Here is a 56,778-nt window from a genome sequence, read left to right as displayed (position 1 = left end):
GTGGCCGGTCCGAGACCTCCCGGATGGTGCCGCCCTCGACCAGCACGTCGTGTCCGTCGAGCGCGGTGTCGTGGGTGCCATCGAGGATCCTGGCGTTGCGGAACAGGACGAGGTCGGCGCTCATGCGGGTGATCCCTTCGGTTTCGAGGCGGACCCGGACGCCGGGGCGCGCGGGGATTCGAGCGGCACACTGGACAGCGATAAAAAAACAGGCAAGCTTGTTTTTTTATCAGGCGGCAAACCCCGGAGGACCGGTGACACAGACCGGACGGCAGCCCCAGGCGCGCAGCCTCGCGACCCGCGAGCGGCTGGTACGCGCCACGATCGACGAGATTCACGCCGTCGGCTACCACGCCGCGACGACGCACCAGATCGCCGAGCGGGCGCAGGTCTCCCGCGGGGCGCTGCTGCACCACTTCCCGAGCCGGGCCGATCTGGTGCGCGCGGCGCTGGAAACCCTCCTCGCCGACGGCACCGCCGAAATCAGGTCGGTGTCGCAGGACGTGCGCTCGGGCGCGCTGCCGCTCGCCGACTTCGTCGACTTCCTGTGGCCGCTCTTCTCGGGCCGGTTCTTCCATCTCTCGCTGGAGCTGATCAACGAGGCCCGCACCGATGCGGCCCTGCGCGAGAGCCTGATCCCGGTCGTGCAGCGCTTCCACGCCGCCCTCGACGCGATCTGGGTCGAGTTCTGCGATTCCGAGTCCCGGCCGCCGCGGGAGGCCCGGATCATCCTCAACCTCACCGTTAACCTGATGCGCGGCATGGGCGTGCAGACGGTGCTGCGGCCGGATCCCGACTACTTTCGCGACCTGATCGAAGCCTGGAAGGCGGTGCTGCCGCAGCTCATCAGCGGCCCGGCGGGCGATGCCGCCTTCGCCGGCCCGCGCTTCCGCGAGGCGGTGGCGTGAACGGCTCGGCACCTGAACGACTCGACACTCGGCACCTGTCTTGGCACCGGTCTTGCCAACGGGTCGAGCACCTGTCTTGCCAGCAGGCCTGATACCTGTCTTACAAATAGGTCAGCTGTCAGACAGCCGTCCGAGCTGAATTCGTGAACCGCATGAGCGTCGCCTCCCTCTCCCCCGCTGGTCCCGGCCTCTCGGCCCGGCTCGGCCGCCTCGCCGTCCTGGCGACCGTCATCCTCGCCTACGCGGTCGTGTTCGCGCCGATCGTGATGGTGGTGGTGACCTCGGTCTTCGATCAGGAGATCGTCAGCTTCCCGCCGGACGGCCTCACCCTGCGATGGTACCTCAACGCCTGGGCGCAGCGCGACTTCGCCCGGGGCTTCCTCACCTCGCTCCAGATCGCCCTCGCCGCCACCGCGATCGGCGTGCCCCTCGGCACCGCCGCGGCTCTTGCTCTGGTGCGGGCCAGGATCCCGGGCAGCGGGCTCATCAACACCTTCCTGCTGGCCCCGCTGGCGGTGCCGGCGATCGTCGCGGGCTCGGCACTCTACATGTTCACCCTGCGGGCCGAGGACTGGCTCGACATGGACATCAAGGCGACCCTCGGCGGCCTCGTCGCCGCCAACGTCCTGATCACCATTCCCTGGACGGTGCGCCTCGTCACCGCGAGCCTCGCCGGGCTCGACCGTGCCGCTGAGGAGGCGGCGGCCAATCTCGGCGCCCGGCCGTTCACGGTGTTCCGCCGCATCACCCTGCCGATGCTGCGGCCCGGCATCGTCGCCGCCGCCCTGTTCTCGTTCGTGGCGAGCTTCGAGAATCTCGAACTCAACCTCCTCCTCGTCGGCCCCGGGCGCACCACGCTGCCCGTCGCCATGCTGAGCTACCTGGAATTCCGAATGGACCCGACCCTGGCCGCCGTCGCGACCGCGCAGATCGTCATGGTGACGATTCTGATGCTGGTCACCGACCGCTTCGTGAAGCTGTCGCGGATCGTCTGATGGGCACCCTTCTCCTCGACGGCGTCACCAAGCGCTACGGCGAGGCGACGGCCGTCGCCGGCGTCGACCTCGACATCCCCCAGGGCGAGCTCGTGGCCCTCCTCGGCCCCTCCGGCTGCGGCAAGACCACGACGCTCCGGATGGTCGCGGGCTTCATCGAGCCCACATCCGGCCGCGTCGTGATCGGCGGGCGCGACGTGACGCGGCTGCCGCCGCACAGTCGCGACACCGGCATGGTGTTCCAGTCCTACGCGCTGTTCCCGCATATGAGCGTCGCCGACAATGTCGGCTTCGGGCTGGAGATGCGGAAGGTCGCCAGAGCGGAGCGCGACCGGCGCATCGCCGAGGCCCTGCGGCTGGTGCGACTCGACGCCCTCGCCGACCGGCTGCCGCGCCAGCTCTCCGGCGGGCAGCAGCAGCGCGTGGCGCTGGCCCGCGCGCTGGTGGTGAGCCCGGCAGTCTTCCTCCTCGACGAGCCGCTGTCGAACCTCGACGCGAAGCTGCGCTCCGAGGTCGGGCTCGAGATCCGCGAATTGCAGAAGCGGCTGGGCCTCACCACCCTGATGGTCACCCACGACCAGGACGAGGCTCTGGCCATGGCCGACCGGCTGGTGGTGATGGAGCACGGCCGCGTGCTCCAGGTCGGCAGCGCCGAAGATCTCTACGAGCGCCCGGCCAACACCTTCGTCGCCGGCTTCGTCGGGCGCTGCAACCTGCTCGACGGCGCGCGCGAGGGCGCCGACGTGTTTCGCCTGGCGAGCGGCGCCGCCGTGCCCTGCGCGCCCGACGCGACCGCCAGGAGCGGCCTCCTGGCGATCCGGCCCGAGCGGATCGAGGTCGCGCCCGATCCTGGCGGCACCGGCCGGCTCCGGGCCGTGACGTATCTCGGCGCCCGCACCGAGTATCACCTGGAGCTGGCCGGCGAGGCGATCGTCGCGGTGACGTCGACTCCTTTGGCTGACGATCCCCGCCGCCGCCTCGCCGCCGGCGATCCCGTCCGCATCACCTGGGCCCCCGACGCGGCCCGCGTCATCCCCGCAGCAGAGAGCCCCGCCCGATGATCACCCGTCGCACCCTCATGGCCCGCAGCCTGGCCGGCAGCGCCGCCCTCGGCCTCGCCGGCACGTTCCCGGCCCGGGCCCAGTCCGCCTCGATCGTCGTCGGCACCTGGGGCGGCGATTACGGCGCGCTGCTCCAGCAGAACATCGACGTTCCGCTGATGAAGCCGCAGGGCATCGAGGTGTCGCAGGACATCGCCAACCAGGATCCGCGCCGCACCAAGCTGATCGCCGAGCGGACCAGCCGGCGCGCCAGCATGGACGTGGCCTGCATCAACGACATCGACAGCTACATGCTGAGCCAGCTCGGCGTGCTGGAGACCGTGCCCACCGCCGAGGTGCCGCGCCTGTCGGAGGTGATCGACGTCTTCCGCAAGCCGCACTCGATCCCGCACATCTACTCGGCGCTCGTCGTGCTCTACAACCCGAGCAAGGTCACGACCCCGCCGACCCGCTACGCCGACATCTTCGACCCCAAATACAAGGGCCGGGTCGGCTTCTCCGACATCCTCGCCCCCTTCAACATGGCCGGCGCCAATATCGGGGCCGGCGGCACCCCCACCGACTTCACCAAGGGCAAGGCGGCGCTCATGGACCTGAAGGCGCTCTCGCCGAAGGTCTACCCGTCCAACGAGACCCTGGCCGCCGCCCTCAAGTCCGAGGAGGTGTGGATCTCGCTGATGTGGCTCGCCCGCGGCTTCATGTGGAAGCAGGCCGGCATCCCGGTCGCGATGGCGGTGCCGGAGGAGGGCGCGCTGCCGATCCTGTTCGAGGCCGGCGTGCCGAAGAACTCGCGGGCCAAGGACAGCGCCTTCAAGTACCTGAACGCCATGCTCGACCCGAAGGCGCAGGTCGCCTTCGCCCAGAAGATGGGCTACGTGCCGACCGTCAAGGACGCCAAGCTCCCGGAGGATCTGGCCCAGCAGATCAGCCTGACGGAGGCCCAGCAGGCCAAGCTCCGCCCCCTCGACTACGCGACGATGCAGCAGCAGCAGGCGGCGTTCACGGACTTCTGGAACAAGGAGTTCAAGGGGTAAGCTGTCGGATCGACCGACAGTCCATCCTCCACGTCATTCCGGGGCCGTGCAGCGGGAGCCCGGGATGACCCTGTGCAATGGGGAGATGGGCGCCGAGCCCGCCTTCCCGACACTTCAACAGGCTCCCAGGCAAAGGTCCGCCGTGTTCGCCCTCATCCTGCCGGCCGTTCTCGTCGTCGCCGCGCTGCTGGTCGGTCCGATGGTGCTGCTCGCGCGCATCTCGCTCAACCAGTACAGCGCCACGCAGCTGATGATCGAGGCGACGACGGCGCAGAACTACCTCAACGCCCTGGCCGACCCGTATTACCGCGGCGTGATGGGCACGACGCTCGTCATGGCCTTCACCTGCACGGCCCTGACCCTGGCGCTCGGCTTCCCGGCGGCCTACCGGCTCGCCCGGATGGAGAGCCGCTGGAAGAGCCTCGTCATCGTCCTGACCCTGATCCCGCTCCTCGTCGGCAACGTCGTGCGGGCGGCCGGCTGGCTCGGGCTCCTCGGCAATGACGGGCTCATCAACGCGACCCTGCGCGGCCTGCACATCACCTCGCAGCCGCTTCAGCTCATCTACACCCCGGGCGCGGTCGCGGTCGGCACGATCGCGGTGGTCCTGCCCTACATGATCCTGACCCTGTCCTCGGTGATCGAGAGCATCCCGCGGGCGGTCGAGGAGGCGGCGGCCAATCTCGGCGCCGGCGCCTTCACGGTGTTCCGCCGGGTGGTGTGGCCGCTGGCGCTCCCCGGCACGGTGGCGGGCTGCGTCCTCGTCTTCATCCTGTGCATGAACACCTACGCCACCGCGGTGCTGCTCGGCGGCTCGCAGTTCAAGATGATGGCGCCCGCCGTCTACGACCAGTTCTCGAAGGGCATGAACTGGCCGTTCGGTGCCGCCCTCGCCTTCATCCTGCTCGCCGCGACCCTGGTGCTTACAGTTCTCGGCACCGCGCTCCTCGGCCGCCGCTACGCCCGCTGAGCATAATCGCACGAGGCAATTCTGCTCAGCTTTTTGTCTTGCATCATTTCAGCCGCCGAACCGGTGACCACTTCGGCGAATGATGCATAGGACGAACAAGAATACGGGAGGACATCATGAGCGACGCCACCATCCCGGCGGGCAACGAACTCGCCGCCGAGCGGGCCAAGGCCGGCCAGCCGCCCCTGGTCCCGTCGACCTCCCGCGACCGCGGGATCGGGCCGCACAAGCGTCTCGTGCTGCGGGCCGCGACCGTCATCGACGGCACCGGCGCACCGCCGATCGGCCCGACCGACATCGTGGTCGAGAACGGCCGCATCGTGCAGCTCAAGAAGGTCACCGGCAACCTCGCGACCAACGCCAACCGGCCCGCGCCCGGCGACCACGAGATCGATTGCCGGGCTAAGTGGGTGACGCCCGGCTTCGTTGATTGCCACGCCCATGCGGGCGTCGCCTACCACGCCGCCAACGGCTGGGTGCCGCCGGTCGAGTATGTCTACAAGCTCTGGCTCGCCCACGGCGTCACCACCGTGCGCGAGATGGGCTCGTTCAACGGCCTCGACTGGATGCTCGACCAGAAGAGGCGCTCGGAAGCCAACGAGATCGCGGCGCCGCGCCTCTTGGCCTACAGCTACTTCCCGGCCGTCAACGACATGCTGAAGCTGATCCACACCCCCGAGGAAGGGCGGGTATGGCTGCGGAAGCTCAAGGAGCGCGGCGCCGACGGGGTGAAGTTCTTCGGCGCACCGCCCGCCATCATGGAGGCGGCCCTCGACGAGTGCCGCAAGCTCGGGCTCAAGTCCGGCTGCCACCACGCCCAGATGGCGGTGACCCGGATGAACGCGCTCACCACCGCCGGCTGGGGCCTCACCAGCGCCGAACACTATTACGGCCTGCCCGAGGCGCTGTTCGAGGACCGGGTGGTGCAGAACTTTCCGCTCGATTACGACTACAACGACGAGTATTTCCGCTTCTCGGTCTCCGGCCAGATGTTCCGCCAGGGCGCTGAGCCCGGATCGAGGAAGTGGAACGAGACCCTGGAGCGGTTCCTGGAGCTCGGCTTCACCTTCGTGCCGACCTTCACGATCTACGACGCCAACCGCGACCTGATGCGGGCGCGCCAGGCCGACTGGCACAAGGAGTACACCTGGAAGTCGATGTGGGACTACTTCACGCCGCAGCGCGGCGGCCACGGCTCGTACTGGTATCGCTGGTCGACCCAGAACGAGATCGAGTGGAAGGAGAACTACCGGCTCTGGATGGCTTTCATCAACGAGTACAAGAATCGGGGCGGCCGGGTCTGCGCCGGCTCGGATTCGGGCTTCATCTACCAGATCTTCGGCTTTGGCTACATCCGCGAGCTGGAGCTGTTGCAGGAGGCGGGCTTCCACCCGCTGGAAGTGGTGCGCGCCGCGACCTCGCAGGGTGCGGCCCTGTGCGGGCTCGAGGACGAGATCGGCACGGTCGAGGTCGGCAAGCGCGCCGACCTGCTGGTCCACGACCACAACCCGCTCACCGACTTCAAGCTGCTCTACGGCACCGGGGCCTTGCGCCTCGACGAGGCGACGAATGGCGCCACCTGGCACCGGGGCCTGAAATACACGATCAAGGACGGGGTGATCTACGACACCGCCGAGCTGCTCGCCGACGTGCGCGAGCTGGTCAAGGCGACCTGGGACGAGGCGGTGCCGGCCAAGTACACCGGAACCGATCAGGCGGCGCCGTGACCGACAGCCTCGACTTCGTCGTCCTCACCGGCTTCCTCGGCTCGGGCAAGACCTCGCTCCTGCGCGATTACCTGGCTCTCCCCGAGGCGGCGGACACCGCGGTCATCGTCAACGAGGCCGGCGAGATCGGCCTCGACGGGCTGATCCTGCGCGAGAGCGCAGATCAGGTCTCCCTGGACGTGCCGATGACCATGCTGGCCAATGGCTGCGTCTGCTGCCAGATGACGAGCGATCTCGCCCGCACCGTCGAGGCCCTGCTCGCCGCCGAGCGGCCGGAGGCGTCGGGCCCGTTGCGCCGGATCGTGCTGGAGACGAGCGGCCTGTCGAAGCCCGGCCCGGTCCTGCGCCAGCTCGCGAGCCTCGCCGGTTTCCCGATGCGGGTCTCGGTCGTCGCCACCTACGATGCGCTCCGCGGCCCTGGGACGACCGCCATCGAGGAGGCCGCGGCGCAATGGGCCGCGGCGCACCGCATCGTCCTGACCAAGCTCGACGCCGCGCCGCTTGGCCGCCTCGCGCAGGCCAGGGCCGAGGTCGCGGGCTTGAACCCGCTCGCCGAGATCGTGGCCGCTTCCGACCGCTCCGCCGCCGTCGCGGCGGCCTTCGCGCCGCTGCCCGGCGCTGGCCTCGATCCGGCGCTCCTGCGGGCGGAACCCGCCGGCGCCCATCCCCGCGTCGCGGTCTGGCTCGCCCGACCCGTCGCCGCCCTCCCCTACGACGATCTGGCGGCCTGGCTCGACAACCTCGCCGGCCATCTCGGCGAGCGCCTGCTGCGCCTCAAGGGCCTGGTACGGGTCGTCGAATCGGACCGTCCCGTGCTGGTCGAGAGCGTCGGCACGCTGTTCTCGCGCCCGCGGCCCTTCGGCAGGCCCGGCGAGGACGCGGCCTCGTTCGTGGTGGTGATCGCCCGCGATCTCGCGGCGGGCGAACTGGAAGGCGTGGCGCCCGCCGGGCTGTTCCGGTTCGCGCCGCGGATCCCGGACACCCCGTTCATGCGGGCGGGCGCCGGGGTGCCGCGCGCCGAGACGGTGCGGGCTTGAGACGCTGATGGACGGGCACTCGTCGCTCGAACCCACGTTTCTCGCACCTACCGGGTCGTCCTGGATTTCGCCGAAGGCGAGAGCCCGGGATCAGACGCGCAATGCGGACCGGGTTTCCCTGATCCCGCGGTCAGGCGGCGCCCGGGATGCGCGCGATCACCTTGATCTCGAAGTCGAAGCCGGCGAGCCAGGTGACCCCGACCGCCGTCCAGTTCGGATACGGCGCCTCGCCGATCACGCGATCGCGCACCCGCATCACCGTGTCGAACTGCGCCGCCGGGTCGGTGTGGAAGGTCGTCACGTCGACCACGTCGTCGAAGGTGCAGCCCGCCGCCTCCAGCACCGCCGCGAGCCGGGCGAAGGCCAGCGCGACCTGCGCCTCGAAATCGGGCTCCGGCGAGCCGTCCTCACGGCTGCCGACCTGGCCTGAGACGAACAGCAGGTCGCCGGAGCGGATCGCCGCGGAGTAGCGGTGCTTGTCGTAGAGGGCCTGCCGGCCGGGCGGAAACACCGCGTCGCGCCTTGATAGAGCCTGCGCCATGGATTGCTCCCTTGGTGCCCGTATTGATATACGGGACGTATGTGAGAGAGCACGGATACGCGGTGCATGTCAATTCGCATACGCGCCGTATGCCGAGAAGGGTGGGCAGGGTGGCCGGACGACGCGCGCAGATGATGGAGGAGACGAAGGGAAAGCTCGTCCGGGCGGCCCGGGAGGCCTTCGCGGAGAAGGGCTATGCGGGGGCCTCGATGGACGAGCTGACCGCCGGAGCCGGGCTGACGCGGGGCGCGCTCTACCACAATTTCGGCGACAAGAAGGGGCTGCTCCAGGCGGTCATCGACCAGATCGATGCCGAGATGGCGGAGCGCCTGCGCGCGGTCGGCGAGCGGGCTTCGAGTCCCTGGCGCGGTCTCCTCGACGAGTACCGGGCCTATATCGAGATGGCGCTCGAGCCGGAGATCCAGCGCATCCTGCTCCTCGACGGCCCGGCGGTGCTGGGCGATCCCTCGCTGTGGCCGAGCCAGAATGCCTGCCTCGCCGAGACGACCCGGCGCATCCGGAACCTCGTCGCGGAGGGGGCGATCCCGCCGGTGGACGCGGAAGCCGCCGCGCGGCTCCTCAACGGCGCCTCGCTCCACGCCGCTCTCTGGGTCGCGGCATCGCAGGAGCCGGAGGCCACCTTGGGCAAGGCGCTCGACGCGTTCCAGCGGCTCGCCGAGGGTCTGGCCTCGGCCCGCGGTCAGGAGTCTTCGAACGACCGCACGATTTCGACGTGATCCGAAACCTCGCGCCTTCTATCCCCCCTCCTCGTGACCGACGACGAGAGTGACCGGGTCAGGACGGGGCAAACCGGCGGCGATCTCCGCTTCCGGATCGACGCGATCTCGTCACCGGCGCTGCGTCGGCGCTCTCACGAGACGCGCTCGCACCAATGGACATGCGTCCGATACGGAAACGTCACCTCGTCCCGCCCGGCGAGATCCGGCGTGCGGGCGATCAGGTGGTGCACGTCCTGCGCCACCCGCGCCCGCTCCGCCTCCGGCAGCGCCGCGATGAAGCTCACCGACAGGGTGCGGTCGAGGATCACCTGCTCCGGGGTGCCGGTGTGGCCGTGCGGGAAAGCCTCCTCGTGCAGGGGTCCGAAGCCCTCAGCCGGGAACAGGGCCCGCCACGCCCCCGTATGGTAGCGCGGCGCATCGCCCTCGTGGGCGTTCATGATCCCCGTGAGCTCCGCGACCCAGGGTGCCGCCTCGTCGCGGACATTCCAGACGAGACCGAGGCGGCCGCCGATCCGCAGCACCCGGCGGATCTCGGCCAGAGCCGCCGGGGTCGAGAACCAGTGGAAGGCCTGGGCGCAGACCAGGGCATCGAGGCGTCCATCCGCCAGCGGCATCGCCTCGGCGGAGCCGGGCCTCGCCGTCACGCCGGGGAGCGACGCGGCGAGCTGCGCCCGCATGGCGTCGACCGGCTCGATCGCGGTCACGTCCGCGCCGGTGGCGGCGAGGAGGCGGGTGAACTTGCCGGTGCCGGCGCCGAGATCGGCCACCGTCCGGCCGGGCCCGAGACGGAGGACGTCGCGCAGCCAGTTGCCGAGGGCCGCCGGGTAGTCGGGCCGGCCCCGGGCATAGGTCTCGGCCCCGGCCGCGAAGCCGCCCGCGGCGGCAGGGTGCAGATCGCTCATCGGCGCCCTCCGGTCAACGAAGCCAGCCCTTCAGCCGCAGCACCGCCTCCCGCGCCTCGACCTCGCCGCCGGCGAAGGACAGGCGTAGGTGGTGGGCGCCGGCCTCCGGGTCGAAGTCGAGGCCCGGTGTGGCCGCGACGCCGGCCTCGTCGAGCATCCGGCGGCAGAAGCCGATCGAGTCGTTGGTGAGCCGGGCGACGTCGGCATAGAGGTAGAAGGCGCCGTCGGCCGGGTGCACGTCGCCGAGGCCGATGCTTGGCAGCTCGTTCAAAAGGAGCGCGCGGGCCCGGGCGTAATCGGCCTTCACCGCCTCCAGCTCCTCGGTCGCCTCGAAGGCGGCGAGCGCGGCCACCTGCGACAGGTAGGGCGCCGAGATGTAGAGGTTCTGCGCCAGCCGCTCGATCGGCCGAACCAGGGCTTCCGGCACCACCATCCAGCCGATGCGCCAGCCGGTCATGCAATAGTACTTGGAGAACGAGTTGATCACGATCGCCTCGGGATCGACCGCGAGGGCCGTCGCCGCCGGCACGCCGTAGGTCAGGCCGTGATAGATCTCGTCCGAGATGAAGCGCAGGTTCAGCGCGCGGCAGGCCTGCGCCAGGGAGTGCAGACCGGCGGCATCGATCATCGTGCCGGAGGGATTGGCCGGGCTCATCACCAGCAGGCCCGAGAGCGGCGCGGCCTCGTGGGCGGCGTACAGGGCGGCAGCCGTCGGCACGAAGCCGTCCTCGGCCCGCAGGGTCAGGCCCACCGGCTCGAGGTCGACGGCCTGGAGCACCGAGCGGTAGGCCGGATAGCCGGGTGCCGCGATCGCCACCCGCCCGCCGGCATCGAACAGGCTCAAGAAGGCGAGCACGAAGCCCGCCGACGAGCCGGTGGTGACGACGACCCGCTCCGGCGCCACCGCGACGCCGTAGGCCTCGGCGTAGTGACGGGCGATGCGCTCGCGCAAGGGGGCGATGCCGAGCGCCTCGGTATAGGGAATGCGGCCCGAGGCCAGCGCCGCCTGCGCCGCCGCGATGGCCGGGCGGGGAGCAGGCGCCGAGGGCTGGCCGACCTCCATATGCACCACGCTGTCGCCCTGCCGCTCCCGCCGGGCCGCGGCGGCGAGCACGTCCATCGCCAGGAAGGGCGCGACGCGGGCGGCGCGGCGGGAGACGAGGGAAGCGGGATCGGACATGACGGACCTTGACTGGTTCCTTGGATCTTGCGCGCGCCCGGCCCCAGCCTTCGATCACGGGCTTGGATCATGGGAGCGGGTGCGCCCCCGCACATAGCGGGATTCGCCGGAGATTGCGCCCCGCGGCGGGCGCAGGCGTGATTTGACAAGCCCGCCGCGAAACCGCCTAACCGGCGAGTCAAGGAGCGCGCCAGGTTCGCGTGCCACCGACGGTGGACGACCCCGATGAGGACGACGATGCTGCCCCTGCCCCGCCTTCTGCCCGCCCTCGCCGTCGCGGGCCTCGTCGCCGCGGCCGCCCCGACCCAGGCCCAGTCGCCGACGACCACGCCGGCGGCACCGAGCGCACCGATGAGCGACGCCCAGCGCCAGGCGATCGAGGGCGTCGTGCGCGACTACCTGCTCAAGAATCCGGAGGTGCTGCAGGAGGCGATGGCCGAGCTGGAGAAGCGCCAGCAGGAGGCCCAGAAGGTCGCCCAGGCCAGCGCCCTCAAGGAGACCCGCGACACCCTGCACAACTCGCCGCACGGCTTCGTCGCCGGCAACCCGAACGGCGACGTCACGGTCGTCGAGTTCTTCGATTACAATTGCGGCTACTGCAAGCGGGCGCTCACCGACCTGCAGACCCTGATCAAGGGCGACCCGAAGCTGAAGGTCGTGCTGCGCGACTTCCCCGTGCTCGGCCCCGATTCGCTGGAGGCCAGCAAGGTGGCGCTCGCCGCCAAGCAGCAGCTCAAGGGCGACAAGCTGTTCGACTACCACACCCGCCTGCTCGAGAGCCGCGGCCGGGTGAACGGCGAGCGGGCGATCGCGGTGGCCAAGGAGATGGGCCTCGACATCGCCAGGCTGCAGAAGGACATGCAGGCCCCCGAGGTCCAGGCGGCGCTGCAGGAGAATGTGGGTCTGGGCGACAAGCTCGGCCTGTCGGGCACCCCGGCCTTCATCATCGGCGACGAGATCATCCCGGGCGCCGTCGGCGTCGAGCCGATCCGCAAGACCGTGGCCGGCATGCGCCAGTGCGGCCACGCCACCTGCTGACGTCGCCCTTGCCAGTCGAAACCGGCGCCCCTATCGCGCGCCGGCCGCATGGTCTATGAGGCCCGCCGATCGCCCGCCGGACACGAAGACGCCCCCGCGTCGTCCGAGATGCGGGTCCCGGCGGGCCAACCCCCGCCCCCATCACGATTGCCGAAGACCCGCCGTGCCCTCCAACAACAAGCATGATCCCTTCGACCCCGAGCTCGTTCGCGAGCTCGCGACCCTGATCGCCGAGACCGATCTCAGCGAGATCGAGGTCGAGAAGGGCGACCTGCGCATCCGTGTCGCCCGCGAGCGCGTGGTGCAGCAGGTGCAGGTCCCGGTGGCGGCCGCCGTCGCCCCGCCCCTGCCCGCCGCTGCGATCCCCGCCGCCGCGCCCGTCCCCGCCGCCGACGCCGACCCGAAGGCGCTCGCCGCCCATCCCGGCGCGGTGCTCTCGCCGATGGTCGGCACCGCCTACCGCAAGCCCTCGCCGGACGCGAAGGCCTTCGTCGAGGTCGGCTCGCGGGTCGAGAGCGGCGCCCGGGTGCTGCTCGTCGAGGCGATGAAGACCTTCAACGACATCGTGGCGCCGCGCGCCGGCACCGTGACGGCGATCTTCATCGAGGACGGTCAGCCGGTCGAGTTCGGCGAGCCCCTCCTGCTGATCGAGTAACCGCTCAGCGGACGAAGCGTTGGCGCGCCAACGCTTCTTCCGCTTCGTTTCTTGTTATGCCGCAGGTTTTTATCGCAAAACCGGCGGCCACTTTTGCGAAACCTGCTCGGGCCCCCATGTTCGACAAGATCCTGATCGCGAACCGGGGCGAGATCGCGCTCCGGATCCTGCGGGCCGCCAAGGAGCTCGGCATCGCGACGGTGGCGGTGCACTCCACCGCCGATGCCGACGCCATGCACGTGCGGCTCGCCGACGAGAGCGTCTGCATCGGTCCGCCGCCAGCCCGCGACAGCTACCTCAACATCCCGTCGATCATCGCCGCCTGCGAGATCACCGGGGCCGACGCGGTGCATCCGGGCTACGGCTTCCTGTCTGAGAATGCCCGCTTCGCCGAGGTGCTCAACCACCACGGTATCGGCTTCATCGGCCCGAAGGCCGAGCACATCCGCGTGATGGGCGACAAGATCGAGGCCAAGCGCACGGCCAAGCGCCTCGGCATCCCCTGTGTGCCCGGCTCCGAGGGCGGCGTCACCGACGCCGACGAGGCCAAGCGCATCGCTGCCGAGATCGGCTACCCGGTGCTGATCAAGGCCGCCTCCGGCGGCGGCGGCCGCGGCATGAAGGTCGCCCGCAGCGAGGCCGACCTCGAATCCGCGCTGATGACCGCCCGCACCGAGGCCAAGGCCGCCTTCGGCGACGACGCGGTCTACATCGAGAAGTACCTCGAGAAGCCGCGGCACATCGAGGTGCAGGTGCTCGGCGACGGCCGCGGCAACGCCATCCACCTCGCCGAGCGCGACTGCTCGCTCCAGCGCCGCCACCAGAAGGTCTGGGAGGAAGGCCCCTCCCCGGCGCTGAACGCCGAGATGCGCGAGCAGATCGGCGGCACGGTCGCCCAGGCGATGCAGGAACTGGGCTATCTCGGCGCCGGCACGATCGAGTTCCTCTACGAGGACGGACAGTTCTACTTCATCGAGATGAACACTCGAATCCAGGTGGAGCACCCTGTCACCGAGATGATCACCGGGATCGACCTCGTCAACGAGCAGATCCGGGTGGCCGCGGGCGCGCCCCTGTCGGTGCGCCAGGAGGACGTGCGGGTCGAGGGCCACGCCATCGAGTGCCGGATCAACGCCGAGCACCCGGCCACCTTCCGGCCCTCGCCCGGTACGATCACCTACTTCCACCCGCCGGGGGGCCTCGGCGTGCGGGTCGATTCGGCGGCCTTCCAGGGCTACCGCATCCCGCCGCATTACGATTCGCTGATGGGCAAGCTCATCGTCCACGGCCGCACCCGCAACGAGTGCCTGATGCGGCTGCGCCGGGCGCTGGACGAGTTCGTGGTCGCGGGCGTCGACACGACCCTGCCGCTGTTCCGCACCCTGGTGCGCAACGCCGACATCCAGAACGGCCTCTACGACATCCACTGGCTCGAGGAATTCCTCAAGACCGGCGGGCTCGAGATCGGCTGAGGCGAGGCCGGCCGAGGGCCCCGCACGCGGTGCGATCGTCGGGAAGGGGCGCCTCGCGGCGCCCCTTCGCCTATCCGGATGCGCCTGTCCGGGTGCGGCATCGCAGCAATCGGTGGTGCACGAGATTTTTGCGGACGAAGCGGAACGGTGTGACGCTTCGTCAGTTCTCTCGCCAGCAACGGCCAGAACGAACCAGGTCATCTCTGCACCAGGCAGTGAACAGGTTCAGTCGAGGCTGTTACAGCACAAATCCAAGCCGAGAGAACTGATGATGCGCGTGATCAAGCTCGCCGCCGTGGCCGCCCTGCTGGCAACCCCAGCCCTCGCTCAAGCCCCCGCCTCTCAGGCCCCGCTGCCGCCGAACCCGGCGGCCCCGGTGATCGATCCGCTCACCACCGGCACCGTGGGGAACCCTGGCATCCCGGCTCGCGTCGGCGGCGTCGGCCAGAGCACCGTCGAGACCGATCTCAGCTCGGCCAAGGGCGGCAATGCCGCGATGCCGAGCCGGATGAACCCGAACCTCGGCAACACCTCGGGCGGCCCGTCGAACTGAGGCGGCCCGGCACCGGCTCGCCAGGACCCGGACGGCCCGCGGCCCAGCGCCGCGGGCCGGTTCCCGTCGAGCGGAGTGGCCGCGCCCTATCTTTGCCAAAGCTCGGGCGCGGGGGAGAATGCCCTCCCTGCGCGCTGCGCCCGGAACCCCTGTCGATGCACGGCAGCCTGAACGTCGAGATCACCGCCGAGATCCTGCTCAAGGCCTACGCGGCCGGCATCTTCCCGATGGCGGAGGATGCGGACGACCCGACCCTGTACTGGGTCGAGCCGAAGGAGCGGGGCATCCTGCCCCTCGACCGCTTCCATCTCGGCCACCGCCTCGCCCGCACGGTGCGCAACGGCGGCTTCGAGGTGGTGACCGACCGCGACTTCGACGCGGTGATCGAGGGCTGCGCCGCGCCCCGGCGGGACAGCGACCGCACCTGGATCAATGCCCGCATCCGCGCGCTCTACGGCGAATTGTTCGATCTCGGCCATTGCCACACCGTCGAGGTCTATGCCGGCGAGCCCCGCATCCTGGTGGGCGGGCTCTACGGCGTCTCCCTCGGCGCGGCGTTCTTCGGCGAGAGCATGTTCCACATCGCCCGGGACGCCTCGAAGGTGGCGCTCGTGCACCTCGCCGCCCGGCTGAAGCGCGGCGGCTACACCCTGCTCGACGCCCAGTTCGTCACCAGCCACCTCGCCCAGTTCGGCGCCGAGGAGGTGCCGCGCCACGTCTACAAGGCGCTGCTGCGCGCCGCGATCGACCGGCCGGCGCAGTGGGACAGCGCGCCGCTCACCGGGGCAGAGGCGGTGGCGACCCTCGGCCAGCCCTGATCCGCACAGTCGATCGGCCGGGAACATCAAGAAAATCCGATTGCCGGATGTTCCCGCCCGAAGTCTCCCCAACCGCCTCGCATTGTTGCCGCCAGGTCACTACGGGCAGCGTTCCGCCAGCAAGTCTGCCTCAGAACTACCGGATCGGGCAATGCCCCGTCCGGCGGGATTGCGGCAGAACGGCGAAGCTCGCTATCTCTCCTTCCCGGGAAGGCGCCGCACGGCGCCACGAAGAAGAGACGGGTGGGGGAGTGTGTCGGGCATGATGGCGTCGCGCTGGGGACTTCTGGTCACGACCGCTCTCGTCTCGGCCGCGGTGATCGCGCCGGCGGCGGCGCAGGGCACCATCGCCCTCGAGACGATCGACGTGGTGCCGGTGACGCCGGTCGGCGGCGCGGCCGGCACGCGCAGCACGGCAACTGGCGAGCGGATCGACAGCGGCAGCGCCCTGCCCCTCGCCAAGGTGCCCTTCACCGTCGAGACCGTGACGGCCCGGAAGTTCGAGCAGGACCGCGCCACCCTCGACCCGACCTTCACGCTGGCCCGCACCACCCCGGGCGTGAACCTGTCCGACGGCCAGGGCAACAGCTTCCGCCAGACCCTGACCTATCGCGGCTTCGATGCCTCGCCGCTGCTCGGCGCGCCGCAGGGCCTCGCCGTCTACCAGAACGGCACCCGCATCAACGAGGCCTTCGGCGACGTGGTGAACTGGGACCTGATTCCCCAGGTCGCGATCAACCGCATCGACATCGTCACCGGCAACCCGATCTTCGGCCTCAACGCGCTGGGCGGCGCCGTCAACATCGAGATGAAGAACGGCTTCACCTGGCAGGGGAAGGAAGTCTCGGTGATGGGCGGCTCGGACGGCCGCATCCTCGGCACCCTGCAATATGGCGAGGTGATCGGCCCCTGGAGCTTCTACTTCGCCGGCGAGGGCCTGCGCGATGCCGGCTGGCGCTACCAGTCGCCCTCGGAGATCGGCCGGGTCTACGCCGATATCGGCCACCGCACCCTCGATTCCGAATTCCACATCATCGCCTCGGGCGCCAAGACCTATTTCGGCGCCGCCGCCGCCTCGCCGGTCGACTTCACCCGCGACAACCAGCGGGCGATCTTCACCTATCCGCAATCGATCGACACCGCGGTCGGCCAGATCCAGGTCACCGGCAAGGTCAACGTGTCGCCGACCTGGGACCTGTCGGGCAACGCCTATGTGCGTCGCTTCAGCCAGTTCGTGATCGACGGCAACGACGGGAATTTCGAGAATTGCAGCACGCGCTCGAACTTTCGCGGCTTCCTGTGCTTCGAGGATGATGGGTTCTCGGCAGCACCCGGCCAGACCCAGGCGCAGTTCCGCAACCAGTTCCTGATCCTCGGGCCGCAGAACCAGCGCATCCCGTTCCAGGCCGGCGTGCCTTACGGCACCGTCGACACCGTCCGGACCGAGGCGACCGGCTATGGCGGCACGCTCCAGGCCACCAACCGCGACCGGATCTTCGACCGCCCGAACACCTTCATCGTCGGCGGCAGCATCGACGTGGCGAACTACGGCTTCAAGTCGGCGAGCACGCTCGGCGTCATCAACCCGGACCTGAGCGTCACGACGGACCCGAACAACCCGACCTACGGCACCATCCCGGGCCTCGGCGTCGGCCCGATCCGCACGGCGGCGGCGCTCGGCATCGCGCCGAGTCAGGTCACCGGCTCGAACCTCTATATGGGCCTCTACGCCCTCGATACCTTCGACCTCACCGACCGGCTCTCGCTCACCGCCGGCGCGCGGCTGAACTTCGCCCGCATCAACACCCAGGATCTCACCGGCTTCTCGCCCGACGTCACCGGCACGCACTATTTCAGCCGGATCAACCCGGTCGCCGGCCTGACCTACCGGTTCTACGATTGGCTGACCCTGTACGGCGGCTATTCCGAGTCGAACCGGGCACCGACGCCGCTCGAACTGGCCTGCGCCAACCCGGACCGGCCCTGCCTGCTGCCGAACTCCCTCGTCGCCGATCCGCCGCTCAAGCAGGTCGAGGCCCGCACCTACGAGGTCGGCATCCGTGGTGCGGTGCCGAATTTCTACGAGGGCGGCCTCCTCAACTACAAGCTCGGCGCCTTCCGCACCGACCTCACCAACGATATCCTCCAGGTGGCGGTGCCGGGCAACGCGGCGCGCGGCTACTTCGTCAACGTGCCGGCGACGCAGCGCCAGGGCATCGAGGTCGCGGCCGAGTACGTCACCGGGCGCCTGAGCCTCTACGCCAACTACGCCCTGATCGACGCCACCTTCCAGTTCCGCGGCGATCTCTCCTCGCCCAACAACCCGCTCGCCGATGACGGCCTCATCACCGTGCGTCCGGGCAACAAGGTGCCGCTGGTGCCCGACCACCAGGTCAAGGCCGGCTTCGACTACGCGATCACGCCGTTCTGGCGCTTCGGCATGAACATGCAGGCCTTCTCGTCGTCCTACTTCCGCGGCGACGAGTCGAACATCAACCGCAAGCTGCCGGCCTACTTCACCGCCAACCTCAATACCAGCTTCCAGCTGACGCCGAACGTGCAGATCTTCGGGTTGGTGACGAACCTGTTCAACAACCGCTACGCTAATTTCGGCACATTCCTGGAGCGCGACGACAACTTCGCCGGCCGCTACGTGCTGAATGACCCCCGCACCACCACCCTGGTGCAGCCGCTCTCGGTCTATGGCGGCGTCCGGATGACCTGGTAAGGCGGACCGTCCACGCATCCGCATTGACACTGGGCCCGCCAGCAGGTTCGTGTCGCGCGACGGCCGTCCAGGGACACCTTCGGGACCGGAAGGGCGCGGGATCCCCTCTCCAGGCGATGCCAGGCTTGCCCGGTATCGCTGCAAGGTGTCGGAGAGGGGTAGGGGTGAGGGTGTGACGCTTCAGGATGAGGCGACGCCCTCGGTGCTGGCAGCGGAACGGTCAGAGCCTGACTCAGGACCGTAGCACCCTCACCCCCGGCCCCTCTCCCACACGGGAGAGGGGGGAGCCCGCGCCCCTTCCTGTCTCTGGGCAGCCTTGCCTGTCGCAGCTTCCCCCCGCTCCCCCGAGAGCCCGTTGCGTCCAACTCCGCCCCCCGCTGCCTCGCGGCGGCCCGCCACGGAAGACGCCGCCTCGCGGCGGCTCCTGCCCACCCTCTGGTCCGGCCGCCCGATGCGGGCGCGGCTGATGGTGGTCGTCGTCCTCATCAACCTGGTGGCGGCGGCGATCTCGGGCGCGGTCATCATCCACAAGGCGCGCACCGCCACCGAGGTGGAGACCGCGGCCTCGCTGGCAGTGGTCGAGCCACTGGTGGCCGAGACCCTGCAGGCGCTGCAAGACGCTCCACTCCCGGGCCTGTTCCGCACCCTGTCCTTCCGCTTCCAGGGCCTGCGCCACGTCCGGGTGACGCTGCTCGACGCCGCCGACCGGCCGACCGAGGCAGGAACGCCGCGGGAGGGCACGCGGCGGGCGCCGCGCTGGTTCGCCCGCCTGATCGCTCCGCCGGCGCAACGCCACGAGGTGCCGCTGCTGCTGCGCGGCGCCCGGATCGGCACCGCGCTCGTCACCGCCGAGCCCTCGGACGAGATCGACGAGGTCTGGGGCTACGCCCTGGCGCTCGGCCTCACCGGCCTGTCCCTGAGCCTCGCCATGCTGGTGATCCTGTATGTCGCCTTCGGGCGGATCCTGAGCCCGCTCGCCCAGCTCGCCGCCGGGCTGACCCGGCTGGAGCAGCAGGATTACGACGCCCGCGTCGATCGGCCCGACACCCGCGAGCTCGCGGTGATCGCGACCCGCTTCAACCGGCTCGCCGAGGCGCTGGGGGCGGCGCGGGCCGCCAACCTCCGGCTCCACCGCCGCGTCCTGACCGCCGAGGAGGACGAGCGCCGGCGCACCGCGCTCGAGCTCCACGACGAGTTCGGCCCGTGCCTGTTCGCGCTCGAAGCCAATTCCTCCTCGATCGCCCGCATCGCCGGGACCCTCGACGAGCCGGCCCGCGCCCGCCTGATCCAGCGCACCGACGACATCGCGGCGATCGTCACGCGGGTGCAGACCATCAACCGGGCCTTGCTCAACCGCCTGCGCCCGGCCGGCCTCGGGCAGGTGCCGTTGAGCCGGTGCCTCGAACTCCTGGTGCGCGAGGTAGCGCGGCACCACCCTGAGATCGCGGTCGAGGGCCATTTCGCGCCGCTCCGGCCCGGCTACGGCGACCTCGTCGACCTGACGATCTATCGCTGCGTGCAGGAGGGCCTGACCAACGCGCTCCGCCATGCCGGGGCATCGCGGGTGACGGTGGAGGTCGCCGACGAGGACGGCAGCCTGCGGCTCACCGTCGACGACGACGGGAGCGGCCTCGCCGAGGGTCGGGACGAGGAACGGGGCGAAGGACGCGGACTCCCCGGGATGCGCGAGCGGGTCGAGGCGTTGGGCGGCCGGCTCGCGCTGGTGCCGCGCGAGCCCGGAACCGGGCTGAGGATCACGCTCCCGGCCGGGACGCTCGAGGAGGAGGCTCCGTGACCCGCGTCGTCGTCGTCGACGATCACCCGATCGTGCTCCAGGGCGCCCGGCGCCTGCTCGAGGATGCGGGGGCCGAGGTGCGGGGGGCCGCCTGCCTCCCGGAGGGCTACCGCGCCATCCTGCGCCACCGGCCCGAGGTGGCGGTGATCGACCTCGCCTTTCCGGGCCGCGAACTCGCCGGCCTCGCGCTCATCGGACGGGTGCGCAAGCGGGCGCCCGCCACCCGCGTGATGGTGTTCAGCATGCACGCCGACCCGGCGATCGTCGCCCGGGCGCTCGCGGCTGGCGCCGTCGGCTACGTGCTCAAGGACGCCCCCGCCGGCGACCTCGTGCGGGCCTACGAGCAGGTCCGGACCGGGCGGCCCTATCTCGATGGGCGGCTGGCCACCGAGGTCGCCCTGCTCCAGGCCGACCCGCGCCGCTCCCTGCTCGGATCCTTGAGCCCGCGCGAGCGCCGCATCCTGGCGCTGCTGGCGGAAGGGCGGGGCTACGCGGCGATCGCCGGGGATCTGTCGGTCAGCTACAAGACCGTGACCAATTCCTGCGCGGCCCTGCGTCAGCGCCTCGGGCTGGCGACGCTGACGGAGCTGACGCACTTCGCGATCAGGCACGTGGCGGATCTGGGCTGACGCCTCGGGGCTGGGGCCCGCTCGGTCCGATCGCCGAGCCGATCGGCAGAGGCGGGCACGACCCGGTGGGTCGAACGGTCAGATGGCCGCCGAGATGATGGCCGTGAGCGTCGCCACCGAGACGACCGTCGCCACGACGACCGTCGCCGCCGAGACCTCCATCATCGCGCCCGAGCGATGCGCGAGGAGGAACGCGTTCGCGCCCGTCGGCATCGCTGCCGTGACGATCATGATGATCGAGGCCGGCTGCGGGATGGAGGCCGCCGCCACGGCCAAGCCCATGCAGAGCGGCATGACCGCCAGCTTGATGGCGACGGCGGCGAGGACCGGCGGGCCGACATTGCCTCGACGCAGCACGGGCAGCGAGGCGCCGAGGCTGATCAGCGCCAGCGCCGGCGCGGCCTGCGCGAGAAGCTCGAGGATGCGCCGCAGCGCCTCCGGCACGGGGATGCCGGTCCAGTTCCAGGCCGTCGCCGCCATGATCGAAGAGATGATCGGGTTCTTGAGGCTGCCGACGACCGTGTCCCGCACCGTGCGAACGAGGTCTCGCCGATGCCCGCCCCTGTCCAGCTCGACGAGGACCGTCGCCGCGGGCAAGAGGAGGAGCGAGTGCGCCGCGATGATCGACAAGAGGATGGTGAGGCCCGCCGCACCCCAGATCGCCCCGACGATCGGAATGCCGAGAAGGACGGTGTTGCCGAACGCCGCGTTCAGCCCGAACACCGCCGCCTGAGCGACGGTCATGCGCATGAGCGCGATCCCGCCGAGGACCGACAGGGCGAAGAGCGGCAGCGCCACGGCGAAGTAGATGCCGATCACGTCGAGACGCGGCGAGGTCCTGTTGCCGACGATCGACAGGAACAGCAGCGACGGCAGCAGAATCCAGAATATCAGGCTCGTCAGCCCGTTCGTCTCGCCCTTGTCCACGACGCCGAACCGGATGATCAGGCGGCCGATCACGATCAGGCCGAACACGGGAAGGATGACGGAGACCAAGGTCGACGCGATCGTCGCGAGGTGTGACATGCTTCCGGAGCCCATCCTGCCGGCTTCGACCTTATCGGAAATTCCGTCGCCGAACCGATGGGAGACGACGAGGCCGGCGCAGGCCCGTATTGTCCACAGGGCGTCGGGGACGACCGCCTTCAGCCGGCAGGGGCGCGGCCAGCCCGACGGAAGGTCGACCGGTGCCTCGCCCGCCTCCGCTGGCCGCCTTCCTCCGCGCCGCCGTCATCCGGAGCCGCGGCGCGGAACCCGGGATCACGGAGAGGCGTCGGCGGCACGGCGCGGTTTCACACGAGACGGACGGTCTCGCCCCCCTACAACGCCTCCCCGCGCATCAATCGCGGCTGCCGCCCGCGCAAGCCCGCCGCCTCGCGGATGAACAGGCGCTTCAAACCCGGCAACCGGTCGACGAGGCCGAGGCCGAGGTCGCGGGCGAGGCGGACCGGGAGGGCGTCGTTGGAGAACAAGCGGTTGAGGCCGTCGGTGGCGGCGCCCATCGCGAGCGTGTCGAAGCGCCGGCTGCGCTCGTAGGTCTCCAGCGCCTCCGGCCCGCCCGGGTCGAGGCCGAGGCGCATCGTGTCGGCGAGCGCCTCCGCCAGGGCGGCGGCACTGCGCAAGCCCAGGTTGAGGCCCTGACCCGCGATCGGGTGGATGACGTGGGCGGCGTCACCCAGCAGCATCAGGCGCTTCGCGCCGAAGCGCCGGGCGATGCCGAAGGAGAGCGGATAGGCCTTGAGCGGCGATTCGAGGGCGATGGGCCCGAGGCCTAAGCCGAAGCGGCGCTCGACCTCCATCAGGGCCTCCTCGGGCCCGCCGCCGAGGAGCGCCGGCACCTCGGATTGCCGCTCGGTCCAGACGATCGAGGAGCGGTGGCCGAGGGGCCCGCCGGGGGGCAGCGGCAGCACCGCGAAGGGGCCGGAGGGCAGGAAATGCTCGATCGCCCGCCCCTCGTGGTCGCGCTCATGCGCCACCGTGGCGACGATGCCCGATTGCGGATAGGACCAGCCGACCCAGCCGATGCCGGCGGCCTCGCGCAGGCGCGAGCGGGCGCCGTCCGCCGCCACGACGAGGTCGGCCCGGATCTGCCGCCCGTCCGGCAGGCGGGCTGTGATCCCGCCGGTCTCCGGCACGGCGGCGAGGACGGAGCTTGCCTCCAGCACCACCCCCGCCGCCGCTGCGGCCTCCCGCAGGGCGGCGAGAAGCCCGCCGCCCTCGATCATGTGGGCGAAGGGCTCGCCCTCCGAGACCTCGCCCTCGAAGGTCAGGAAGGTCGGCCGCACCGGGTCGGCGAGGCGGCTGTCGGTGATCACCATCTCGCGGATCGGCTGGGCGCTCGAGGCGACCGCGTCCCACACGCCGAGGCGCTCCAGCATCCGCCGGGCGGCGGCCGCGACCGCGTAGGCGCGCAGGTCCCGCGGGGCGTCCGCGCGGCCGAAGGCCGGGTCGCAGACCGTAACCCGCACGCCCTCCCCCAGCGCCTGCCGCAGGGCGAGGGCGAGGGCCAGTCCCGGCAGCCCGCCGCCCGCGACGACGATCTCCCGCGCCGCCCCCCGCCGCCCGCTCACGCCCACACCCTGCGCCATATCGCGATCGCCCGCTGCTCGTCTGGTCGGCAAGGCTCATAGCATGGCGGCAGGTCTCGCGTCGCTTGACGGCGCGCATCGGCCTGCGTCAGCTACGCGCTCCTCCACCATCCGGAAGCCATCCTTTGCGCGCGGTCGCCGACCTCCTCGACATCCTCGACCTGGAAACGCTGGAGCAGAACCTCTTCCGGGGCCGCTCGCCGCGGGATCGCTGGCAGCGGGTCTTCGGCGGCCAGGTGATCGGCCAAGCCCTGGTCGCGGCGACCCGGACCGTGCCGCCCGAGCGCCGGCCGCACTCGCTCCACGCCTATTTCCTGCTCGGCGGCGACCCGAAGGTGCCGATCGTCTACGAGGTCGACCGCATCCGCGACGGCCGCAGCTTCACCACCCGCCGCGTGGTGGCGATCCAGCACGGCCGGCCGATCTTCTCGATGTCCGCCTCCTACCACGTCGAGGAGCCGGGCTTCGACCACCAGGCCGAGATGCCGGCGGTGCCGATGCCGGAGGACCTGCCCGGCGAAGCGGCGCTCAAGGCCTCGGTGATGCCGCGCATGCCCGATCCGGTCCGGATCTATTTCGAGCGCGAGCGGCCGATCGAGCTGCGCCCGGTCGAGATCGAGCGCTATGCCGGGCGAAAGCCAGGGCCGCCGCGCTTCCACGTCTGGATCCGCGCGACCTCGCCGCTGCCGGACGATCCGGCGATCCACCAGGCGGTGCTCGCCTACGCCTCCGACATGACGCTGCTCGACACCTCGCTCATCCCCCATGGCCGCACGGTGTTCGAGAGCGGGATCCAGCCGGCGAGCCTCGACCACGCCCTGTGGTTCCACCGGCCGTTCCGGGCCGACGAGTGGCTGCTCTACGCCCAGGACAGCCCGAGCGCGTCGGGCGGCTGCGGCTTCTCCCGCGGGCTGATCTTCACCCGCGACGGCACCCTCGTGGCCTCGGTCGCGCAGGAGGGCATGATCCGCGAGAAGCGTGTCGCCCCCGAGCCGGAGGCCTGAGTCGCCCCTGCCCTGTGTTTAGGCAGTTGGCGGTTTTTTCATCGACACTGCCGCCGTGAGCGGCTTCATTATCCGCAATCGGCCCAGGAACCGGGCAGCTTGTCCGTAGGTCCGGTGCCGCTCCGTGGCACGTTCCTTGATTGATGCCTTTCGAGACCGGCGCCGGGACCCGACGGGTTCGCTTTCAAGCGCCGGATCACGCCTCGCCCCGGCCCGCCCGGGCGCAAGACGCCAAAATCGAAAGGGGGCTCGTCCCATGAAGATCGTCATGGCCATCATCAAGCCGTTCAAGCTGGAAGAGGTCCGCGACGCCCTCACCAGCATCGGCGTGCACGGCCTGACCGTGACCGAAGTGAAGGGCTACGGCCGGCAGAAGGGGCATACCGAGATCTATCGCGGGGCCGAGTACGCCGTCAGCTTCCTGCCCAAGCTCAAGATCGAGGTGGCGGTGGCGGTCGACCTCGTCTCGAACGTCGTCGACACCATCGCGGCCGCGGCCCGCACCGGACAGATCGGCGACGGCAAGATCTTCGTGATGCCGCTCGAGAAGGCCGTGCGCATCCGCACCGGCGAGACCGACGTCGACGCCCTCTGACGGCGCCGCCCGCGCGGGGCCTTTTTCGGCGCCCCGCCGCCCTTCCTTCACGTCATTGCCTTGAATCCATCGGGAGTTCCTCTTCCATGAAGCTTCGCAACGTCCTGGCTCTCGGCCTGGGAGGCGCCGCGCTGGCGCTGGTCCTGGTGGAGCCGTCCCTGGCGCAGACGCCGACCGTCGAGGCGGCGCCGGCCGCCGCGGCGGCGCCGGTGCCCAACAAGGGCGACACCGCCTGGATGCTGATCTCGTCCGCGCTGGTGCTGATGATGTCGATCCCCGGGCTTGCGCTGTTCTACGGCGGCCTGGTGCGCACCAAGAACATGCTGTCGCTGCTGACCCAGGTCTTCGCCATCGTCAGCCTCGCCTGCATCATCTGGGTGTTCTTCGGCTACAGCCTCGCCTTCACCAATGGCGGTGGCCTCAACGACTTCGTCGGCGGCTTCTCGAAGGCGTTCCTGCGCGGCGTCGACGCCAACTCGGTCGCGGCGACCTTCTCGAACGGCGTCGTCATCCCCGAATACGTCTATATCTGCTTCCAGATGACGTTCGCGATGATCACCCCGGCACTGATCGTCGGCGCCTTCGCGGAGCGCATGAAGTTCTCGGCCCTGCTGCTGTTCTGCACGCTGTGGCTGATCTTCATCTACTTCCCGATGGCGCACATGGTCTGGTACTGGGGCGGCCCGGACGCGGTCGGCAACGCCGCCAAGGCGCTGGCCGCGGCCACCGACGAGGCCTCGAAGAAGGCGGCCCAGGACGCGCTCGACGCCGTCAACGCCGATGCCGGCCTGCTGTTCAAGTGGGGCGCCCTCGACTTCGCCGGCGGCACCGTGGTGCACATCAACGCGGGCATCGCCGGCATCGTCGGCTGCCTGATGATCGGCAAGCGCATCGGCTACGGCCGCGACCTGCTCGCCCCGCACTCGCTCACCATGACGATGATCGGCGCCTCGCTGCTCTGGGTCGGCTGGTTCGGCTTCAACGCCGGCTCCAACCTCGAGGCCAACGGCTCGGCGGCGCTCGCCATGCTGAACACCTTCGTGGCCACCGCGGCGGCCGGCCTGTCCTGGCTCCTCGTCGAGTGGGCCGCCAAGGGCAAGCCCTCGCTGCTCGGCATGCTCTCGGGCGCGGTCGCCGGCCTCGTCGCCGTCACCCCGGCCTGCGGCTTCGCCGGCCCGATGGGCTCGATCGTGCTCGGCCTCGTCGCCGGCGCCGTCTGCTTCGTGATGTGCTCGACCGTCAAGAACGCGCTCGGCTACGACGACTCCCTCGACGTCTTCGGCGTGCACTGCGTCGGCGGCATCATCGGGGCGCTCGCCACCGGCATCCTGGTCAACCCGGCGCTGGGCGGCGTCGGTGCCCCCGACTACGCGGCGAAGCCCGGCGAGCTGGTGGCGGCGGCCTACGAGTTCGGCCCGGCCTTCCTGGCCCAGGCCAAGGCGGTCGGCTTCACCATCCTGTGGTCGGGCATCGGCTCGGCGATCCTCTACAAGATCGTCGACGTGGTGGTCGGCCTGCGCGTGACCCAGGACGAGGAGCGCGAGGGCCTCGACCTCGCCGATCACGGCGAGCGGGCTTACAACTACTGAGATGCGAGGGCCGGGGCGGCAGCGCCCCGGCTCGTTGGAGAATGCGGAAGGGCCCCGGTGCGGTTGCACCGGGGCCCTTCGTATTTCGGCCGCACTCCTCCGGGATCGCAGCGCTGGCCGGCCGGACCGCTCAAGATCACCGCCAAGTCGGCGTCGCTGTCGGCGCCGTGCGTCCCGCGGGCGCGGCTGCCGAACAGCACGGTCTCCTTCACCGGATAGCGCCCGGCAAGACGGGAGGGAGCATCGATGCCTCGCCGCAGCAGGCGGGCCGTACCCGCACGCCACTGGAAACCCTAGCAGATCCAGCGCCTTCGCGCCGCTGTCCCGCACTGCCGCAAGACGCAGTTAGCCTTAAATCACCATTAACCGCCTCGCCCCATGCTCACCCTCCAGTTCCGCGTACCCGGTCCAGTCCCGCATGCGTTCGCTTCGTCGCTCGGCCTCGCCCTACGATGGCCTCATCGACACGTTCCGCGCGTTCCTGACGCGGCGGGCGACAGAAGTCACCGGCCTCGCCCTGCTCGTCGGGGCGGCGTGCTTCACGGTGGCCCTGGCGACCTGGTCGATCGACGACCCGAGCCTCAACCACGCCACTTCGCGGACGGCCCGCAACCTCCTCGGCTTCGGCGGCGCGGTGGTGTCGGATCTCGGCATGCAGCTCCTGGGCCTCGGCGCGCTGGCCTTCGCGCTGCCGCCGGCGGTATGGGGCATGCGGCTCCTGCGCACCCACCGGCTGGCGCGGCTGCAATTGCGGCTGGTGCTCTGGATCATCGGCTTCGGCGCGGCGAGCGGCATGGCGAGCGCCCTGCCGCCGACCGCGCGCTGGCCGCTGCCGACCGGCCTCGGCGGCGTCGCCGGCGACGCCCTGCTCGGCGCCGCCAAGGCGATCGCCGGTCCGGCCGGAGCCTTCGCGGGCTTCCTCTACGCGGCGGTCGCGGTGGTCAGCCTGACCGGCGCCTGCGGCTTCGGGCTGATCGAGGACGAGGAGGGCGACGACGAGGCCGAGTCCTACGCCCCCGTGGTGAGCCGCTACGACGAGCGGCAGCCCCGCCGCGGCGCGGGCCCAGCCCATGACGACGAATCGCCGGGACTTGGTCTCGCCTCCCTCGGGGCGCTCGCCCATCTGGCGATCAGCGCCAGGAGCGCCGTGGCGCAGAAGATCGATGCGATCCGCGACGGCTCCTGGCGACACGGCGCCGCCGACCCCTATGCGGGCAACTCGCCGGCGCTCGCCGCGCGCCGCGCCTTTGCCGAACCCGGCGAGGCCGAGGCTTGGGACGAGCCCGAGGCCCCGATCGAGCGCCCAGCCAGATCCGGCCGCCGCGAGCCGGTTTTCGCGGAAGCCCCGCCGCGCCGGGTCGAGGCGGCCCCGCGCCGGGCCGAGCCGGCGATGGTCGACGACCCGGGCGACGAGGACGACGAGGCGGCGGAGGCCCCGCGCGGCCGCGTCGCCCCCCCTCCTCCGCCGATCCAGACCCGCCGCGCGCCTGCTCCCGCGCCGGCCTCGCCGGATTCCTACGAGATGCCCGCGCTGACGCTGCTCGCCGAGCCGCGCCATCCGGCGCCGAGCGCCGCGGTCTCGACCGACGCGCTGGAGCAGAACGCCACCCTGCTCGAATCGACGCTCGAAGATTTCGGCGTGCGCGGCGAGATCCTGGCGGTCCGCCCGGGTCCGGTCGTGACGCTCTACGAGCTGGAGCCGGCCCCCGGCACCAAGTCGAGCCGCGTCATCTCGCTCGCCGACGACATCGCCCGCTCGATGTCCGCCATCTCCGCCCGCGTCGCCGTCGTCCAGGGCCGCAACGCCATCGGCATCGAATTGCCGAACGCCAAGCGCGAGACGGTCTATCTGCGCGAGCTCCTGGCCTCTCCGGCCTTCGCCGAGACCAAGCAGAAGCTCGCGCTCTGCCTCGGCAAGAACATCGGCGGCGAAGCGATCATCGCCGATCTCGCCCGCATGCCCCACCTGCTGGTGGCCGGCACCACCGGCTCGGGCAAGTCGGTCGCCATCAACACCATGATCCTGTCGCTCCTCTACCGGATGACACCGGAGGAGTGCCGCCTGATCATGGTCGATCCCAAGATGCTGGAGCTGTCGGTCTACGACGGCATCCCGCACCTGCTCTCGCCGGTCGTCACTGATCCCAAGAAGGCGGTCGTCGCCCTCAAATGGGCGGTGCGCGAGATGGAGGAGCGCTACAAGAAGATGTCGAAGCTCGGCGTCCGCAACATCGACGGGTTCAACGCCCGGGTGGCGGAGGCGCGGGCGCGGGGCGAGGTCATCACCCGCACGGTCCAGACCGGCTTCGACCGCGAGACCGGCGAGGCGGTCTACGAGGACGAGGTCATGGACCTCGCGCCCCTGCCCTACATCGTGATCGTGGTCGACGAGATGGCCGACCTGATGATGGTGGCGGGCAAGGACATCGAGGGGGCGATCCAGCGCTTGGCGCAGATGGCGCGCGCCGCCGGTCTTCATCTCATCATGGCGACGCAGCGCCCGTCGGTGGACGTGATCACCGGGACGATCAAGGCGAACTTCCCGACCCGGATCTCGTTCCAGGTGACGTCGAAGATCGACTCGCGGACGATCCTGGGCGAGATGGGCGCCGAGCAGCTGCTGGGCCAGGGCGACATGCTGTTCATGGCCGGCGGCGGGCGCACGACGCGGGTGCACGGCCCGTTCTGCTCGGACGACGAGGTCGAGCAGGTGGTGGCCCATCTCAAGCGCCAGGGCCGTCCCTCCTACCTCGACGCCGTCACCGCGGAGGAGGGCGAGGAGGAGGCAGACACCCCGGTCATGGACCAGGGCGGCTTCGGCGACCCGTCGGCCGACCTCTACGACCAGGCGGTGGCGGTGGTGCTGCGGGACAAGAAGGCCTCGACGAGCTACATCCAGCGCCGGCTGCAGATCGGCTACAACCGGGCGGCCTCGCTGATGGAGCGGATGGAGCGCGAGGGCATCGTCGGCCCGGCCAACCATGCCGGCAAGCGCGAGATCCTGCTCGAGGACGGGCAGGACGGCTGACGCCGTCCCGCCCCCTCGCCCGCCCCCTCGGCCCAGGCGTCAGCGCTGGCCGAAGCTGGACTCCTTGAACAAGTCCTTGAGGTGGTGCGGCTGCGAGCGCCAGTACTGCTTGGGCGCCCGGACCCGGGCTCCCAGTTCCGCGGCGGCGTGCCAGGGCCAGCGGGGATCGTAGAGCATCGCGCGGGCGAGCGAGACCGCGTCCGCCTTGCCCTCGACCAGGATCGATTCGGCCTGGCGCGGCTCGGTGATGAGGCCGACCGCGATGGTGACGAGGTCGGTCGCCGCCCGCACCCGCTCGGCGAAGGGCACCTGGTAGCCGGGCCCGATCGCGATCTTCTGCCGGGGCGAGACGCCGCCGGTCGAGACGTGGATGGCGGCGGCCCCCCGCGCCTTCAGGGCTTCCGCGAAGGCGATGGTCTGCTCGACCTCCCAGCCCTGCTCGACCCAGTCCGTCGCCGAGACCCGGGCCCAGACCGGGCTGCCACTGGGAAACACCTCCCGCACCGCCTCGAACACTTCGAGGGGGAAGCGCATCCGGTTCTCGAGGCTGCCGCCATAGGCGTCGCTGCGCTGGTTGGCGAGCGGCGACAGGAACTGGTGCAGAAGGTAGCCGTGCGCGGCGTGGATCTCCGCCGCCTCGATGCCGAGGCGGAGAGCCCGCCGGGCGGTGTCGGCGAAGTTTTGGCGGATGCGCTTCATGTCCTCGCGGTCGAGGGCGCGCGGCGCCACCTCGCCCTCGGCATGGGCCAGGCCCGAGGGCGCCTCGGTGAGCCAGCCGCGGGGCGAATCCGGCGCCACCTGGTGGCCGCCGCGCCACGGCGGCTCGCTCGAGGCCTTGCGGCCGGCATGGGCGATCTGGATGCAGACCGGCACCGGGGCGTAGTCCCGCACCGCATCCAGGACCTTCGCCAGGGCCCGCTCGGTCCCGTCGTCCCACAGGCCGAGATCGCCATAGGTGATCCGCGCCTCCGGCGACACGGCGGTGGCCTCCAGCGTCAGGAGCCCGGCACCCGACATCGCGAGCTGGCCGAGATGCATCATGTGCCAGTCGGTCGCCTCGCCGTCGCGGGCCGAGTACTGGCACATCGGCGCGACGATGATGCGGTTCTCCAACGCGAGGCCGTCGAGGCGCAAGGGCTGGAACAGGAGGGGGCTGCTCATGCGGGTACTCCGGTGCGGTGTGGCTGCCAGGGTGCCGGCAATGTGGCGTGGGGGCGCGGATCCGGCCAGCGCGGCCGATGCAGGGCGCCTGCGCGCGGTGAGCGAGGCGGCGTGCGCCGGCGCACGCGAGAGAGCCGCTGCGCGGATGGCGGGCCGGAGGATCGCGGCTACCAGCCACGACCGAGGCTCACGGCGATCCGGCTCGGGCGCGTATCGACCAGGGCCGCCGTCAAGGCCTTGAATGCCCGCGTCGCCGCACCGCGCGCCGAAGCCAGTGATCGGAGCGGCCGGGCCTCGACCTGAGCCAATCGCTCGCCCGCGCTCAGAAGGCGCTCCACGGTGCGCAGGATCTTCGGGTTGGTCTCCGTCAAGGCGCAGATGTCGGACAGGGCGCTGCGCAAGGCGTGCATCGTCTCGCGCACCTCCGCGCCTTCCGCCAGATCGACGATGCGATGCTCGATCCTGTCGAGCAGGGCTCTGAGGGGCAGCGGCACCCTGTCCAGCATCGCGGCCGAGCCGACGCCTGGTGGGCGCTGAATGCCGTGCGTATCCGAACCGAGCATGGCGACTTCTCTAGTCAGATCGACTGTGACCGCTTCGTCTTGCCACCATGCCAATTCTATGGAATTTTTTCAAGTGCTTGTATCGACGTGGAAATCCGAGCATATCGAGATGCCTGTTTTGACCTTGGGTATGCCGCACCCGATCCTTGCCGACAGAACATGTGGTTGTATCAAGCCACTGCGTCCGCCTTTCCCAAGCAGCATCGTCATCCCGTTGTATTTCTTGACCGCACTTGCAAGACGCCACTCCGGAGTCCGTTGTGGCAACGAGAGACTTAAATGGATAGCAAATGTGACTAAATTCCAATTATGTATTGAATAAACTTCAAGTCGTCTTGTTTTTGAAAGCCGGCCCGTATACAACTATTGGTTGATAATACGGTACAGTCTCCTTCATTCCGCCGAATCGAACGATGTCTCTGAGATCAGTCTTCGGTGACCATTCTGGCAGCGCCAGCGACCAGATCCTGTCGGTGCTTCGAGCCGTCCGCCGCCACTTGGCCATGGATGTCGGCTTCATCTCGGAATTCGTCGCGGGCGATCGGGTGTTCCGCTTCTCGGATGCCGGAACGACGCACAACCCGGTCGCCGTCGGGACCCATGCCCCGCTCGAGGAGAGCTTCTGCTACTATATCGCCAAGGGCCTGATGCCCAGCCTGATGCAGGATGCGGCCGAGGATCCTGTGGCAGCGCGGCTGCCGGTCACCCGCGACCTGCCGGTCGGGGCGCATCTGAGCGTCCCGTTGCGCCACGCGGACGGCGAGCTCTACGGAACATTGTGCTGCTTCAGCTTCACGCCGGACCGGAGCCTCACGACCCGCGACCTCGATACCTTGCGCCTCTGCGCGAACCTCGTGGAATCCATCCTGTGGAAAGACCACGACGCGGCGCGCGAGCGGGAAGGGAAGCACCGGCGCATCGCCGAGACGATCGCGGCCGAGGCCGCCGAGATGGTGTTTCAGCCGATCTACCGCACGGCCGACGGCCGCCTGGTCGCCTTCGAGGCCCTGGCGCGCTTCGCGCCGCTTCCGGACAAGGGTCCCGATGCCTGGTTCGCGGACGCCGCCGAGGTGGGCCTGGGCGAAGAGCTCGAATTCCTCGCCGTGCGCAAGGCCCTGCGCGCCTTCCCGGCTCTGGCGCCCGGGGTCAAGCTGTCGCTCAACCTGTCGCCGGCCTCCCTCGCCTCGCGGCGTCTCGCCGAGGCGATGGCGGATGCGCCCCTTGACCGAGTGGTGATCGAGCTGACCGAGCACGCGGCGGTCGCCTCCTACGAGGCGTTGCGCGACGCGCTGGACCCGTATCGGCGCCGGGGCATGGGCCTCGCCATCGACGATGTCGGGGCCGGCCACGCGACGCTCCGGCACGTCCTCGATCTCAACCCCGAATTCATCAAGCTCGACATGAGCCTGATCCGGAACATCGATGCGCATTCCGGCCGCCGGGCGCTGACCGAGGCACTGACGGGATACGGCCGGCACATCGGCTGCGAGATCGTCGCCGAGGGCGTGGAGACCGAGGCCGAGTACGCGGTGCTCCAAAACATCGGGGTGACGCGGGTGCAGGGCTTCCTGACCGGTCGGCCGATGACGCTCGACGCCGCGGCGGCCCTGCCGCTCTCCGGCTCCGGGGCGTGGGCGCGGCGATCCCCGGCAGGGTGACCGGCTCAGAGCAGCGAGAGATCGCGACGCGATCGGTCGCTGCTCTAAGCCTTTGATTTACGGCATTTTCTGCGACGACCCGGTATCCACTTCGTCGGAAAATGCTCGGGCCTATCCCAGCCCCCGCTCCCGCAGCGCCCCGCCGATCTCGTCGAGCACCGCCGGGTCCTCGATGGTCGGCGGCATCGTCCATGTCTCGCCGTCGGCGATCCTCTTCATCGTGCCGCGCAGGATTTTCCCTGAGCGGGTCTTCGGCAGGCGCCCGACCGTCAGCGCGAGGCGGAAGGCCGCGACCGGGCCGATGCGCTCGCGCACCAAAGCCACCAATTCGCGCTCGATCGCGTCCGGGGCCTGCGCCACGCCGGCCTTCAGCACCACGAAGCCGCAGGGCGCCTCGCCCTTGAGTGCGTCCCGGATGCCGATCACCGCGCATTCCGCCACGGCGGGGTGGGAGGCCAGCACCTCCTCCATCCCGCCGGTCGAGAGGCGGTGCCCGGCGACGTTGATGATGTCGTCGGTGCGGCCCATCACCGAGACGTAGCCGTCGGGGTCGAGGAAGCCGGCATCCGAGGTGTTGTAGTAGCCCGGATAGGCTGTGAGGTAGCTCTCGCGGAAGCGCTCGTCCTGCTGCCAGAGCGTCGGCAGGGCGCCGGGGGGCAGCGGCAGCCTGATGGCGATCGTCCCCATCGTGTCGGGGGGGAGCGGCTTGCCGGATTCGTCGAGCACCTGCACGTCCCAGCCCGGCATCGGCACCGTCGGGCTGCCGTGCTTGACCGGAAGCGCCCCGAGCCCGACCGGGTTGGCGGCGATCGGCCAGCCGGTCTCCGTCTGCCACCAATGGTCGATCACCGGCACGCTCAGGGCCCGCTCGGCCCACGCGACGGTGTCGGGATCGGCCCGCTCGCCGGCGAGGAAGAGGGTGCGGAACCGCGAGAGGTCGTGGCCCCGCATCGCCTGCGCCTCCGGATCCTCCTTCTTCACTGCCCGGAGCGCCGTCGGGGCAGTGAACAGGGCGACGGCCCCGGTCTCGGCGATCACGCGCCAGAACGCGCCGGCATCCGGCGTGCCGACCGGCTTGCCCTCGTAGAGCACCGTGGTGCAGCCGTGCAGGAGCGGCCCGTAGACGATGTAGGAATGGCCCACCACCCAGCCGACGTCGGAGGCGCACCAGTAGGTCTCGCCGGGGGCGACGCCGTAGAGGTTCGGCATCGACCAGGCGAGCGCCACGAGGTAGCCGCCGGTGTCGCGCACCACGCCCTTCGGCTTGCCGGTGGTGCCCGAGGTGTAGAGCACGTAGAGCGGATCCGTGGCGGCGACGGGCACGCAAGGCGCTTTGCGGCCCGCCGCCTTCGCGGCCGCCACGGCCTCGGCCCAGTCGCGGTCGCGCCCTTCCACCATGGCGGCGGGTCCCTGCGGCCGCTGCAGGATCAGGCAGGCCTCCGGCTCGTGGGCGGAGAGGCGGCAGGCCTCGTCGAGGAGCGGCTTGTAGGCGACGACCCGCGCCGGCTCGATGCCGCAGGAGGCGGCGAGCACCACCTTCGGGGCGGCGTCCTCGATGCGGGCGGCGAGTTCCCGGGCGGCGAAGCCCCCGAACACCACCGAGTGCACCGCGCCGATGCGGGCGCAGGCCAGCATGCCGAACAGCGCCTCGGGCACCATCGGCATGTAGAGCACCACCCGGTCGCCGCGCCCGACGCCGAGATCCTGCAGCACGGCGGCGAGCGACGCGACCTCGTCCTTCAACTCGGCATAGGTGATCCGGCGCTTCGCGCCGGTGACGGGGGAATCGTACAGGATCGCCGCCTGGTCGCCCCGTCCGGCCGCGACGTGGCGGTCGACGGCGTTGTGGCAGGCATTGACCTCGGCGCCGACGAACCAGCGGCCGTAGGCACCCTCCTCGGGGGCGAAGACCCGGGAGGCGGGCGTCACCCAGTCGATCGCTTCGGCGGCCTGCGCCCAGAAGGCCTCCGGGTCGCGCTGCCAGGCGGCGTAGGTGTCCCGGTAGCGGCTCGGTCCCGGCATGGCGTCCCTCTCCTGATCCGCCGATGGACGGCGGTTGGCCGGATTGTCCAGGACAAGGCGGCGGCGGGCAAGATGGCGCCGCTTCGCGCGCCGAGCCGACGCGTGCTCGGCCGGTCACCGCCGATGTGCACCGGGCCGCCCCTTAGCGGATCGATCCCGTCATTCCGAGCGCCGGCGACGCCGGAGCGGTGGGTGGGGAGGTCTCGACGAGCGGGTCTCCTCTGTCGGCGGCGCGGCACTCAGCCGTAGCGCCGCGCCGCCTCCACCGTGAGCCCGAGGCCGACCGAGCCGAAGGTGTCGCCCTCGACCACCCGGGCCTCCGGCGCCGCCGCCAGGATGGCGGCACGGACCGGGGCGAGGCGGGTCGAGCCGCCGGTGAGGAACAGGGCGTCGATGGCCGACGGCGCCACCGCGGCGTCGCGCAGGCAGCGACTGATGCAGGCGCCGATGCGCCGGGCGAGATCGGCCGAGTGCCGGGCGAGGTCGGGACGGTCGATCTCCGCCACCAGGCCCGGTTCGACCCAGCCGAGGGGAAGGGCGATCCGCTCGACCTCGGACAGGGCGATCTTGGCGTCCTCGACGTCCATCGCGAGCGTATGGCCGCGCTCGGCCTCGATCACCGCGGCGAGGCGGTCGATCAGCTCCGGACGCGCCGCCTCGCGGCGCAGCGAGCGCAGCTCGCGCAGGGTCTTGCCGTCATAGAGCCGGTTGATCTGCGACCAGGTGGCGAGGTCGTGGTAGTAGGCCGAGGGCACGTCGAGGCCGGGACGGCGCATCGGGCTGCCCAGCCCCAAGAGCGGCATCACCTCGCCGACGCTGAGCGTGCGGTCAAAATCGGTGCCGCCGATCCGCACGCCGTCATTGGCCAGGATGTCGCCGGCGCGCTCCACCGCCCGGTGACGCTCCGGGCTCAGGCGCACCACCGAGAAATCCGAGGTGCCGCCGCCGATATCGGCGATCAGCGCCACCTCCTCGCGGGCGAGCCCGCGCTCGTAGTCGAGCGCCGCGGCGATCGGCTCGTACTGGAACGACACCTCGGTGAAGCCGATCTCCCGGGCGATGCCGGCGAGCGCGTCCTCGGCCCGGCGGTCGCCGTCGGCGTCGCCGTCGACGAAGTGGACCGGGCGGCCATGCACCACCTGGCGAAGGGGCTCGCCGGCCTGGCGCTCCGCCCGCGCCTTCACGGCGGCGAGGTAGCGGGCGATCACCGCCCGGAACGACAGGCGCCGGCGCCCGACCGGCGTGGTCTCGTCGAGGAGCGAGGAGCCTAGCACCGACTTGAGACTGCGCATCAGCCGCCCGGGATGGCCCTCCACGTAAGCATTCATGGCGGCCCGGCCGATCGCCTCGTCGCCGGCCGGCGGGAAGAAGATCGCGCTCGGGATCGTGACCGCCTCTCCTTCCAGCCGCGCCAGCGCGAGCCCGCCGGCCCCGATCAGGCCGAGGGTGGTGTTCGAGGTGCCGAAGTCGAGGCCGCAGGCCGCCATGCCGAATCTCTGCCGGTGCCGAAAGGGAGGGCGCGCGACCTAGCGGGTTCCTCCGCCGCGGTCCAGCCCACGCGGCCCGCATCGGGATACGGACTCGGCGTCTGTCGCAACGGAACAAGGGGCCGTCTCGGCGGTTCGTCTGACCTGAGCAGTCGCTGAACTGCAGGAGACGAGGAGCTTCCCATGAGCAGCACCACCGACAAGATCAAGGGTCTCGCCAACGAGGCGGTCGGCAACATCAAGCAGGGCATCGGCAGCGCGACCGGCAACGAGAAGCTGCAGGCCGAGGGCAAGGCGCAGGAACTGAAGGGCGAGGCCCAGAAGACCGCCGGCGACGTCAAGGACGGCATCAAGAACGCCGCCGACACGGTGAAGAGCAAGCTCTGATCGCGGCGCGGGCCGGCCTTCGCCGGCCCGACACGGCGGACGATCGGGCCGGTTTCTCGCAGCGCACGCGGGAGGCCGGCCTTTTGTTTTTCCGCGAACGCTCGTCTTGCAACTTCGTCTTGCACCTCAGGACACTCGCCATTCAGGAAAGGAGACCGCGATGAACAGGGACCAGATCGAAGGGGGGCTGCGCCACCTCAAGGGCCGCGGCCAGACCGCGCTCGGTGCCGTCGCCGGCCGCGCCCGGCCGCAGGCGGAGGGTGCGCTGAACCAGGTTCTCGGCGGCGCCCAATACGCCTATGGCCGCGGCCGGCGCGTCGCCGAGGATCTGTCCCACGACGGCGCGGCCCTGGCCGGCGAGATCGAGAAGCGCGGCCGCCACGCCTACGAGCGCGGCCGCGAGGTCTACGGCGAGGCGCGCCATCGCGGCCGCACCGCCCTGCGCCGCGCCGAATCGCACCCGACCGAGACGCTGCTCGCCGTCGCCGGCCTCGCCTTCGTGGCCGGCTGGCTGCTGAAGGGCCGCCGCTGAACGCTGATCCGGGGTGCCGCCGCGGCCACGCGGCGGCCTTGCTGTTGCGTTGCATCGAAGGAAGGCCGGCTTCGGTCTCGCCTCCGGGTTGCTTATGGTCTAGCTTGGCCCGACCGCCGCGCCAGCCGAACGACCCGATGACCCAGAGCCCGCCCCCCGGCCTTCCGAAGACCGCCCCGGCCCTGCCCCAATCGGTGCAGGAGCACCTGGGTGAGCGGCTTCGCGCCCATTACGCGGCGGTCGAGGAGACGGCGGCGCCCGCCGCCTTCGCGGATCTGCTCGGCCGGCTGGAGCTGGCCCTCGCCGCCCTCGGCGCCCCGAAGCAGGACCGGTTCCGGGACGATCTGCTCGCGGCGGCGCCGGCCCTGCGCCGCTTCGCCCTGACCCTGACCGCCAACCCGGCCCGGGCCGACGACCTGGTGCAGGACACGATGCTGAAGGCCTGGCAGAACCGCGACCGGTTCGAGGCCGGCACCAATCTCAGCGCCTGGCTGTTCACGATCATGCGCAACGCCTTCTACTCGGAGCACCGCAAGCGTTCCCGCGAGGTCGAGGATACCGAGGGCGTGTACTCGGCCCGCCTGACCTCCGCCCCCAACCAGGGCGACCGCCTCGACGTGCAGGACCTCCAGGCCGCGCTCAACAAGCTGGTGGCCGAGCAGCGCGAGGCCCTGATGCTGGTCGCCGTCGGCGACCTGTCCTACGAGGATGCCGCCGTGCTGATGCAGTGCAAGGTCGGCACGGTGAAGAGCCGGGTCTGCCGCGCCCGCGACAAGCTGGCGGAACTTCTCGGCTATTCCGGCGGCGAGCTCGGGGCCGACCGGCTGACCCGTTCGGTGATGGGACATGCCGGCGCGATGGCGCTCGACGGCTGATACGATTTCCGACGGCTTGCTTCGCGAAGCGGAAATCGGCTTCGCTCAAGCGCTGGGCGGATTGGCGATAGGCCCTCCGGGCGACGCGGTCGGCAGCAACCGGCACGACCGCGCGACGGGCCGGGGTTCCGGCCAGGACTCTCGCCAGAACTCAGGCCTCTTGCCAGAATCTTGGCGGACAAGAGCCGCCCTGCCACGACCGATATCCGTGACGCCCGGCGATCCTGCACAGGATCTGCGGATGATCCGCCGTCTCCCGGCAGGACGATCCACGCCGCCGCGCGGCGGATGCACCACGGAAAACCCGCCATCTGGCCGGCAACATCGGAACAACTGAGTGCGGTGCCTGTTTGGGCTCGAGGGTGAACAGGAAAACGTATCGGATCATCGTTGACCTAGGCGGCCTAGAGACGTCACCGAGGGGAATGCGAGAGGCCGTTTCTCGTTGACGCAGCAGCGCGCGCGCGAGAGAGCCAACCCTACGCTGCGGATAGCGGGGCTGGGCCAGCCATGACGCCATTGAACAGAAAAGAGAATTATTCTCGCGTCCGATATCTTTGCGCGCGACACTTTTTCGATCTTTTCTGGGCTGCGACCGGTTCATCGACTGCAGGTTGTCTGCAGGAAATCGTCATCTGCCCCTAGGTTGCTTGAGCAGAAAAATTTGCGAAGCGAAAGAAAATAGCATAGCAACTTGACATGTGTCCAAATTTTCGCACATGACATGATCATTGAAACATGCCCAATCGGCATCGCGTATAGTACGGCAGAGTATAAAATGCAGTGCGATATCACGCACTCGGCTGATCGGAATAGGCCGGATTCATTCTCGCAATGTCAGAAATAGGACAGACACGGGCCTGACGCACCGTTAGATCAACCATGGCTCGCTCCGGTGGCGAGGCTGCGTGTTGCGCCAGCACTGCGCGGTTCCTGCCACTTCGGGGTCTCACCCTCCTCCATCCGAATTGCATAGCGGGCCCCTGATTTTCCGGAGACGACGACGTTGAATGCGCCGGACGAGCCGCGGTCCCCCGAGGCCGGTCTTTTCGAAGGCAACCTCCTGCTCGAGGCCCTCGACACGGGCGACCGCGCCCTGCTGGCGCCGTATCTCGAACGCGGGCAGCGGACCCGCGGCACGGTGCTGTTTCGCGCCGGCGAGGACGTGTCGCACGTCACCTTTCCGCTGAACCAGACCACCGTGACCCTGGTCTCGCGCATGCGCGACGGGCGGATGGTCGAGACCGCCACGGTGGGGCACGAGGGTGCGGTCGGTGGCGTCGTCAGCCACGGCTACCTGCCGGCCTTCAGCGAGGCGGTGGTGCAGGTCTCCGGCGAGGTGCTGCGCCTCGACGCCGAGCGGCTGACCCGGGCCAGGGCGGCCTCGCCGTCCTTGCGCGACCTGTTCGTGCGCTACGCCGATTGTCTGCTCGCCCAGGTGCTGCAATCGGTGGCCTGCAACGCCGTCCACCCGATCGACGAGCGCTGCCTGCGCTGGCTCCTGACGTTCCAGGACCGGCTCGGCACCCCGGTCCTGCCAGTGACCCAGGAGATGCTGGCCGAGATGCTCGGCGTGCGCCGCACCTACCTCACCGGCGTTCTCGGTGCGCTGCAGCGGCGCGGCCTGATCTCGGTGCGCCGCGGCCAGATCACCGTCCTGGACCGGGCCAAGGCCGAGCACGCCGCCTGCGAATGCTACGGCAAGGTCCGGAACCATTTCCGCTCCGTGCTCGGAGCGGTCTACGCCGAGAACGGCGCCATCGTGGCGGTCGACCCGACGCAGCGGCACGAGTGACCGTCGCGCTCAGGCCGAGAGTCAGGCCATGCGTCAGGCCATGCGTCAGGCCAAGAGCTTGAGCCCCAGGATCCCGGCCACGATCAGGCCGATGCAGGCGAGCCGCGCTGCGGTCGCGGGTTCGCCGAACAGCGCGATGCCGAGGAGCGCCGTGCCGACGGTGCCGATCCCGGTCCAGACCGCATAGGCGGTGCCGACCGGCAGCGTGCGCAGGGCGAGTCCCAGCAGGACGACGCTCGCCACCATGCTCAGCCCGGTGAGGAACGAGGGCAGCGGGCGGGTGAAGCCGTCGGTGTATTTGAGGCCGATCGCCCAGCCGATCTCGAGCAGGCCAGCGACGAGAAGAAGGATCCAGGCCAAGGAGAGCCCCGTTTCACGGGCAGGGCCGTCCCTGCGGATGATCGTCCTCCCGTCCCGGCAGGAAGCGGCCGGGCCGTCCCAGCCGGTGTGACATGGGAGACGGCCGGGCCGCAGCAATCTGTCATGACGCCGGGATGCCGTCGCCTGCAACGCTGCCATGCAGCGGCTGAGGTTTGACAGGTCGCCGCACCTCCTCCAACCATCCACATCACGGACAGAACGTCCATGATGTGGACATCGGGAGGATGCCATGAGTGCTGCCACGCCGGCGGACGATCCCGCCGCCGGGCTCGACGCCGCCACCTTGCGGCGCATGCCTTATCAGAAGCCGCAGCCCGCCGAGATTCGGCCCGACCTCGTGGTGGCGCCGGCCATCCCCGAGGACGACCGGATCTGGGTGCCGCAGGCGGACAGCGTGTGGTTCCGCCCGCTCTGCCTGAACATCTCGGCCGGCTACTGGATGAACCTGCTCAAGGTCCGCAAGGCCGGCATCCTCAGCCGCCACCGCCATCCCGGCCCGGTCCACGCCTTCGTGCTCAAGGGCAGCTGGCGCTACCTCGAGCACGATTGGGTCGCGAGCGAGGGCGCCTACGCCTTCGAGCCGCCGGGCGAGACCCACACCCTCGTGGTCGACGAGGGCGTGGAGGAGATGATCACCTACTTCCAGGTCAACGGCTGCATGTACTACGTCGATCCCTGGGGCCGTCATACCGGCTACGAGGACGTGTTCACGAAGGTCGACATGTGCCGGGCGCATTACGAGGCGGTGGGCCTGGGGGCGGATTACGTCGATCAGTTCATCCGCTGACGCGGTCCGGCTTTTTATCCGTCAAGATCCACCCGTCAACGCGCGTCGTCCACGCCGTCATTCCGGGACCGCACAGCGGAGCCTGGAATGACGACTGGACTCATCTACGCCGTCGCTAAGATCTAACAAATACGCAGACCCAACAACCGGGAGGACCTGAGCGCGATGTCGTCCGGCATTGTCTCACTCGTCAAATCACCGCGCCTGCGCCGCATCCAGTGGATCGCCGTCGCCTTCCTGACCGCGGCGGGAATCATCAACTACGTCGACCGCTCGGCGCTCTCGATCGCCAACACGGCGATCCGCGACGAGATGACCCTGAGCCCCGCCGAGATGGGCTGGCTGCTCTCGGCCTTCTCCCTCGCCTACGCATTCTCGCAATTGCCGGTCGGCGCGCTGCTCGACCGGCTCGGCTCGCGCCTGATGCTGGGCGCCGGCATGTTCTTCTGGTCGCTCGCCCAGCTCGTCTCCGGCTTCGTCACCAACTTCCAGCAATTCGTGCTGGCGCGGGCGGTGCTCGGCCTGGGCGAGGCGCCGCAATTTCCTGCCGGCGCCAAGACGGTGAGCGAGTGGTTCTCCTTGCGCGAGCGCGGCACGCCGACCGGCATCTTCGTCGCCTCGTCCTGCATCGGGCCCTGCATCGCCCCGCCGCTGCTCACTGCGATGATGCTGGGGCTGGGCTGGCGCTGGATGTTCGTCGTCACCGGCCTCGTCGGCATCGTGGTCGCGGTCGGCTGGTACCTCGTCTACCGCAACCGCGCCGAGGTGGCGCTGACGCGGGAGGAGACCGCCCATCTCGACGAGGGCGCGAGGCCGGAGCCGCCGGCCCGGCGCATGACCTTCGCCGAGTGGCGCGGTCTGTTCGCCCACGCGACGACCTGGGGCATGATCCTCGGCTTCATGGGCGTCATCTACATGGTCTGGCTCTACCTGACCTGGCTGCCGTCCTACCTGGAGCACGAGCGCGGCCTGAGCGTCGCCCGCACCGGCTGGGTGGTGGCGATTCCCTACATCTTCGGCACGATCGGCATGCTCTGCGCCGGCCAGGCGGCCGACCGGCTGCTCGCCCGCGGGGCGAGCATCGTCGCCAGCCGCAAATGGCCCGTCTGCATCGGGCTCCTCGGCGGCGGCGCCTTCACGGTGCCGGCGGCCTATACCCCGAGCGTGACGCTCGCGGTGGTCTACATCTGCCTGGCGATGTTCTTCATCAACATGGCGAGCGCCGCCGCCTGGATGATGGTGAGCGTCGCGGTCCCCAAGCGCCAGGTCGCCTCGCTCGGCAGCATCCAGAACTTCGGCGGCTACTTCGCCGGATCCTTCGCCCCGGTCATCACCGGCTACATCGTCCAGGGCACCGGGTCCTACGTCAACGCGCTGCTCGCCGCCGCCGCGATCGCGGTGCTGGCGGCGATCGCCTACATCGTCCTGGTGCGCAAGCCGCTCGAAGGCAGCGAGACCCTGATCCTGACGGAGCGCACGGCATGACCTTCGCCCAAAGTACCTTCGCCCAAGGCACCTTCACCCCCGATCTCCTCGCCGGGCGCACCGCCCTCGTCACCGGTGCCACCTCCGGCATCGGCGCGGGAATCGCGCAGGCGCTGGCCCGCCTCGGCGCCCGGGTGCACGCGGCCGGGATCGGTGCCGCCACCTGCCCGATCCCGGACGACCTCGGGCTGACCGCGCACGAGCTCGACGTCACCGACGGCGAGGCGGTGGCCCACCTCGTCGGCGCCTGCGACCGCCTCGACATCGTGGTCAATTGCGCCGGCATCATCCGGCGCGGCGACGAGCACCGGCCGGAGGTGTTCGAGGAGGTGCTGGCGGTGAACCTCACCGGCACGATGCGGGTCTGCGCGGCGGCGCGCGCGAAGCTGGCGGAGACCGTCGGCACGATCGTCAACACCGCCTCGATGCTGTCGTTCTTCGGCGGCGGCCTGGTGCCGGCCTACAGCGCCAGCAAGGGTGGCGTCGCGCAGCTGACGAAGTCGCTCGCCATCGCCTACGCGCCGGACGGGATCCGGGTGAACGCGGTGGCGCCGGGCTGGATCGCCACGCCCCTGACGCAGGCGCTCCAGGACGACCCGGCCCGAGCGGGGCCGATCCTGGCGCGCACGCCGCTCGGCCGCTGGGGCACGCCATCGGACGTGGCGGCGGCGGTGACCTTCCTGGTGAGCCCGGCCGCGGCCTTCATGACCGGGGTGGTGCTGCCGGTCGATGGCGGTTACCTCATCGCTTGAGGTCACTCGGAGAGGATGCGCCGCCACATGGGCCCGGACGACGACGCCCGCGCGGATCTGCGCCCCGACGTCCCGGGGACCGCCGCCTTCGGCAAGTTCATGCGGGTGCTGCAGGCGGTGGCGGACGCGCCCGACGGCGCGACGGTCGCCCGCCTCGCGCAAGGATTGATGCTGCCGCGGCCGACCGTGCACCGCATCGTCGCCGCCCTGGTGGCGGAGGGCCTCGTGACCGACGATGACGGGACACTGAGCCTCGGCCCACGCCTCGTCAGCCTGGCCTTCCGCTCCTTCGACGGCTCGCTCCTGCGCCAGGCGGCGCGGGAGCCGCTCTCGCGCCTGCGCGACGACCTCGACGAGACGGTGCATCTCGCGGTGCCGGATTTCGGCGAGATGGTCTACATCGACAAGCTCGAGAGCCACCGCACCGTGCGCATGGCCTCGCGCATCGGCACGCGGGTGTCGCTGCATACCAGCGCCGTCGGCAAGGCTTGGCTCGCGACCCTGCCCGAGCCCGAGCTTGCCCCCCTCCTGAATCGGCTCGCGCTGCCGGCGCGCACGCCCCACAGCATCACCGACCGCGACGTCCTGCGCCGCGCGGTCGCTGAGACGCGGGAGCGCGGCCACTCCCTCGACCTGCAGGAGAACGAGCTGGACATCTGCTGCTACGGCCGGGCGCTGCGGGGCGCCGGAGGCCGGGTGCTCGGCTGCATCAGCGTCAGCCTGCCGCGCTACCGCTTCGAGGCCCTGCCGGCCGAGACGGTGCTGCGGGCGATGGCGGCCTGCGCCGAGGGCGTGGCGCGAATCGCCGGCGCCCGGGGGCGCTGAGGCCCCGCGACGAGCGGGGGCACAATGCCGCTGGGCGAACCAGATTGTGCACGAGCCTGTCACGCTGTGGTACAGCCTGGCGCGGGTGGTCAGAGGCCGCCGCCGCGAGTCGCGAGAGAGGGCGACGGGACCATTGACTGACCGCCGCGAAACCGACCGCATCGATGCCGAGATCGACCGCTCCACCCCGAGCCACGATCCGTTCGCCGCCGCCGTGCGCGCCACGCGGATGCCGATGCTGATCACCGATCCGCACCGGCCCGACAACCCGATCGTCTTCGTCAACGCCGCCTTCACCAAGCTCACCGGCTACACCCGCGACGAGATCCTGGGGAAGAATTGCCGTTTCCTCCAGGGGCCGGAGACCGATCGCACCGGCGTGACGAGGATCCGCGACGCGATCGAGCGCCGCGTGGCGATCGAGATCGAGCTTCTGAACCACAAGAAGAACGGCGAGACGTTCTGGAACCGGTTGCTGATCTCGCCGGTCTTCGACGAGGACGGCGCGCTGACCTATTTCTTCGCGTCGCAATTCGACGTCACGCTGGAGCGCGAGCACCTGCGCAACCTGGGCGAGGCCCTGCGCAAGCGCGAGCAGATGCTGGACGCCCTGGTGCGCTCGTCGTCGGAGGTGCGCTACCGGATCAGCGCCGACTGGAGCCGGCTGTACCACTTGTCCGGCGGTGACTTCCTGGCCGACACGACCTCGGCCAGCTCCGACTGGATCGAGACCTACATCCCGCCGGAGGACCGCCCGGCCCTGCGGGCCGAGATCGCGCGCGCCATCGGTACCAAGACCTCCTACAGCCTTGAGCACCGGGTCTACCTCGCCGACGGCTCGGTCGGCTGGGCCTCGTCCCGGGCGGTGCCGGTGCTCGACGAGCACGGCCGGATCACCGAGTGGTACGGCGCCGCCACCGACATCACCGAGCGCAAGCAGGCGGAGGCTGCCTCGCGCGACCTGAACCTCTCGCTGGGCCGGCAGGTGGCCGACCGCACGGCGGAGCTGCGCCTCTACGGCGACATCGTCGAGTCGAGCGCCGCGCCCATCTGCGCCTTCGACACCGCGTACCGGCTGATCGCCTTCAACCAGGCCCATAGCGACGAGTTCTACCGGATCTTCGGCCACCGGGTGCAGGTCGGCGAGGTGTTTCCCGACCTGTTCCCGCCGGACCAGGCGCCGGTGATGCGCGGCTTCATGACCCGGGCGCTCGCGGGCGAGACCTACACGGTGACCGAGGAATTCGGCGATCCTGACCTGGCGAAGCCCGCCTGGGAGGTCTCCTACTCGCCCCTGCGCGACGGCGAGGGCCGGGTGATCGGCGCGTTCCACTACGCCAAGGACATCTCCGACCGGCTGCGCGCCGAGGCCGAGCTGACGGTGACGCAGGAGGCCTTGCGCCAGTCGCAGAAGATGGAGGCGGTGGGCCAGCTCACCGGGGGACTGGCCCACGACTTCAACAACCTGCTCGCCGGCATCTCGGGCTCGCTGGAGCTGATGCAGACGCGCCTGGCCCAAGGCCGCTTCAACGACGTGGAGCGCTACATGGCGGCGGCGCAAGGAGCCGCGAAGCGGGCCGCCGCGCTCACCCACCGGCTCCTCGCCTTCTCCCGCCGCCAGACGCTCGATCCCCGCCCCACCGACGTCGATCGGCTGGCGCGCGGCATGCACGAGCTGATCCAGCGCACGGTGGGGCCCGGCATCACCCTCGAGGTGGTCGAGTCCCCCGAGGCCTGGCCGGCCCTGGTCGACCCGTCCCAGCTCGAGAACGCGCTCCTGAACCTCTGCCTCAACGCCCGCGACGCGATGCCGGAGGGCGGGCGCATCAGGGTCGAGACCGCCAACCGGACGATGGACGAACGGACCGCCCGCCGGCACGACATGCCCGCCGGGGAATACGTGCGCCTGCGCGTGGCCGATACCGGTGCCGGCATGGCCCCGGAGGTGATCGCCCGCGTGTTCGAGCCGTTCTTCACCACCAAGCCGATCGGCGAGGGCACGGGCCTCGGCCTCTCGATGATCTATGGCTTCGCGCAGCAATCCGGCGGCCAGGTGCGCATCGCCTCCAAGCTCGGCGAGGGCACCACCGTCAGCCTCTACCTGCCGCGCCATGCCGGCGCGGTACCCGGCGAGGCCGAGACCGGAACGACGCCGCCGCTGCCGCGCTCCGTCGAAGGCGAGACCGTTTTGGTGGTCGATGACGAGCCGACCGTGCGGATGCTCGTCACCGACATCCTGGAGGACCTCGGCTACACCGCGATCGAGGCCGGCGACAGCGCGGCGGGCCTGCGCGTGCTGCGATCCGACGTGCGGATCGACCTCCTGGTCACCGATGTCGGCCTTCCCGGCGGCATGAACGGCCGTCAGATGGCCGAGGCGGCCCGGGAGACCCGGCCGGACCTCAAGGTGCTGCTGATCACCGGCTACGCCGAGACCGCGATCCTCGGCAGCGGCACCCTCGGCCCCGGCATGGCGGTGCTGACCAAGCCCTTCTCGATCGAGACGATGGCCGCGCGGATCCGGTCGATCATCGAGGCCGGGCGGGAGCGTGAGCGGCGGTCGTAGCTCTCTTCTGCCCGCTCAAGTATTTCCATGATATTTTACAGACCGTTTCTCTTGTTAATTGCAATAATATTCTTGATTAATGCTGAAATATATCTTTTTATTCACTAGTTCTTAGTTTTTCATCAAAAGTTTAATTTTGATAAATATATTATACCACAATTTTATTATATTATCTAATATCAATCCACCTATTAGCAATCCGAATGGGCTTTCGCCCAACTTAATTGCATGCGCACGTTGCTCGTATGCCGCAGAAATATCAAACTTCTCCTGCAACACTGCTGGATCGGTACGGCGACCATGCCGCTGAGTCCAGCAGTTATGTAGCTGCCGTCCCACCCGGCTTTTTTCTGGTAAGGCGCATTCGAGATTCAATTCTTGAAAAAAATTCATGCCCACCACAGATCCGATGTGCCTGAAGCTTCAAACCCAGGAGTGGGACGTGAGAGCAAAAACCGATTCCGCTCTACTTGTTGACATTACGTCATTCGGTCATTTGCTTGTTCATACCGACAATAAGAATATTTTAATCAGTCATCCAGCATGTATAAAGTATTTTGAGGACAAATTAATCGAAAAAGATTTTCATACTCTTCAGATGTTTGAACTACTCAGTAATATTGTTTGTTTCGAGAAAATTCTAGTCGACCAAATCGCGCTCATGGCATATCATGAGTCCGGCAAAATGCTGGATTTTGTAAACAACACGCAAGCAAAAGAATTTTTCGAATTTATAATTTTTCCTGCGGAAAGTTATTCGCGAGCATCGAAAGCAGTTTCAGCTCTCTCGAGAGAGCTATGGAAACACGCAACAAAAAGGGCGAGAGACACGAAATCGCCAACCTATCTAGAAGATCTTTTTGGATATGATGAGGCCCGCTGGGTAGATGATAGCACCATAGCTCATGTAACAAACAAGAGATTGCACCTAGATTTACATTACGCAACAGTAAAATATGAAAATCTCAAATTCAATCATTTTAATAATGAAATTTATCGCTCTATTCCCGGCCACCTCGGCAACACTGGAATGAGCGTAGAAAGATTTTATCTCTATCTTGAGATCGCGCGAGAACTTAATCTTCCTCTCATGGTAGCACGCGATAAATATAAATCAATGCATTATATTGGTGAAAGAACCGGGAAAATATTAGCGAAAAAATTGCAGCAGAACATTGATTATAAATCAACCGGATTAGATTCTGGCTTGGAAAATTTACAAGACATCTTGGTGAAAAAAGCCCTTCCTGGTATAAAGATAAAAATGCCCCTCATACCAGATCACATTATAAAAGTTGCAAGAAGGTATAATTTGTCGATTTGGGATGCCACAATGATGATAAGAAACGATGAAGCTGTATCCGATTTTCGCGAATACCTGTGGGATGCCAGAATTTTATTTAGCCAAATCCGTGCGTCGGATGCGATTGCATATAAAAATTTAAGATCCGAAATAATTAACATTGGAGAGCGTATCTCGAGGTCGAATGACGCGCTCGATATATTTAAAAACAGAAAGATTGTTTCGATAAACACGTCAAGTATTCCGGTGATTGGCGATTATCTTGAGTTATTAAATATCCCACGCACCGTAAAAATACCATTCTATTCCATGAGACGCCCTCCTGGTTACGAAATATTCATGGCTCGCTGGTTTCGCTGATTCTACGGATTGTAAATTTAGCTTTATCAACTCTCTAATCTTAATCGTAGTCGCGGGCAAGTGAAGTGCTGCAAACTCCTGCATCAATCTTACTAAAATATGACGCAGAGCGGCGCAACATCAAAAATTTAATTTCATCTAAACATAAAGCTGTGTCCGATGAATGGCGCGCCCTATCCGTTGGAAGCGAGACCTTGGCTCAGAATGTCAATCGTGGCTTCGCTTCAGAGAAGACATTTCTTATTGTTTTTAATTCTGCGAACGCTTGATGTTTCATTGTCTATTTGAGGCGAAATTTTACAATTCGCGGTCGGCGCGGCGCAGGGACCAGACGAGGTTGTCGTGCTCGTCGACCAGCCACAGGGCGTTCACCTGCTCGTCGGCGGGCGTTGTCTCCCGGGCGTTGACGCAGCGCACCGCCTCCTGCCGGTCCGCGGCCGTGACGATCTCATCGATCAGGGCGGGACCGATCTCCCCGTTCGTGGCGCGGACCGCCCCTCGCAGTCGGTATGCCGGCATCCGTCCCGTCGCTCCTCGGTCGCGTCCCGTCCCATTGCCCGCCGCCGATGCGTGGGCCGCTCACGTTGTCGGGCGGGAACGGTTTACATCAAGGATCGGAACGGATGCGACGCATCGGCGCTGCACGGGCGAGGGCGGGCACGTCGCCCCGTGCGCCGGGCCGTCCACCGTTCCCGATGCCGTCCCGGATCACCCAGCATCGAGGGCGACGACCTCGGGATCGTACTCCCGCAGCGGCCCGCCGAGATGCGACGGTATCAGGGTGATGACGGCCCTGGATGCGGCGACCGGCTCGCACGGCTCGTCGTCTCTTCGCCCGGCAAGGAACCCATAGACGGTATTCTACCGGACTAGACCAGCTGGCCGAGACCGGACTGTCCCGTGGGGCAGCGAGCTTGGACGACGATAATGCGACTTAGGTCTGGTCACCGGCAATTACGTCAATGATACGATTTTACCGGCGAATCTCGTCTCCCGGCGGGAACCCGCTCGCGCGCGATCCGTTTGTGCTCCGCTGCCCGAGAGGCAGCGGCACCGCGAGAAGGGATCGAGCGAGCCGTGACCGCAGGCGTCGACAGGCATGAACTCCGGCAGATCATCGCCGGCCTCAGCGAGGGGGTGATCCTGGTCGAGCCCGATCAGACCATCGCCTACGCGAACGAGGCCGCCCTCGCGATGCACGGCGCCGAGAGCCTGGACGAGATCGGTCCGACGGTCGACGCCTACCGGGAGCGCTTCGCCCTGCGCTACCGCAACCACCGCGCGCCGGAGAGCTATCCGATCGAGCGCGTCGTCGCCGGCGAGCGCTTCCACGACGTCGTGGTCGAGGTGACGCGCACCGACAAGCCGGAGGTCGGCTTCGTCCATTCCCTGCGCAGCCTCGTCGCCACCGACCGGGAGGGCAAGCCGAGCTGCCTGGCCTTGATCCTCAAGGACGTGTCGGACCAGTTCGAGGCCGAGGAGCGCTTCGAACGCACCTTCAACGCCAACCCGGCCCCGGCCGTCATCACCCGGCTCTCCGACCTGCGCCACGTCAAGGTGAATGCCGGCTTCCTGGAGATGACCGGCTACACCCGCGACGCCGTGATCGGCCGCAGCGTGTACGAGGTCGACGTGCTGGCCAATGCCCGCAACCGCGACCTCGCGGTGTCGCGGCTCAACGAGGGCGGCACGATCCCCCAGATGGAGGCGCACCTGGAGCTGCCCGACGGCGGCGGCCGCTTCGTGATCGTCGCCGGCCAGCCGATGGAGATGGGCGACGAGCCCTGCATGCTGTTCACCTTCGCCGACCTGGAGCTGCGCCGGAAGGCCGAGACGGCGCTCCGCCAGAGCGAGGAGCGCTTCGCCAAGGCGTTCCGCCTCACCCCGGTGCCGACGCTGCTCGCCCGCGCCGGGGATTTCCAGGTCACCAGCATCAACGAGGCCTTCGGCCGCGTGTTCGGCTTCGGCGAGGACCGGGTGGTCGGCCGCGCCCCGGCGGAGTTCGGTCTGTGGGTCTCGGAGGAGCAGCGCCGGCGCTTCGAGGAGGGGCTGGCGCGCGCCGGCTACGTGCTGGGGAAGGAAGTGTGCCTGCGCCACGAGAGCGGCGCCGATCTCGACTGCCTGGTCTCGGCCGAGCGCGTGACCATCGGCGACGCCGAGTTCGTGCTGATGGTCCTGCAGGACATCACCGAGCGCAAGCACACCGAGCGCGAGCTGTTCGACGCGATCGAGACGGTGATGGCCGACACCTCCTGGTTCAGCCGCGGGCTGATCGAGAAGCTCGCTAACCTGCGCCGGCCGGGCCGCGAGGCGCCGGGCGCCGCGGTGCCCGACCTGACTTTGCGCGAGCGGCAGATCCTGAACCTGATCTGCACCGGGCTCGACGACGACGGCATCGCCCGCAAGCTCGGCCTGTCGCGCAACACCGTGCGCAACCACGGTGCCGCGCTCTACCGCAAGCTCGGCGTGCACCGCCGCACGGAGGTGATCCTGTGGGGCCGCGAGCACGGCTTCCCGCTTCAGGCATCCGGTAGCTGACGTTCAGTCTACCGGTATTTTCCTACCATTGACCACGCGCGTCGCACCCACATCTGCAGGCCGGTCGGAGTTTTCTCAGTCTCGACGGGGGTGCTCATGACCGAACGCGCGCCAACGACTTCCACCGAGCAGGTCAAGGGCTCGGTGAAGGAGGCCATCGGCAAGCTCACCGGCGACGTCCGGGCCGAGGCCGAGGGTCGGCGTCAGAAGGGCGAGACCGGGCTCCCGCAGGGCGCGAGCAAGCCTTCGCAGGGGACCGGACTTCGCAAGGACTGACGACACCCATCACCCAGCGCCCCGGGCGGGGCGCCCCCTTCCCCACCGAAACCGTAAGGAGAAGTCCCATGGTCGATACCGATCGCATCACCGGCGCCGCGAAGGAACTCGGCGGCAAGATCCAGGGCACCGTCGGCGACCTGGCCGGCTCGCACCGCGACTCGGCGGAAGGCCGCTACCGCGAGGCGCAGGGTGCAGCGGAGAACGCCTACGGCCAAGCCAAGGACACCGTCCGCCACGCCGCCGACCGGGCCCAGGACTACGCCGACCGCGCGGCCGACCGGGCCCAGGACCTCGCCGGCGAGGCGCGAGGCTACGCCGAGGACGCCTACGAGCGCGGCAGCCGTTCCCTGCGCCAAGGCGCCCGGCAGGTCGGCCACCAGGTCGCCGAGTACCCTCTCGCCTCGCTGGTGATCGCCGGCCTCGTCGGCTTCGGCCTCGGCCTCCTCGTCAACACCAACCGCGACTGACCTCGCCCGCGACCGCATCGCGACCGGCGGCCCCGAAGCGGCGAGACCGCCCGGCGCCGCCTCGGAGAAGCCGAAGGACTCGGCTCGAACGACCTCGGAGTAACGACGTGACCATCCAGACCCCCGTTTCCCCCCTGGCAACGACGGCGCAGGCCGATACCCGCGCGGTGCTGCTCAACCAGGTCTCCTGGGGCGCCATCTTCGCCGGCGCCGTCACCGCACTCGTGACGCAGGTGATCCTCAACCTCGTCGGCGTCGGCATCGGCCTGTCCTCGGTCGGCGTGAATGCCAGCGACAACCCGGCCGCCTCGACCGTCTCGATGGGTGCGGGCCTGTGGTTCGTGGTCTCGGGCATCGTCGCCTCGCTCGTCGGCGGCGCCATCGCGGGCCGGCTCTCCGGCAAGCCGCTGCCGGGTGCGGCCGCCCTGCACGGCCTCGTCTCCTGGGCGGTGACGACCCTGGTGGTGATCTACCTCGTGACCTCGGCGGCGAGCGGCCTCGTCGGCGGCACGCTGAGCACGGTCTCGAGCGCGCTCGGCGGCGCCGGCAACCTCGTCGGCGGCACGGTGCAGACCGCCGCCCAGGCCGCGGCCCCGTCGCTGTCGAAGATCCAGAACCCCCTCGAGGGTCTGGAGGACAAGGTGCGCCAGCAGACCGCCGGTCAGGACCCGCAGGCCGCCCGCGACGCCGCCGTGGCGGCGGTGCGCGCCCTGGTGACGGGTGACGCCTCGCAGAAGCAGCAGGCCGAGACCCGCGCCGCGGACGCCCTCGCCAAGGCCCAGAACATCCCGGTCGACCAGGCCCGCCAGCAGGTCCAGGACTACCAGAAGCAGTACGAGCAGGCGGTCGCCACCGCCAAGCAGAAGGCCGAGGCCGCGACCGTCGCCGCCAAGTCGGCGGCGACGCAAGGCGCGTTCTACGCCGCCATCGCGCTGCTGCTCGGCGCCGCCGCCGCCTTCTTCGGCGGCCGCCTCGGCGCCCCGAAGCCCGTGACCGCCTACGACACCCGCCGCGTCTGACGCGTCCCGGCTCCCGCCCCGGCGGGAGCCCTCCCCTCCCCCACTCAGAACGTCAGGAGAGAGTCCGATGAGCAGCACCACCGACAAGCTCAAGGGTCTGGCCAACGAGGCCGTCGGCAACGTCAAGCAGGGCGTCGGCAAGGTCACGGGCAACGATCGGCTCGTCGCCGAGGGCAAGACCCAGGAGCTCAAGGGCGAGGCCCAGCGCACGGTCGGCGAGGCCAAGGACGGCATCAAGACCGCCGCCGACCATCTCACGGGCTGCCACTAGGGCCCGCGCCACGGCGGCGGGATCGTCCCTCCGCCCGGTCATCCCGGATTTCAGGAGGACAGCATGAACCGCGATCAGTTCAACGGAGCGGCCCGTCACCTGAAGGGCCGCGTCCAGAGCGCCCTCGGCAGCGTCACGGGCGACCCCGTGCGCCAGGTCCGCGGCGCCGCCAACCAGGTGGCCGGCGGCGCGCAATACGCCTATGGTCGCGCCCGCGACCGGGCCGAGGACGTCATCGACGACGGTCGCCACCTCGCCCATACGGCGCGCGACCGGGCCGAGGATCTGGCCCATGCCGCCCGCGAGCGCGCCGACCACGTGATCCAGGACGGACGCCACCTCGCCCGCGAGGCGCGCCGCCGCGGCGAGGCTCATGGCCGGCGCGCCCTGGCCTATGCCGACGGGCACCGCACCAACACCGTGCTCGGCATCGCCGCCCTCTCCTTCGCGGCGGGATGGCTCATCCGCCGCAAGCGCTGAACCCGCGCGGAACGCGTTGTACCGGGAGCTTGGTTCGCCGAATCGGTCGCCGCCTCGGCGGACACAAGGATGCACGATCGATCACCGAAGTACGATCAGAACAAGAATATTTATTTCAGGATCTTTTCCCGGTCGCAACCGTTCTCGAGGATACGACGTCGAGCGATCTCCAGAAGGGAATTCAGCGATGCTGCGCAAGATCTTCATGATGTTCGTCCTGCCGAAGCTGATCGCGCACTTCAGCCGCCGCGGCGCCCGTCCCCGACACGGCCGGACGTATTGATCCGGTCCGACCGATCGCTTCGACGAACACGCGACCGCGAAGAGGAGACAGCAGGGCAAGGATCGTCCCTTCGTGGTCGCCGCGAGGCTCGCGGCCACCGTCGTCGGCAGCCCCGGTCTCCGCGGCGACTTGCCGACGGACTCCTCGCGGTGCCACGGCGGACGGCTGCCGTGCTCCCGGGACGGCCGCCCGCCTGAACGGCACAGGAGCGAACCAAACCTTCGTCCCGCAGTTGTGAGTGCATGTCCGTGCGCGCCGCCACCCTCACCCGCCCTCTCCCTCCGGCCGCCGGACTCGCCCTGGCGGGGGTTGCTCTCCTGGGCGCCGGCGCGGTCGAGAACGGGCGCCGCGCTCGCGCGGCCGAGCGGGCGACGCCGCCGGTCGGGCGCTTCGTCGAGGTCGGCGGCACCCGGCTGCACGTCCTGGAGCGCGGACATGGGCCGGCGCTCGTCCTGCTGCACGGCAACGGCAGCCTGATCCAGGACTGGCTGGTCAGCGGACTCGTCGATCGGGCGGCACGGACGCACCGGGTGATTGCGATCGACCGGCCCGGCTTCGGCTACAGCGAGCGTCCGCGCAGCCGGATCTGGACGCCGGTGATGCAGGCCGGGCTGATCCGCGGCGCCCTGCACAGCCTCGGCGTGGAGAAGGCGACGGTGCTCGGCCATTCCTGGGGAGCGCAGGTGGCAGTCGCGCTCGCCCTCCAGGATTCGGCCCGGGTGCGGGCCCTGATCCTCGAATCCGGCTATTACTTCCCCTCGCCCCGGATCGACAGCCTGCTCTTCGCTCCTCAAGGGCTACCGGGCCTCGGCGACCTCATCAGCCACACCGTCGCGCCGGTGGCGAGCCGCCTGCTCTGGCCGCGCATCTTGGGCCGCCTGTTCGGGCCGAGCCCGGTGCCGGAGCGCTTCGCCCGCGACTTCCCGGTCGAGATGGTGCTGCGCCCGTCGCAGCTGCGCAGCGCCGCCGCCGAATCGGCGCTGATGGTGCCGGACGCCTTCGCACTCCGGCCGCATTACGGCGAGCTTCGCATGCCCGTGACGATCCTGTCCGGCACGGGGGACCGCCTTCTCTCCCACGCCGACCAGGCGGTGGCGCTCCACCGCCAGATCCCCGGAAGCCGCCTCGTCGCGGTCGAGGGCGCCGGCCATATGCTGCACCAGATCGCCCCTGATCGGGTCCTCAATGCCATCACCAAGCTTGAGGACATCACTTGACCCGCCATGTGACGTGCCGGCAAGTCGCGGACGGCTCCGGTCTCGGCTAGGAGGAGAACCGATCTCCGCCGGCCCTTAAGCTGGCGGCTTCCTCCTGTGTGCGGACTCTTGCGGACGTGACGATCCTGAAACGCGCGCGGCGCCTCGCCGAGACGGGGCGCCAGTGGTTCGTGCCTCCCCCGGGCCCGGTGGCCTGGGGCCGGCTCTACAATTGCGGCGTCCTCGTCGCCCTCAACCCGGAGGCGGACGGCGATCGCGTCGGGCTCACCCTGGCGCAGGGCGGTGAGCGCGAGCGCGAGCTGCCGATCGAGCGCCGCTTCACCGAGAACGGCACCACCTACCTGCACGCCGCCCTCGATCCGGCACTTCTCGCCACCCCGGCGAGTGTGCGCCTGACGGTGACCGAGCCGGGCCGGGCCGACCAGCAGCGGATCGCGGTCGGCCCCGGGCGCCACACGCTCCACCTCGACGGCATCGTCGGCGGCGTGCTCGACGGCTGGGTCTCGTCCCTGTCGTCCGACCCGCTCCCGGCGGTGCACCTCGTGATCGACGGTCTGGAGGGCGAGCCGGTCCGGCCCGGGATCTACCGGCCGGAACTGCGCTTCGGCAGCCGCGAGGGCGGCTGGAACGGCTTCCGCTTCACCCTGCCCGCCTGGGCCCTCGACGGGCAGCCCCACACGATCGCCGTGCGGGCCGGCGACACCGTGGCGAGCTTGGACCCATACGCGCCTCGGCTGCGCTCGAGCCTCTACGTCGAGGCGCCGAGCCGCGTCACCGGCTGGGTGTTCGACGCCGCCGGGCCCGACCGGCCGAGCATCGTGCGGGCGGTGCGCAACGGCGAGGACGTGGCACGGGTCGAGACCCATGCGCGGGCCGACCTCCTGGAGCTGTTCGGCCGGCACTCGGCCGCCTTCGCCTTCCCGCCCGGCGCGCTGAAGCCCGGCACCGACCTCGCGGTCGGCCCCGTCGGCGCGGGCGAGGTCATCGGCCACCTGCGCGGCACGATCGAGCTGGCCCGGGCCGAGGCGCGGGCGCTGCTCCTGCCCAACGCGCCCGAAACGACCCTCAAGGAGCGACGGGCGCTGCGCGACCGTCTCGTGGCGGCGGTGCGGCCCGGCGGCGGCGCGCGCCTCGTCCTCGCCGAGCCGGCCGCCCCCGAGATGCTGCCGGAGAGCGGCCGCACGCCGCCCCCGGCCTGCGCGATCGTGCCGGTCTACAACGGGCTCGCCGACCTCAAAGCCTGCCTCGCCTCGCTCATGCCGCAGCTCGTCCCCGGGCGGATGCGCGCGCTGGTGATCGACGACGCCTCGCCCGACCCGGCCGTCACCCGCTATCTCGACGACCTCGCGGCCGAAGCGCATCCGGGCCTGACGGTTTTGCGCAACCGGGAGAATCTCGGCTTCATCGGCACGGTGAATGGCGGCCTCGCCCTCCTGGAGCCGGGCGAGGATTGCATCCTCGTCAATGCCGACACGGTGCTGGCGCCGCGGGCGCTGGAGAAGCTGGCCCGCACCTGCCACCGCGGCCCCGGCATCGCCAGCGCCACCCCGCTCTCGAACAACGCCACGATCCTGGGCTTTCCCGGCATGCCGGAGGCGCAGGGCCCGCTCCTCGGCCTCGGGCCGGCGGCGATCGATGCCGCGCTGGAGGCGGCATCGCCTCAGCCGGTGACGATCCCGACGGGGATCGGCTTCTGCC

Annotated in this window: 53 protein-coding genes (2 of these 53 only partly in view); 39 read left to right on the top strand and 14 right to left on the bottom strand. The window is 69.4% G+C overall.

Annotation, left to right across the window (positions count from 1 at the left end; translation table 11 throughout):
* A protein-coding gene (locus tag MFF64_RS06440) for a metal-dependent hydrolase family protein (RefSeq protein WP_238190104.1) crosses the window boundary here: on the bottom strand, window positions 1-124 show its start. The gene continues 1,121 nt to the left of window position 1, outside the view; only the first 124 of its 1,245 coding nucleotides appear in the window; it begins with the start codon at window positions 122-124; its stop codon lies beyond the left edge, outside the window.
* A 130-nt stretch (window positions 125-254) separates the two neighbouring features.
* On the opposite strand from MFF64_RS06440, the gene MFF64_RS06435 reads away from it, so the two are divergent.
* The 7 genes from MFF64_RS06435 to MFF64_RS06405 all read left to right on the top strand — a co-directional run bounded on the left by MFF64_RS06435 (window position 255) and on the right by MFF64_RS06405 (window position 7,732).
* Complete coding sequence (locus MFF64_RS06435; protein WP_099905976.1) at window positions 255-908, top strand: TetR/AcrR family transcriptional regulator; 654 nt, start codon at window positions 255-257, stop codon at window positions 906-908.
* A 152-nt stretch (window positions 909-1,060) separates the two neighbouring features.
* On the top strand, window positions 1,061-1,903 hold the full coding sequence (locus MFF64_RS06430) for an ABC transporter permease (protein WP_099905983.1): 843 nt from the start codon (window positions 1,061-1,063) through the stop codon (window positions 1,901-1,903).
* The gene (locus MFF64_RS06425; protein WP_099905978.1) at window positions 1,903-2,964 is read left to right on the top strand and encodes an ABC transporter ATP-binding protein; all 1,062 of its coding nucleotides are present in this window, start codon (window positions 1,903-1,905) and stop codon (window positions 2,962-2,964) included. Before MFF64_RS06430 ends, MFF64_RS06425 begins: the two co-directional genes overlap by 1 nt.
* Window positions 2,961-3,998, top strand: a complete 1,038-nt coding sequence (locus MFF64_RS06420; RefSeq protein WP_099905979.1) for an extracellular solute-binding protein — start codon at window positions 2,961-2,963, stop codon at window positions 3,996-3,998. Before MFF64_RS06425 ends, MFF64_RS06420 begins: the two co-directional genes overlap by 4 nt.
* Before the next feature lie 142 nt (window positions 3,999-4,140).
* Window positions 4,141-4,968, top strand: coding sequence for an ABC transporter permease (locus tag MFF64_RS06415; RefSeq protein WP_099905981.1), 828 nt, complete (start codon window positions 4,141-4,143; stop codon window positions 4,966-4,968).
* Between the two features lie 116 nt (window positions 4,969-5,084).
* On the top strand, window positions 5,085-6,695 hold the full coding sequence (locus MFF64_RS06410) for an amidohydrolase family protein (RefSeq protein WP_238190102.1): 1,611 nt from the start codon (window positions 5,085-5,087) through the stop codon (window positions 6,693-6,695).
* A complete protein-coding gene (locus MFF64_RS06405) occupies window positions 6,692-7,732 on the top strand; it encodes a CobW family GTP-binding protein (RefSeq protein WP_099908116.1) in 1,041 nt (346 codons plus the stop codon). Before MFF64_RS06410 ends, MFF64_RS06405 begins: the two co-directional genes overlap by 4 nt.
* Window positions 7,733-7,862: 130 nt before the next feature.
* On the opposite strand, the gene MFF64_RS06400 is transcribed toward MFF64_RS06405, so the two are convergent.
* Entirely contained in the window at window positions 7,863-8,273 is a 411-nt protein-coding gene (locus MFF64_RS06400; RefSeq protein ID WP_099908114.1) for a RidA family protein, read from the bottom strand.
* A gap of 131 nt (window positions 8,274-8,404) precedes the next feature.
* On the opposite strand from MFF64_RS06400, the gene MFF64_RS06395 reads away from it, so the two are divergent.
* On the top strand, window positions 8,405-9,010 hold the full coding sequence (locus tag MFF64_RS06395; RefSeq protein ID WP_238190099.1) for a TetR/AcrR family transcriptional regulator: 606 nt from the start codon (window positions 8,405-8,407) through the stop codon (window positions 9,008-9,010).
* A 134-nt stretch (window positions 9,011-9,144) separates the two neighbouring features.
* Here MFF64_RS06395 and MFF64_RS06390 read toward each other — a convergent pair whose 3' ends face one another.
* Together MFF64_RS06390 and MFF64_RS06385 are read right to left on the bottom strand one after the other, a co-directional pair.
* On the bottom strand, window positions 9,145-9,915 hold the full coding sequence (locus MFF64_RS06390; RefSeq protein ID WP_099908112.1) for a class I SAM-dependent methyltransferase: 771 nt from the start codon (window positions 9,913-9,915) through the stop codon (window positions 9,145-9,147).
* A gap of 13 nt (window positions 9,916-9,928) precedes the next feature.
* Window positions 9,929-11,095 carry an aminotransferase class I/II-fold pyridoxal phosphate-dependent enzyme gene (locus MFF64_RS06385; RefSeq protein ID WP_099908110.1) on the bottom strand — a complete coding sequence of 389 codons (1,167 nt, stop codon included), beginning with the start codon at window positions 11,093-11,095 and terminating at the stop codon, window positions 9,929-9,931.
* 237 nt (window positions 11,096-11,332) lie between these two features.
* Here MFF64_RS06385 and MFF64_RS06380 point away from each other — a divergent pair, with 237 nt between their 5' ends.
* The 8 genes from MFF64_RS06380 (at window position 11,333) to MFF64_RS06345 (ending at window position 20,783) form a co-directional block, all read left to right on the top strand.
* Window positions 11,333-12,133 carry a DsbA family protein gene (locus MFF64_RS06380; protein ID WP_099908108.1) on the top strand — a complete coding sequence of 267 codons (801 nt, stop codon included), beginning with the start codon at window positions 11,333-11,335 and terminating at the stop codon, window positions 12,131-12,133.
* 163 nt (window positions 12,134-12,296) lie between these two features.
* Window positions 12,297-12,788 (top strand): acetyl-CoA carboxylase biotin carboxyl carrier protein, encoded by a 492-nt coding sequence (accB, locus tag MFF64_RS06375; RefSeq protein WP_238190097.1) that lies wholly within the window; start codon window positions 12,297-12,299, stop codon window positions 12,786-12,788.
* 116 nt (window positions 12,789-12,904) lie between these two features.
* Window positions 12,905-14,260 carry an acetyl-CoA carboxylase biotin carboxylase subunit gene (accC, locus tag MFF64_RS06370; RefSeq protein ID WP_099908103.1) on the top strand — a complete coding sequence of 452 codons (1,356 nt, stop codon included), beginning with the start codon at window positions 12,905-12,907 and terminating at the stop codon, window positions 14,258-14,260.
* A 268-nt stretch (window positions 14,261-14,528) separates the two neighbouring features.
* Window positions 14,529-14,813: a hypothetical protein gene (locus MFF64_RS06365; protein WP_099908101.1), complete on the top strand. Its 285-nt coding sequence runs from the start codon at window positions 14,529-14,531 to the stop codon at window positions 14,811-14,813.
* Between the two features lie 155 nt (window positions 14,814-14,968).
* Complete coding sequence (aat, locus tag MFF64_RS06360; protein WP_099908099.1) at window positions 14,969-15,631, top strand: leucyl/phenylalanyl-tRNA--protein transferase; 663 nt, start codon at window positions 14,969-14,971, stop codon at window positions 15,629-15,631.
* A 262-nt stretch (window positions 15,632-15,893) separates the two neighbouring features.
* Window positions 15,894-18,359 carry a TonB-dependent receptor gene (locus tag MFF64_RS06355; RefSeq protein ID WP_099908097.1) on the top strand — a complete coding sequence of 822 codons (2,466 nt, stop codon included), beginning with the start codon at window positions 15,894-15,896 and terminating at the stop codon, window positions 18,357-18,359.
* Between the two features lie 355 nt (window positions 18,360-18,714).
* A complete protein-coding gene (locus MFF64_RS06350) occupies window positions 18,715-20,154 on the top strand; it encodes an ATP-binding protein (RefSeq protein ID WP_238190095.1) in 1,440 nt (479 codons plus the stop codon).
* Entirely contained in the window at window positions 20,151-20,783 is a 633-nt protein-coding gene (locus MFF64_RS06345) for a response regulator (protein WP_099901465.1), read from the top strand. The genes MFF64_RS06350 and MFF64_RS06345 overlap by 4 nt, the downstream gene beginning before the upstream one ends.
* Window positions 20,784-20,861: 78 nt before the next feature.
* Here MFF64_RS06345 and MFF64_RS06340 read toward each other — a convergent pair whose 3' ends face one another.
* Together MFF64_RS06340 and MFF64_RS06335 are read right to left on the bottom strand one after the other, a co-directional pair.
* Window positions 20,862-21,809 (bottom strand): AEC family transporter, encoded by a 948-nt coding sequence (locus tag MFF64_RS06340; protein ID WP_238190093.1) that lies wholly within the window; start codon window positions 21,807-21,809, stop codon window positions 20,862-20,864.
* Between the two features lie 293 nt (window positions 21,810-22,102).
* Entirely contained in the window at window positions 22,103-23,371 is a 1,269-nt protein-coding gene (locus tag MFF64_RS06335; protein WP_099902085.1) for an FAD-dependent monooxygenase, read from the bottom strand.
* A 125-nt stretch (window positions 23,372-23,496) separates the two neighbouring features.
* Between MFF64_RS06335 and tesB the strand changes: the two genes are divergently transcribed.
* From tesB to MFF64_RS06320, 3 genes are all read left to right on the top strand, one after another.
* Window positions 23,497-24,375 carry an acyl-CoA thioesterase II gene (gene tesB / locus MFF64_RS06330; RefSeq protein WP_238190091.1) on the top strand — a complete coding sequence of 293 codons (879 nt, stop codon included), beginning with the start codon at window positions 23,497-23,499 and terminating at the stop codon, window positions 24,373-24,375.
* 256 nt (window positions 24,376-24,631) lie between these two features.
* Entirely contained in the window at window positions 24,632-24,970 is a 339-nt protein-coding gene (locus tag MFF64_RS06325) for a P-II family nitrogen regulator (RefSeq protein ID WP_048450383.1), read from the top strand.
* An 86-nt stretch (window positions 24,971-25,056) separates the two neighbouring features.
* Window positions 25,057-26,559, top strand: a complete 1,503-nt coding sequence (locus MFF64_RS06320; RefSeq protein ID WP_099904341.1) for an ammonium transporter — start codon at window positions 25,057-25,059, stop codon at window positions 26,557-26,559.
* Here the strand turns inward: MFF64_RS06320 and MFF64_RS06315 are convergent.
* On the bottom strand, window positions 26,553-26,771 hold the full coding sequence (locus MFF64_RS06315) for a nucleotidyltransferase domain-containing protein (RefSeq protein ID WP_273557141.1): 219 nt from the start codon (window positions 26,769-26,771) through the stop codon (window positions 26,553-26,555). The genes MFF64_RS06320 and MFF64_RS06315 overlap by 7 nt on opposite strands.
* Window positions 26,772-26,977: 206 nt before the next feature.
* Here MFF64_RS06315 and MFF64_RS06310 point away from each other — a divergent pair, with 206 nt between their 5' ends.
* On the top strand, window positions 26,978-29,587 hold the full coding sequence (locus MFF64_RS06310) for a DNA translocase FtsK (RefSeq protein ID WP_238190089.1): 2,610 nt from the start codon (window positions 26,978-26,980) through the stop codon (window positions 29,585-29,587).
* A gap of 39 nt (window positions 29,588-29,626) precedes the next feature.
* Here the strand turns inward: MFF64_RS06310 and MFF64_RS06305 are convergent, their stop codons facing one another.
* Window positions 29,627-30,748 carry an NADH:flavin oxidoreductase/NADH oxidase gene (locus MFF64_RS06305; RefSeq protein WP_099907674.1) on the bottom strand — a complete coding sequence of 374 codons (1,122 nt, stop codon included), beginning with the start codon at window positions 30,746-30,748 and terminating at the stop codon, window positions 29,627-29,629.
* Between the two features lie 167 nt (window positions 30,749-30,915).
* Complete coding sequence (locus tag MFF64_RS06300; RefSeq protein ID WP_099907675.1) at window positions 30,916-31,311, bottom strand: hypothetical protein; 396 nt, start codon at window positions 31,309-31,311, stop codon at window positions 30,916-30,918.
* A gap of 413 nt (window positions 31,312-31,724) precedes the next feature.
* Here MFF64_RS06300 and MFF64_RS06295 point away from each other — a divergent pair, with 413 nt between their 5' ends.
* Window positions 31,725-32,969: a sensor domain-containing phosphodiesterase gene (locus tag MFF64_RS06295; RefSeq protein ID WP_099907677.1), complete on the top strand. Its 1,245-nt coding sequence runs from the start codon at window positions 31,725-31,727 to the stop codon at window positions 32,967-32,969.
* Between the two features lie 111 nt (window positions 32,970-33,080).
* Here the strand turns inward: MFF64_RS06295 and MFF64_RS06290 are convergent, their stop codons facing one another.
* Together MFF64_RS06290 and MFF64_RS06285 are read right to left on the bottom strand one after the other, a co-directional pair.
* A complete protein-coding gene (locus tag MFF64_RS06290; RefSeq protein WP_099907679.1) occupies window positions 33,081-34,991 on the bottom strand; it encodes a propionyl-CoA synthetase in 1,911 nt (636 codons plus the stop codon).
* Between the two features lie 239 nt (window positions 34,992-35,230).
* Entirely contained in the window at window positions 35,231-36,478 is a 1,248-nt protein-coding gene (locus tag MFF64_RS06285) for an Hsp70 family protein (RefSeq protein ID WP_099907681.1), read from the bottom strand.
* A 183-nt stretch (window positions 36,479-36,661) separates the two neighbouring features.
* Between MFF64_RS06285 and MFF64_RS06280 the strand changes: the two genes are divergently transcribed.
* From MFF64_RS06280 to MFF64_RS06265, 4 genes are all read left to right on the top strand, one after another.
* Entirely contained in the window at window positions 36,662-36,865 is a 204-nt protein-coding gene (locus MFF64_RS06280; RefSeq protein WP_099907683.1) for a CsbD family protein, read from the top strand.
* A 160-nt stretch (window positions 36,866-37,025) separates the two neighbouring features.
* Window positions 37,026-37,397, top strand: a complete 372-nt coding sequence (locus MFF64_RS06275) for a CsbD family protein (RefSeq protein WP_099907684.1) — start codon at window positions 37,026-37,028, stop codon at window positions 37,395-37,397.
* 137 nt (window positions 37,398-37,534) lie between these two features.
* On the top strand, window positions 37,535-38,272 hold the full coding sequence (locus MFF64_RS06270) for a sigma-70 family RNA polymerase sigma factor (RefSeq protein ID WP_099907686.1): 738 nt from the start codon (window positions 37,535-37,537) through the stop codon (window positions 38,270-38,272).
* A 1,006-nt stretch (window positions 38,273-39,278) separates the two neighbouring features.
* A complete protein-coding gene (locus tag MFF64_RS06265) occupies window positions 39,279-40,067 on the top strand; it encodes a Crp/Fnr family transcriptional regulator (protein WP_238190087.1) in 789 nt (262 codons plus the stop codon).
* A 45-nt stretch (window positions 40,068-40,112) separates the two neighbouring features.
* Here MFF64_RS06265 and sugE read toward each other — a convergent pair whose 3' ends face one another.
* On the bottom strand, window positions 40,113-40,427 hold the full coding sequence (gene sugE, locus MFF64_RS06260) for a quaternary ammonium compound efflux SMR transporter SugE (protein ID WP_099900927.1): 315 nt from the start codon (window positions 40,425-40,427) through the stop codon (window positions 40,113-40,115).
* Between the two features lie 250 nt (window positions 40,428-40,677).
* Between sugE and MFF64_RS06255 the strand changes: the two genes are divergently transcribed.
* The 5 genes from MFF64_RS06255 (at window position 40,678) to MFF64_RS06235 (ending at window position 46,863) form a co-directional block, all read left to right on the top strand.
* Complete coding sequence (locus MFF64_RS06255) at window positions 40,678-41,235, top strand: 2,4'-dihydroxyacetophenone dioxygenase family protein (protein WP_238190085.1); 558 nt, start codon at window positions 40,678-40,680, stop codon at window positions 41,233-41,235.
* A gap of 165 nt (window positions 41,236-41,400) precedes the next feature.
* Window positions 41,401-42,720 (top strand): MFS transporter, encoded by a 1,320-nt coding sequence (locus MFF64_RS06250; protein ID WP_099900069.1) that lies wholly within the window; start codon window positions 41,401-41,403, stop codon window positions 42,718-42,720.
* Window positions 42,717-43,472: an SDR family NAD(P)-dependent oxidoreductase gene (locus MFF64_RS06245; protein WP_099900071.1), complete on the top strand. Its 756-nt coding sequence runs from the start codon at window positions 42,717-42,719 to the stop codon at window positions 43,470-43,472. Before MFF64_RS06250 ends, MFF64_RS06245 begins: the two co-directional genes overlap by 4 nt.
* 27 nt (window positions 43,473-43,499) lie before the next feature.
* Window positions 43,500-44,297, top strand: coding sequence for an IclR family transcriptional regulator (locus MFF64_RS06240; protein WP_238190083.1), 798 nt, complete (start codon window positions 43,500-43,502; stop codon window positions 44,295-44,297).
* Between the two features lie 133 nt (window positions 44,298-44,430).
* Window positions 44,431-46,863, top strand: a complete 2,433-nt coding sequence (locus MFF64_RS06235; RefSeq protein WP_238190081.1) for a PAS domain S-box protein — start codon at window positions 44,431-44,433, stop codon at window positions 46,861-46,863.
* Between the two features lie 111 nt (window positions 46,864-46,974).
* Here the strand turns inward: MFF64_RS06235 and MFF64_RS06230 are convergent, their stop codons facing one another.
* Entirely contained in the window at window positions 46,975-47,256 is a 282-nt protein-coding gene (locus MFF64_RS06230; RefSeq protein WP_238190079.1) for a hypothetical protein, read from the bottom strand.
* On the opposite strand from MFF64_RS06230, the gene MFF64_RS06225 reads away from it, so the two are divergent.
* On the top strand, window positions 47,255-48,526 hold the full coding sequence (locus tag MFF64_RS06225; RefSeq protein WP_238190077.1) for a hypothetical protein: 1,272 nt from the start codon (window positions 47,255-47,257) through the stop codon (window positions 48,524-48,526). The genes MFF64_RS06230 and MFF64_RS06225 overlap by 2 nt on opposite strands.
* Before the next feature lie 297 nt (window positions 48,527-48,823).
* Here MFF64_RS06225 and MFF64_RS06220 read toward each other — a convergent pair whose 3' ends face one another.
* Complete coding sequence (locus tag MFF64_RS06220) at window positions 48,824-49,045, bottom strand: hypothetical protein (protein ID WP_099903316.1); 222 nt, start codon at window positions 49,043-49,045, stop codon at window positions 48,824-48,826.
* A gap of 558 nt (window positions 49,046-49,603) precedes the next feature.
* Here MFF64_RS06220 and MFF64_RS06215 point away from each other — a divergent pair.
* The 8 genes from MFF64_RS06215 to MFF64_RS06180 all read left to right on the top strand — a co-directional run.
* Window positions 49,604-51,064, top strand: coding sequence for a helix-turn-helix transcriptional regulator (locus MFF64_RS06215; RefSeq protein ID WP_099903318.1), 1,461 nt, complete (start codon window positions 49,604-49,606; stop codon window positions 51,062-51,064).
* Between the two features lie 96 nt (window positions 51,065-51,160).
* Window positions 51,161-51,340, top strand: coding sequence for a CsbD family protein (locus tag MFF64_RS06210; protein WP_099903320.1), 180 nt, complete (start codon window positions 51,161-51,163; stop codon window positions 51,338-51,340).
* A gap of 68 nt (window positions 51,341-51,408) precedes the next feature.
* Window positions 51,409-51,810: a CsbD family protein gene (locus tag MFF64_RS06205; RefSeq protein WP_099903323.1), complete on the top strand. Its 402-nt coding sequence runs from the start codon at window positions 51,409-51,411 to the stop codon at window positions 51,808-51,810.
* A 107-nt stretch (window positions 51,811-51,917) separates the two neighbouring features.
* Window positions 51,918-52,829 (top strand): PhnA-like protein, encoded by a 912-nt coding sequence (locus MFF64_RS06200; RefSeq protein WP_238190075.1) that lies wholly within the window; start codon window positions 51,918-51,920, stop codon window positions 52,827-52,829.
* Window positions 52,830-52,896: 67 nt separating this feature from the next.
* On the top strand, window positions 52,897-53,100 hold the full coding sequence (locus MFF64_RS06195) for a CsbD family protein (RefSeq protein WP_099907005.1): 204 nt from the start codon (window positions 52,897-52,899) through the stop codon (window positions 53,098-53,100).
* 63 nt (window positions 53,101-53,163) lie between these two features.
* Entirely contained in the window at window positions 53,164-53,580 is a 417-nt protein-coding gene (locus tag MFF64_RS06190) for a CsbD family protein (protein ID WP_099907003.1), read from the top strand.
* A 531-nt stretch (window positions 53,581-54,111) separates the two neighbouring features.
* Window positions 54,112-55,080: an alpha/beta fold hydrolase gene (locus MFF64_RS06185; protein ID WP_238190073.1), complete on the top strand. Its 969-nt coding sequence runs from the start codon at window positions 54,112-54,114 to the stop codon at window positions 55,078-55,080.
* A gap of 116 nt (window positions 55,081-55,196) precedes the next feature.
* On the top strand, window positions 55,197-56,778 hold the 5' portion of the coding sequence (locus MFF64_RS06180; protein WP_099906999.1) for a glycosyltransferase. It continues 1,487 nt past the right edge of the window; the window shows 1,582 of its 3,069 coding nt (coding positions 1-1,582); it begins with the start codon at window positions 55,197-55,199; its stop codon lies off the right edge, out of view.

The organism is Methylobacterium frigidaeris (assembly GCF_022179185.1).
Lineage (GTDB): Bacteria > Pseudomonadota > Alphaproteobacteria > Rhizobiales > Beijerinckiaceae > Methylobacterium > Methylobacterium frigidaeris.
Note: the sequence above shows the minus strand (reverse complement) of the source record. Positions and strands in the feature narration are given on the sequence as shown.

Excerpts from the sequence above, each read along its gene's own strand:
- MFF64_RS06430 (WP_099905983.1), top strand. The coding sequence starts at position 1,061 with ATGAGCGTCGCCTCCCTCTCCCCCGCTGGTCCCGGCCTCTCGGCCCGG.
- MFF64_RS06425 (WP_099905978.1), top strand. The coding sequence starts at position 1,903 with ATGGGCACCCTTCTCCTCGACGGCGTCACCAAGCGCTACGGCGAGGCG.
- MFF64_RS06420 (WP_099905979.1), top strand. The coding sequence starts at position 2,961 with ATGATCACCCGTCGCACCCTCATGGCCCGCAGCCTGGCCGGCAGCGCC.
- MFF64_RS06410 (WP_238190102.1), top strand. The coding sequence starts at position 5,085 with ATGAGCGACGCCACCATCCCGGCGGGCAACGAACTCGCCGCCGAGCGG.
- MFF64_RS06400 (WP_099908114.1), bottom strand. The coding sequence starts at position 8,273 with ATGGCGCAGGCTCTATCAAGGCGCGACGCGGTGTTTCCGCCCGGCCGG.
- MFF64_RS06395 (WP_238190099.1), top strand. The coding sequence starts at position 8,405 with ATGATGGAGGAGACGAAGGGAAAGCTCGTCCGGGCGGCCCGGGAGGCC.
- MFF64_RS06390 (WP_099908112.1), bottom strand. The coding sequence starts at position 9,915 with ATGAGCGATCTGCACCCTGCCGCCGCGGGCGGCTTCGCGGCCGGGGCC.
- MFF64_RS06385 (WP_099908110.1), bottom strand. The coding sequence starts at position 11,095 with ATGTCCGATCCCGCTTCCCTCGTCTCCCGCCGCGCCGCCCGCGTCGCG.
- MFF64_RS06380 (WP_099908108.1), top strand. The coding sequence starts at position 11,333 with ATGCTGCCCCTGCCCCGCCTTCTGCCCGCCCTCGCCGTCGCGGGCCTC.
- accC (WP_099908103.1), top strand. The coding sequence starts at position 12,905 with ATGTTCGACAAGATCCTGATCGCGAACCGGGGCGAGATCGCGCTCCGG.
- MFF64_RS06365 (WP_099908101.1), top strand. The coding sequence starts at position 14,529 with ATGATGCGCGTGATCAAGCTCGCCGCCGTGGCCGCCCTGCTGGCAACC.
- aat (WP_099908099.1), top strand. The coding sequence starts at position 14,969 with ATGCACGGCAGCCTGAACGTCGAGATCACCGCCGAGATCCTGCTCAAG.
- MFF64_RS06355 (WP_099908097.1), top strand. The coding sequence starts at position 15,894 with ATGATGGCGTCGCGCTGGGGACTTCTGGTCACGACCGCTCTCGTCTCG.
- MFF64_RS06340 (WP_238190093.1), bottom strand. The coding sequence starts at position 21,809 with ATGTCACACCTCGCGACGATCGCGTCGACCTTGGTCTCCGTCATCCTT.
- MFF64_RS06335 (WP_099902085.1), bottom strand. The coding sequence starts at position 23,371 with ATGGCGCAGGGTGTGGGCGTGAGCGGGCGGCGGGGGGCGGCGCGGGAG.
- MFF64_RS06325 (WP_048450383.1), top strand. The coding sequence starts at position 24,632 with ATGAAGATCGTCATGGCCATCATCAAGCCGTTCAAGCTGGAAGAGGTC.
- MFF64_RS06320 (WP_099904341.1), top strand. The coding sequence starts at position 25,057 with ATGAAGCTTCGCAACGTCCTGGCTCTCGGCCTGGGAGGCGCCGCGCTG.
- MFF64_RS06310 (WP_238190089.1), top strand. The coding sequence starts at position 26,978 with ATGCGTTCGCTTCGTCGCTCGGCCTCGCCCTACGATGGCCTCATCGAC.
- MFF64_RS06305 (WP_099907674.1), bottom strand. The coding sequence starts at position 30,748 with ATGAGCAGCCCCCTCCTGTTCCAGCCCTTGCGCCTCGACGGCCTCGCG.
- MFF64_RS06300 (WP_099907675.1), bottom strand. The coding sequence starts at position 31,311 with ATGCTCGGTTCGGATACGCACGGCATTCAGCGCCCACCAGGCGTCGGC.
- MFF64_RS06295 (WP_099907677.1), top strand. The coding sequence starts at position 31,725 with ATGTCTCTGAGATCAGTCTTCGGTGACCATTCTGGCAGCGCCAGCGAC.
- MFF64_RS06290 (WP_099907679.1), bottom strand. The coding sequence starts at position 34,991 with ATGCCGGGACCGAGCCGCTACCGGGACACCTACGCCGCCTGGCAGCGC.
- MFF64_RS06285 (WP_099907681.1), bottom strand. The coding sequence starts at position 36,478 with ATGGCGGCCTGCGGCCTCGACTTCGGCACCTCGAACACCACCCTCGGC.
- MFF64_RS06280 (WP_099907683.1), top strand. The coding sequence starts at position 36,662 with ATGAGCAGCACCACCGACAAGATCAAGGGTCTCGCCAACGAGGCGGTC.
- MFF64_RS06275 (WP_099907684.1), top strand. The coding sequence starts at position 37,026 with ATGAACAGGGACCAGATCGAAGGGGGGCTGCGCCACCTCAAGGGCCGC.
- MFF64_RS06270 (WP_099907686.1), top strand. The coding sequence starts at position 37,535 with ATGACCCAGAGCCCGCCCCCCGGCCTTCCGAAGACCGCCCCGGCCCTG.
- MFF64_RS06255 (WP_238190085.1), top strand. The coding sequence starts at position 40,678 with ATGAGTGCTGCCACGCCGGCGGACGATCCCGCCGCCGGGCTCGACGCC.
- MFF64_RS06250 (WP_099900069.1), top strand. The coding sequence starts at position 41,401 with ATGTCGTCCGGCATTGTCTCACTCGTCAAATCACCGCGCCTGCGCCGC.
- MFF64_RS06245 (WP_099900071.1), top strand. The coding sequence starts at position 42,717 with ATGACCTTCGCCCAAAGTACCTTCGCCCAAGGCACCTTCACCCCCGAT.
- MFF64_RS06240 (WP_238190083.1), top strand. The coding sequence starts at position 43,500 with ATGGGCCCGGACGACGACGCCCGCGCGGATCTGCGCCCCGACGTCCCG.
- MFF64_RS06225 (WP_238190077.1), top strand. The coding sequence starts at position 47,255 with ATGCCCACCACAGATCCGATGTGCCTGAAGCTTCAAACCCAGGAGTGG.
- MFF64_RS06230 (WP_238190079.1), bottom strand. The coding sequence starts at position 47,256 with ATGAATTTTTTTCAAGAATTGAATCTCGAATGCGCCTTACCAGAAAAA.
- MFF64_RS06220 (WP_099903316.1), bottom strand. The coding sequence starts at position 49,045 with ATGCCGGCATACCGACTGCGAGGGGCGGTCCGCGCCACGAACGGGGAG.
- MFF64_RS06210 (WP_099903320.1), top strand. The coding sequence starts at position 51,161 with ATGACCGAACGCGCGCCAACGACTTCCACCGAGCAGGTCAAGGGCTCG.
- MFF64_RS06205 (WP_099903323.1), top strand. The coding sequence starts at position 51,409 with ATGGTCGATACCGATCGCATCACCGGCGCCGCGAAGGAACTCGGCGGC.
- MFF64_RS06195 (WP_099907005.1), top strand. The coding sequence starts at position 52,897 with ATGAGCAGCACCACCGACAAGCTCAAGGGTCTGGCCAACGAGGCCGTC.
- MFF64_RS06190 (WP_099907003.1), top strand. The coding sequence starts at position 53,164 with ATGAACCGCGATCAGTTCAACGGAGCGGCCCGTCACCTGAAGGGCCGC.